This window comes from Gimesia benthica (assembly GCF_009720525.1).
In the GTDB taxonomy this organism is placed as follows: Bacteria; Planctomycetota; Planctomycetia; order Planctomycetales; family Planctomycetaceae; genus Gimesia; species Gimesia benthica.
The window spans coordinates 1,762,844-1,820,514 of sequence record NZ_CP043930.1; the positions used below are offsets into that span (position 1 = coordinate 1,762,844).

Annotated in this window: 35 protein-coding genes and 1 pseudogene (2 of these 36 running past the window's edge); 15 read left to right on the forward strand and 21 right to left on the reverse strand. The window is 50.9% G+C overall.

Going from position 1 to position 57,671, the window contains the following annotated elements; genetic code table 11:
• A protein-coding gene (locus F1728_RS06755; protein WP_155363464.1) for a PPC domain-containing protein crosses the window boundary here: on the reverse strand, positions 1 to 1,173 show its 5' portion. It extends 1,386 nt beyond the left edge of the window; 1,173 of the gene's 2,559 nt are visible here — the first part of the coding sequence; it begins with the start codon at positions 1,171 to 1,173; the stop codon falls past the left edge of the window.
• 392 nt (positions 1,174 to 1,565) lie between these two features.
• Between F1728_RS06755 and F1728_RS06760 the strand changes: the two genes are divergently transcribed.
• Entirely contained in the window at positions 1,566 to 2,942 is a 1,377-nt protein-coding gene (locus F1728_RS06760; RefSeq protein ID WP_155363465.1) for an alkaline phosphatase family protein, read from the forward strand.
• A gap of 66 nt (positions 2,943 to 3,008) precedes the next feature.
• A complete protein-coding gene (locus F1728_RS06765) occupies positions 3,009 to 3,782 on the forward strand; it encodes an SDR family NAD(P)-dependent oxidoreductase (RefSeq protein ID WP_155363466.1) in 774 nt (257 codons plus the stop codon).
• Positions 3,783 to 3,817: 35 nt separating this feature from the next.
• On the opposite strand, the gene F1728_RS06770 is transcribed toward F1728_RS06765, so the two are convergent.
• From F1728_RS06770 to F1728_RS06800, 7 genes are all read right to left on the reverse strand, one after another.
• Positions 3,818 to 5,224 carry a DUF1501 domain-containing protein gene (locus F1728_RS06770; RefSeq protein ID WP_155363467.1) on the reverse strand — a complete coding sequence of 469 codons (1,407 nt, stop codon included), beginning with the start codon at positions 5,222 to 5,224 and terminating at the stop codon, positions 3,818 to 3,820.
• Positions 5,225 to 5,239: 15 nt separating this feature from the next.
• Positions 5,240 to 8,296 (reverse strand): PSD1 and planctomycete cytochrome C domain-containing protein, encoded by a 3,057-nt coding sequence (locus tag F1728_RS06775; protein ID WP_155363468.1) that lies wholly within the window; start codon positions 8,294 to 8,296, stop codon positions 5,240 to 5,242.
• A 294-nt stretch (positions 8,297 to 8,590) separates the two neighbouring features.
• Positions 8,591 to 10,072: a DUF1501 domain-containing protein gene (locus tag F1728_RS06780; protein WP_155363469.1), complete on the reverse strand. Its 1,482-nt coding sequence runs from the start codon at positions 10,070 to 10,072 to the stop codon at positions 8,591 to 8,593.
• A 36-nt stretch (positions 10,073 to 10,108) separates the two neighbouring features.
• Positions 10,109 to 12,712 carry a DUF1553 domain-containing protein gene (locus F1728_RS06785; RefSeq protein ID WP_194242715.1) on the reverse strand — a complete coding sequence of 868 codons (2,604 nt, stop codon included), beginning with the start codon at positions 12,710 to 12,712 and terminating at the stop codon, positions 10,109 to 10,111.
• 374 nt (positions 12,713 to 13,086) lie between these two features.
• Positions 13,087 to 14,094 (reverse strand): Gfo/Idh/MocA family protein, encoded by a 1,008-nt coding sequence (locus tag F1728_RS06790; protein WP_155363471.1) that lies wholly within the window; start codon positions 14,092 to 14,094, stop codon positions 13,087 to 13,089.
• 76 nt (positions 14,095 to 14,170) lie between these two features.
• Positions 14,171 to 15,547 (reverse strand): FAD-dependent oxidoreductase, encoded by a 1,377-nt coding sequence (locus tag F1728_RS06795; protein WP_155363472.1) that lies wholly within the window; start codon positions 15,545 to 15,547, stop codon positions 14,171 to 14,173.
• A 143-nt stretch (positions 15,548 to 15,690) separates the two neighbouring features.
• Positions 15,691 to 17,118: a DUF1501 domain-containing protein gene (locus F1728_RS06800; protein WP_149336689.1), complete on the reverse strand. Its 1,428-nt coding sequence runs from the start codon at positions 17,116 to 17,118 to the stop codon at positions 15,691 to 15,693.
• Positions 17,119 to 17,364: 246 nt separating this feature from the next.
• Between F1728_RS06800 and F1728_RS06805 the strand changes: the two genes are divergently transcribed.
• Together F1728_RS06805 and F1728_RS06810 are read left to right on the forward strand one after the other, a co-directional pair.
• Positions 17,365 to 19,875, forward strand: coding sequence for a DUF1549 domain-containing protein (locus F1728_RS06805; protein ID WP_155363473.1), 2,511 nt, complete (start codon positions 17,365 to 17,367; stop codon positions 19,873 to 19,875).
• A 19-nt stretch (positions 19,876 to 19,894) separates the two neighbouring features.
• Entirely contained in the window at positions 19,895 to 22,321 is a 2,427-nt protein-coding gene (locus tag F1728_RS06810) for a hypothetical protein (RefSeq protein ID WP_155363474.1), read from the forward strand.
• Between the two features lie 48 nt (positions 22,322 to 22,369).
• On the opposite strand, the gene F1728_RS06815 is transcribed toward F1728_RS06810, so the two are convergent.
• The 4 genes from F1728_RS06815 to F1728_RS06830 form a co-directional block, all read right to left on the reverse strand.
• Positions 22,370 to 24,028 carry a Glu/Leu/Phe/Val dehydrogenase dimerization domain-containing protein gene (locus tag F1728_RS06815; RefSeq protein ID WP_155363475.1) on the reverse strand — a complete coding sequence of 553 codons (1,659 nt, stop codon included), beginning with the start codon at positions 24,026 to 24,028 and terminating at the stop codon, positions 22,370 to 22,372.
• The gene (locus tag F1728_RS06820; RefSeq protein WP_155363476.1) at positions 24,028 to 28,146 is read right to left on the reverse strand and encodes a response regulator; all 4,119 of its coding nucleotides are present in this window, start codon (positions 28,144 to 28,146) and stop codon (positions 24,028 to 24,030) included. Before F1728_RS06820 ends, F1728_RS06815 begins: the two co-directional genes overlap by 1 nt.
• A gap of 401 nt (positions 28,147 to 28,547) precedes the next feature.
• On the reverse strand, positions 28,548 to 30,590 hold the full coding sequence (locus F1728_RS06825) for an outer membrane protein assembly factor BamB family protein (protein ID WP_155363477.1): 2,043 nt from the start codon (positions 30,588 to 30,590) through the stop codon (positions 28,548 to 28,550).
• A gap of 48 nt (positions 30,591 to 30,638) precedes the next feature.
• The gene (locus F1728_RS06830; RefSeq protein ID WP_155363478.1) at positions 30,639 to 31,127 is read right to left on the reverse strand and encodes a HEAT repeat domain-containing protein; all 489 of its coding nucleotides are present in this window, start codon (positions 31,125 to 31,127) and stop codon (positions 30,639 to 30,641) included.
• Positions 31,128 to 31,953: 826 nt separating this feature from the next.
• Between F1728_RS06830 and F1728_RS06835 the strand changes: the two genes are divergently transcribed.
• A complete protein-coding gene (locus tag F1728_RS06835) occupies positions 31,954 to 32,436 on the forward strand; it encodes a cytochrome c (protein ID WP_194242716.1) in 483 nt (160 codons plus the stop codon).
• Positions 32,437 to 32,504: 68 nt separating this feature from the next.
• Here F1728_RS06835 and F1728_RS06840 read toward each other — a convergent pair whose 3' ends face one another.
• A complete protein-coding gene (locus tag F1728_RS06840) occupies positions 32,505 to 33,272 on the reverse strand; it encodes an SDR family NAD(P)-dependent oxidoreductase (protein ID WP_155363479.1) in 768 nt (255 codons plus the stop codon).
• Positions 33,273 to 33,512: 240 nt separating this feature from the next.
• Between F1728_RS06840 and F1728_RS06845 the strand changes: the two genes are divergently transcribed.
• On the forward strand, positions 33,513 to 34,001 hold the full coding sequence (locus tag F1728_RS06845) for an SRPBCC family protein (RefSeq protein WP_155363480.1): 489 nt from the start codon (positions 33,513 to 33,515) through the stop codon (positions 33,999 to 34,001).
• Here the strand turns inward: F1728_RS06845 and F1728_RS06850 are convergent.
• Positions 33,998 to 35,239, reverse strand: coding sequence for a sialidase family protein (locus F1728_RS06850; protein ID WP_155363481.1), 1,242 nt, complete (start codon positions 35,237 to 35,239; stop codon positions 33,998 to 34,000). The two genes, F1728_RS06845 and F1728_RS06850, sit on opposite strands and share 4 nt — an antisense overlap.
• A 218-nt stretch (positions 35,240 to 35,457) precedes the next feature.
• On the opposite strand from F1728_RS06850, the gene F1728_RS06855 reads away from it, so the two are divergent.
• From F1728_RS06855 to F1728_RS06865, 3 genes and pseudogenes are all read left to right on the forward strand, one after another.
• Positions 35,458 to 36,930, forward strand: coding sequence for an Nramp family divalent metal transporter (locus F1728_RS06855; protein WP_155363482.1), 1,473 nt, complete (start codon positions 35,458 to 35,460; stop codon positions 36,928 to 36,930).
• An 89-nt stretch (positions 36,931 to 37,019) separates the two neighbouring features.
• On the forward strand, positions 37,020 to 39,758 hold the full coding sequence (locus F1728_RS06860; RefSeq protein WP_228030534.1) for a PSD1 and planctomycete cytochrome C domain-containing protein: 2,739 nt from the start codon (positions 37,020 to 37,022) through the stop codon (positions 39,756 to 39,758).
• Positions 39,759 to 40,028: 270 nt separating this feature from the next.
• Positions 40,029 to 41,260, forward strand: a pseudogene (locus F1728_RS06865) (DUF1501 domain-containing protein).
• A 66-nt stretch (positions 41,261 to 41,326) separates the two neighbouring features.
• Here F1728_RS06865 and F1728_RS06870 read toward each other — a convergent pair.
• Together F1728_RS06870 and F1728_RS06875 are read right to left on the reverse strand one after the other, a co-directional pair.
• Complete coding sequence (locus F1728_RS06870; protein WP_155363483.1) at positions 41,327 to 42,688, reverse strand: sigma-54-dependent transcriptional regulator; 1,362 nt, start codon at positions 42,686 to 42,688, stop codon at positions 41,327 to 41,329.
• Complete coding sequence (locus tag F1728_RS06875) at positions 42,685 to 44,043, reverse strand: two-component system sensor histidine kinase NtrB (RefSeq protein WP_145038236.1); 1,359 nt, start codon at positions 44,041 to 44,043, stop codon at positions 42,685 to 42,687. The genes F1728_RS06870 and F1728_RS06875 overlap by 4 nt, the downstream gene beginning before the upstream one ends.
• 712 nt (positions 44,044 to 44,755) lie before the next feature.
• Between F1728_RS06875 and F1728_RS06880 the strand changes: the two genes are divergently transcribed.
• A complete protein-coding gene (locus tag F1728_RS06880) occupies positions 44,756 to 46,027 on the forward strand; it encodes an OprO/OprP family phosphate-selective porin (RefSeq protein ID WP_155363484.1) in 1,272 nt (423 codons plus the stop codon).
• 904 nt (positions 46,028 to 46,931) lie between these two features.
• On the opposite strand, the gene F1728_RS06885 is transcribed toward F1728_RS06880, so the two are convergent.
• Entirely contained in the window at positions 46,932 to 47,870 is a 939-nt protein-coding gene (locus tag F1728_RS06885) for a carbonic anhydrase (RefSeq protein WP_155363485.1), read from the reverse strand.
• Between the two features lie 620 nt (positions 47,871 to 48,490).
• Positions 48,491 to 48,862, reverse strand: coding sequence for a BlaI/MecI/CopY family transcriptional regulator (locus F1728_RS06890; protein ID WP_228030535.1), 372 nt, complete (start codon positions 48,860 to 48,862; stop codon positions 48,491 to 48,493).
• A 256-nt stretch (positions 48,863 to 49,118) separates the two neighbouring features.
• Between F1728_RS06890 and F1728_RS06895 the strand changes: the two genes are divergently transcribed.
• The 4 genes from F1728_RS06895 (at position 49,119) to F1728_RS06910 (ending at position 53,881) form a co-directional block, all read left to right on the forward strand.
• Positions 49,119 to 49,835: a YceI family protein gene (locus tag F1728_RS06895; RefSeq protein WP_155363486.1), complete on the forward strand. Its 717-nt coding sequence runs from the start codon at positions 49,119 to 49,121 to the stop codon at positions 49,833 to 49,835.
• Between the two features lie 52 nt (positions 49,836 to 49,887).
• Complete coding sequence (locus F1728_RS06900; RefSeq protein ID WP_155363487.1) at positions 49,888 to 50,763, forward strand: SAM-dependent methyltransferase; 876 nt, start codon at positions 49,888 to 49,890, stop codon at positions 50,761 to 50,763.
• Between the two features lie 27 nt (positions 50,764 to 50,790).
• Positions 50,791 to 51,558 carry an NnrU family protein gene (locus F1728_RS06905; RefSeq protein WP_155363488.1) on the forward strand — a complete coding sequence of 256 codons (768 nt, stop codon included), beginning with the start codon at positions 50,791 to 50,793 and terminating at the stop codon, positions 51,556 to 51,558.
• Between the two features lie 61 nt (positions 51,559 to 51,619).
• Positions 51,620 to 53,881: an efflux RND transporter permease subunit gene (locus F1728_RS06910; protein ID WP_155363489.1), complete on the forward strand. Its 2,262-nt coding sequence runs from the start codon at positions 51,620 to 51,622 to the stop codon at positions 53,879 to 53,881.
• Here the strand turns inward: F1728_RS06910 and F1728_RS06915 are convergent.
• From F1728_RS06915 to F1728_RS06925, 3 genes are read right to left on the reverse strand one after another with little or no spacing between them, the layout of a single operon-like run.
• Entirely contained in the window at positions 53,853 to 54,977 is a 1,125-nt protein-coding gene (locus F1728_RS06915) for a type III polyketide synthase (RefSeq protein WP_155363490.1), read from the reverse strand. The genes F1728_RS06910 and F1728_RS06915 overlap by 29 nt on opposite strands.
• Positions 54,978 to 55,008: 31 nt before the next feature.
• On the reverse strand, positions 55,009 to 56,172 hold the full coding sequence (locus F1728_RS06920; protein ID WP_155363491.1) for an NAD(P)/FAD-dependent oxidoreductase: 1,164 nt from the start codon (positions 56,170 to 56,172) through the stop codon (positions 55,009 to 55,011).
• Complete coding sequence (locus F1728_RS06925; protein ID WP_155363492.1) at positions 56,169 to 56,876, reverse strand: methyltransferase domain-containing protein; 708 nt, start codon at positions 56,874 to 56,876, stop codon at positions 56,169 to 56,171. Before F1728_RS06925 ends, F1728_RS06920 begins: the two co-directional genes overlap by 4 nt.
• 370 nt (positions 56,877 to 57,246) lie before the next feature.
• Here F1728_RS06925 and F1728_RS06930 point away from each other — a divergent pair, with 370 nt between their 5' ends.
• Positions 57,247 to 57,671, forward strand: partial view of a hypothetical protein gene (locus tag F1728_RS06930; protein ID WP_228030536.1) — the 5' portion only. The gene runs 235 nt beyond the window's last position; 425 of the gene's 660 nt are visible here — the first part of the coding sequence; its start codon is at positions 57,247 to 57,249; its stop codon lies off the right edge, out of view.

Here is a 57,671-nt window from a genome sequence, read left to right on the forward strand (position 1 = left end):
CTGTTCGTCACCGGCTATCAACTGACCGCTGACTTCTGTGGGATAAACAAGCTGTTGAGCCGTTTGTGCAGTCTGATGCGTTTCCTGCTCCAGCACGACCGGTAAATCAGTCAGACTGATTAATTGCGGTGCGTGCCCCTCTTCTAACTGAAACGCAAAGCTTTCCAGATCGGTCTGCTCGCTCTCTCTGCGCAAAGGAACATGAATGGAATCTCTGTCTGCCGGAGCTCTGATCGTCAAATCCAGCCGCTCGAGAGCATTTTCCCCGTTAGGGCTGCTCTGAGTGAACTGCGGCTGATCACTACTGCTTGCCACTCCCAGCTTGAGTGACCGCCGTACTGCTTCCACAGCTGCGTCCTGTGCGAGTTGCTGCTCAGATCTGTTTTTCAGTGGGTTCAGGTTCCAGCCGTAGATTGAAACTTGAGCGGTCTCCCCATATTGCACGACTGCGGGCATAGTAAACAGCATCCGGGGCCCGGTATCGATATCCAGTCGATAAAAATGATTTGGGCTGCCGGAATAAATCAGATCAAAGACTTTGACTGCATAACTGTCGTCCGCAGGGACTCGAAACGAAATCAGCGGATCATTGCCAAAGAACCCACGGTTGACCGCCAGGCGTCGTCCCTGGGAATCAAAGACTTCCAGAATGGGACGCAGGCTCGAATCGATTCGTTCTGCGCGACACTCAAGCACAACCCGTTGCCCCTGACTGGCCTGAAATCGATAAACATCCACGTCCCCTTTTTGGCTGACACAGCCATTGATCGAGACATCCAGTGAAACAGCCTGTGCTGATTTCAGCTTTTCATTCGGTTCCGTTTCGAGTACTTCAGACCGATTCCCCACAATAAAAGCCCGGGGAGAACTTAAACCGTTGCGACAGAGAACACGCAGATCATAGGTGCCAACCGGGACACTGGCAGGGATCGAAACCCGAAACTGATCCTTACTGATTTTCTCAGCAGAGATATCCGGATAACTGCAAATCAGACGGGAAACCTCATCCAGCCCGGTACCAGCGACCTTGAGCTCCAGTTCGCTCCCCTGTTGCCCTCCGCAAGGAAAGACGGAATCCAGAATGGGAGGAGTGGCCGCGGTCAAAGCAGATGATGCGAGCACCTGAATCAGCAATATGAGCGCAAACAGACTGACTCGACCCGGTCGTTTCACGATATGCTCTTCCCTTAGATTTCTGAAGCATCTTTACATATCCGCCGCTGAGATATGAAAGTATTGGTTTCAGCCTAACTGGCGCGAGTATTTCTATCTCTGGAACAAACATTCCATAAACGTTAGTTTATGCGACAGTGCCGTGCTTAGTCAAGGTGGTGATCCAGTTCAAGCGGGTCATTGTCGAACAATGCCGTTTCAAATGTTCAACCAGAGATGGCATACTCACCATGATTGAGAGCCCCATTTATTTCACTCCTCCGTTTACCACTAATACGGTTGCATTGCAGTGATGGGGTGAGCACAATAAATAGAAACCTGCCTCCGCCTGACTGTTTTCTTTCCATCCTGAAAAGCCGGGCAATCTCATTATTCGAACTGGAGTCCTCATCATGCGCGTGATGCTTTTAGCTTTCATTCTGACTGGCACGATACTGTCTTATCTGCCACAAACCTGCGCTGCGGCAGAACCGCATTCGGATCGCTGTGTGGTCCTGGTCAGTGTGGATGGCCTGGCAAATTTTTACCTGGACGATCCCAAAGCAGACATGCCGACTTTACGCAAGCTCGCCCGAGATGGAGCTCGTGCTCAGGGTATGGTCTGCTCCTTTCCCACTGTCACCTGGCCTAACCATACGACCCTGGTCACTGGTACAACACCAGCGAAACACGGTGTCATCGGCAACAATTACCTCGATCGGAAGAGTGCCACTCCCGTCCCCTTCATTCCAGACCCACTGTTCGATAAAGATCAGATCGTCAAAGTTCCTACCATCTACGACGTCGCCCACCGGGCTGGTCTGGTCACCGCCGGCATCATCTGGCCAGCGTCCCGAAATGCCCGGACGCTGGACTGGACCGTACCCGACATGTTTGGCAAAGAAGCCTGGCCCAGGTACGGCACCCAGATCTGGCTGGAAGAACTGCGTCAAGACGGTCTCCCCGTTGACGAACATGGTGCCTGGACTGGTGAAAGCGGCGGAGGTGTCAAACGCGACTGGCTCTATACCCGGATGGCCCGCCATCTGTTCCAGAAACATCCGCCTAACCTGCTGGTCATTCACCTGGTTGAAGTCGACCACGTGGAGCACAAACATGGCCCCCGCAGTACCGAAGCTTACTGGTCCGTGAGCTACGCCGATGATCGCCTGCGTGATATTGTCGAAGCCATCAAACTTTCCCCACACGCAGATAAAACCACACTTGTTGTGGCCAGTGATCACGGGTTCTTCCCGATCTCGAAAGACATTCGCCCGAATGTACTCCTCAAACAGGAAGGTCTGATTACTAAAGATAAAAAGCAGGCGTACTGTCTGTCTCAGGGCGGCGGCTGTATGGTCTATGTTCTGGATGACAAGCATCGTGAAGAAACTATCGAGAAACTGAGCAAGAAACTGGCTCAGCTGGAAGGGATCCAGGCTGTACTGGGTAAAGAGGAGTATACAAAACTGGGTCAGCCGACTCCCGCTGAAGACCCGCACGCGCCCGATCTGTGGCTGGCGGCAAAGTCCGGTTACTCATTCACCAATAGCGATTCCGGCGATGAAACCGTCGTTCCGCGGAAAACACCTGGCGGAACTCATGGCTACCTCCCGGACCAGCCAGACATGCTGGCCACACTGGTGATCTCAGGTTATGGCATTAAACCCGGAACCAAGTTGGGCAAAATTCAGAGTCTGGATGTCGCCCCTACAATGGCTCGCCTGTTGGGTGTCGAACTGCCTACGGCTCAGGGAAAGCCATTGATGCCGGCCCTGCTGGACGATTGAGATTCCCGCGCAATCATTCAGGGCTCCTTCTATCCTCAAAAAAAGTCAATCATTCCAGAGGTAACCATGTCAGCGTCCACCACCCACCCGCAAAGATTTGAGAATCGTATCGCCCTGGTAACAGGCGGCTCACGGGGAATCGGGCGGGCCTGCTGCCTGCGTCTGGCGGAAGAAGGAGCCCGCGTTGCCATTAACTATCGTCAGGGAAAGGAAGACGCTGAAGAGACGCTGCAGCAGATCCGGACCGTTGGAGGGACCGGCATACTCGTGCAGGCCGACGTCTCTTCGAGCGAACAGGTCGATAAAATGGTCAGCGAGATCGAAGCCGAATGGGGGCAGGTGGAACTGCTGGTCAATAATTCGGGCATCTTCAGTTATGAGCCGCATACCGAGTTAACCGAAGAGGCATGGCGGCAGATGCTGGAAGTGAACCTGACAGGGACTTTTCTGGTAACCTGGCGTGTCAGGGAGGGCATGCTGCAGCGAAAATTTGGACGGATCGTCAACATGAGTTCCCTCTCCGGCCTGATGCCACGCCCCATGTCGATCGCGTATGCAGTCAGTAAGGCTGGCGTCGTCTCCTTCACCCAGAGTACTGCCGTCGCCTGGGCAGGCGAAAACATTCGCGTTAATGCCATCGCCCCGGGACTGATTGATACCGAAATTCTCTCAGGCGTCAATCAGGATGATCTCGACAAAATCATTCAGGCCACCCCTATCCCACGCATGGGTAAGGCCTCGGAGGTCGCCTCCATGGTCTCTTTTCTGCTCTCTGAAGAAAGCAGCTTCACCACCGGCCAGACCGTTGTCATCAGCGGCGGACGCTGCATGCTACCCTGACCCCTTCCTGAGACTGTTGTGGAAAGATTACTGACTCAGGCAATGATGTCTTTGATCACATGCGCCTCTTCCACACCGGTCAGACGGAAATCGAGTCCCTGAAACCGGTAACTGAACCGCCGGTGGTCGATGCCGAACAGGTGGAGTAAGGTCGCATGAAAATCCCGGACATGCACGGGATTTTCAGCCGCCGCGTATCCGAATTCATCCGTGGTACCATAGCTCTTACCCCCCTGAATCGCTCCCCCACCCAGTACCAGAGAAAACCCCTTGATGTGGTGATCTCGGCCGGATCCCTGGGCCATCGGTGTCCTGCCGAATTCACCGCCCCAGACAATCAAAGTGTCATCATAAAGTCCGCGTTGTTTCAGATCGCGAATCAGAGCCGCGGTCGCCTGGTCGACTTCTTTCGCTGTAATCTCAATCGAACGTTTGATCCCGCCATGGTGATCCCACGCACGGTGATATAACTGCACGAAACGCACGCCACGTTCGAGCAGTCGCCGTGCGAGCAGACAGTTGGAAGCATAAGTTCCATCGCCCCCCTCAGTCCCGTAGGCTGTTAACGTCTCTTTAGTTTCACTCCCCAGATCCATCAGCCCCGGCACACTGGTCTGCATCCGAAATGCCATTTCGTACTGCCCGATCCGGGTAGCGATTTCAGAATCATGTACCAGGTCATCAAAGCTGTGATTCAACTGGTTGACCGTCTGCACGAGTCGCTTCTGTTGCTGCATCGACACGCCATCAGGTCGGTTCAGATAGAGTACCGGTGCCCCCGTCGACTGAAACTGAACTCCCTGGAAGCGAGAGGGTAGAAACCCGCTGTGCCATTGCCGGGCGGCAATCGGCTGTGCCTGTCCCCCTTTCCCGACACTGGTCAGTACAACATAGCCGGGCAGGTCGTCACATTCCTGCCCCAGCCCATACAAGAGCCACGACCCCATACTGGGGCGTCCTGCCTGCGAGGAACCGGTGTTGAATAGCGTATGGGCGGGGTCATGGTTAATCTGGTCCGTATACATCGACCGGATAATACACAGGTCGTCCGCCACTGATCCAATCTGGGGGAACTGACTACAAACCCGCTGGCCACTTTCGCCAAAACTTTTAAATTCGAATTGCGGAGCAAAGCATTTGAGTTCGCGCCCCTGCAACTGAGCAACCTGCTGCCCCTTCGTCAGAGATTCCGGCATCGGTTTACCGTGCATCTCGCGTAACGTCGGCTTGTCGTCAAATGTTTCGAGATGAGACGGTCCTCCGGCCATACAGAGATGAATAACCCGTTTGATCCGCGGTGTGAAATGTGGTTTCCCGATCACTCCTTCCCCCAGATCACTGGCCTGGGCATCCCGTGATAACAACGACAGTAAAGCTGCCGGCCCGATTCCGAGCGCAGACTGACGCAGAAAACTCCGTCGCGTAACATTCAGATTTGACATGGAGAATTCCTCAGTTTAATAACGTGTGATCATTTCATGCAGGTTCAAAACAGCGCGCGACACACTCGTCCAGGCAGCCAGTTCCGCCTGATCGATTTTCTCAGGGGGCGGATTTAAACCGACAGACAGAATCTCTGCTGCCGCTTTCGGGGACTGACGATATGCCTGCAGATCTTCCTGATACAGGGTCTTCAGCAGCTTGATTTCGTCCTGCCGTGGTTCCCGCGTCAACGCCTGTTGCATCAGCCACTTCAACTGTGCGTCGAACTGTTTCTCCGGGTGTTCCTGAATCACGCGCGTCGCCAGTACCCGGGCCGCTTCCACAAAAGTCGGATCATTTAATAACACCAGGGACTGCAGAGGCGTATTGGATCGGGAACGCTGCGCCGTACATTCTTCACGAGCCGGCGCATCGAAAGCGAGCAGACTGGGATGCAGAAACGTACGTTGCCAGTGCGTATATAAACCCCGGCGATATTGCTGTTCTCCCTTGTCCGCCTGATAGGTCCGCTTGGGAAAATTCAATTGTGCCCAGTATCCGGCTGGCTGATAAGGTTTGGCACTTTCACCTCCGATTTGCAGATTCAGCAGTCCACTGACCTGCAGGGCATTATCGCGAATCATTTCTGCTTCCAGCCGCCAGCGCGACTGACGTGCATACATGCGATTATACGGATCACGCTCTCGTAATGCGGCTGTCCAGGCAGAAGACTGACGATAGGTATGCGAGGTCACCATCAGTCGCACCATGTGCTTGACATCCCAGCCGCTGTCAATAAATTCACAGGCAAGCCAGTCGAGCAGTTCAGGATGGGTCGGCATCTCTCCCTGTGAACCCAGATCATCAACCGTACGCGCCAGTCCCTGTCCGAACAGGAGCATCCACAGTCGATTCACAAACGTGCGCGCTACCAGCGGATTCTTGCGCGATGTCATCCAACGTGCCAGATCCAGACGGGTCGCCCGCTGCTTCTCCGGCAAATCAAGCTGTGACAAAAAGTGAGGCACACCGGGATTCACAATTTCTCCGGAATCATCCATCCAGTTCCCGCGTGGCAGGACCCGCATGGTACGAGGCGTTGTGGCTGTTGTCGCCAGTGTCGTGACGATCTGATTCTTCAACTGCGTCTGCTGCTGCCTTAGTCGAGCCAGTTGTTCACGGCTCTCTTTTAACAGTGGCGTTGATTCTCGAAACGCAGTATCCAGTTGTTTTTGCTGGTCGACAGAACGCGATTCAGGTTTGACTTTCAGTACTTTCTGGATCTCATCAGACAATGCGAATCCTGATTGAATCACACTCGGATCAGAGGAAATAAACAATCGAAACCGCCCCAGGTTATGCCCGTTCCCATGTCGTTGAATAATGCGAATCTGACAGGAAGGAGTCCCTTCTCCGGGTTGTTTCTCGCTGGAATCGGTAACCTTCCCTGACAGCAGCAGGTGATTACGTTTTCCAATTTGCGGTAGAATCGCCCAGCCGGTTCCGGATTCCTCAGCGACATTCTGAGGAGTGTGCCCATTTTGTGAATGAGCAGCGACGGCTTTCTCCCATTTGACTTTCTGCTTCCTCACCATCAACTGCACTGCGTTGACCACCAGGTTTCCATTCCCAGCACGTCCCGGCCCCTTGCGAGGAAGCGAAGGATCAGGCAACAGCTCCAGTTTCAGCGCCACGGGGCCTGTGACAGGAACCAGGCTGTCGTTGATTTCCAGCACATATTCATCCTGATCCGGATTCTTGCCACTGGCCAGAATCGAGCCATCTTCGAGCACTTTTAGTTTCGCCCCACCTGTTGAGCTTACTTCCTGAGGATTGAGCAGTGTCCAGCGATCAAAATCGGCCTGGACCTGTTGTCCCCACTCCTGTCGGGCGGCGGTTAATTCGGGGGTTTCCCGATTATAATTCTGTTCTGTCTGTTTGATTGCAGCCTCTAACTCTTTTGAGAGGCGAGCCTGTTCCTCAGTCGGTACCGGCAATTGTTCGATGTGTCGAGCACCACGGACAATCCCCTGCTCTTTAATGTCCGCAAAAAAAGCAGCGAAGCGATAAAAGTCTTTCGTCGTAAAAGGGTCAAATTTGTGATCGTGGCATTCCGCACACCCGACCGTAGAACCGAGCCAGACGGAGCCCGTCGTACGGACGCGATCGGCAGAATATTTCGCCAGGTATTCCTTAGGTTGCACTCCCCCTTCTCCAGAAGCGCGATTCAACCGGTTATACGTCGAAGCCACCTTCTGCCAGAGGTCAGCTTCAGGCAGCAGATCCCCTGCCAGTTGCTCAATCGTAAACTGATCGAAGGGTTTATTACTGTTGAATGCGTTGATGACATAATCCCGATACGGGGACACGCTTCTAACCTGATCGCCGTGGTAACCCAGCGTATCTGCATAACGGACCAGATCCAGCCAGTAGAGTGCCAGTCGCTCACCATAATGGGGAGAATCCAGATATTCATTCACCAGTTTTTCGTACGCTACGTCTCCTGGATGCGCAGGATAGGCTGCTACCACCAACGGATCGGGAGGCAGTCCGGTCAGATCAAAAGAGAGGCGGCGGACCAGTGTTCTCGGCTCCGCCTCAGGTGAAGGAGCAAACCCATTGTCTTTGAGTTGTTGCTGGATGAAAGCGTCAATCGGATGCAGATTCTGCTTCTCTTTCAGCTCAGGCACTGCAGGCTTTACCAGGGGTGTCAGGGACCAGTGCCGCTGGTAGGCTGCCCCCTGATTGATCCACTTCCGCAGCAGTTCAATTTCAGCCTTGCTCAAAGGCTTGCCATGCTCAGCCGGGGGCATCAACAGACTTTCATCGCTGGCAGTGATACGGTGGATCAGTTCACTCTCATCGGCCTTACCAGCGACAATCGCCCGCGTTCCTCCCAGGTCACGCAGTGCAGAATCACGATCATCCAGACGCAGATCGGCTTCCCGTGTTTTCTCATCCGGGCCATGGCAGGCAAAGCACTTGTCCGAAAGAATCGGTCTGATATCCCGATTGAACTGGATCGGGGTCTCACCCCAGACGGGCCTGATAATCAGGCAGAAACAGAAAACAGACGCGAGCCCGAGTCTCATTGATTACCTCTCCCACACAGGACGAACACCCTGGGCTGCTCTCTCAGCTGTAACTCGTGTTTGAGGATTCTGAGCTCATTCATTCCGGCTGAAATCAGTGCGGCGTGAGTCTGCAGAAGTTACAGCTGACTATAGGAATTCAGGCAGGGATGCTGATCTGGACATTAGTAAAACAAACGAAACAGCATTAAACCTATAGTGTAGGTTGTGCTCAGACCACCTGCAAGCAGATCTCGTCAATCTGGCGACGTATACTCTCCCGGGAAGCAAGCGTAACCAGGAACGGGGCTCGTCTTAACTGATAATGTCGTGGATTACTTCGCCATAATCCCGTTCCAGACGCTGTCTGCCGGGATAGTTGAGCCGGGTCGTATCCAGGCCCATCTGATGTAATACCGTGGCATGCAGGTCGGTCACATAGTGCCTGTCTTCAACAGCGTGGAACCCGAGTTCATCGGTCGCACCATGAATATGGCCCCCTTTAATTCCGCCACCGGCCATCGCCACACTGAATCCATGCGGGTGATGATCGCGGCCTGTTCCCTGGACAGTGCTGTTCCCATTACGGTGTTCTGCACCAGGGGTACGTCCGAATTCAGAGCCGATCACAATCATGGTCTCATCCAGCAGGCCACGCTGCTTGAGGTCTTTAATCAGACCGGCAATTGGCTGATCGACCTGGGCCGAAAGCTGCGAATGCAGGCGTTTAATATCGCGATGAGAATCCCAGGCACCAGCATTACCACGGTAGCCATGGAACAGTTGAATAAACCGCACGCCACGTTCGGTCAGACGCCGGGCCGCCAGACATTTCTCACCGAAGCTTTTGGTGGTTGACTGATTCAGACCATACAGCTCCTGCACATGCTGTGACTCTTCTTCAAAAGCCATGACTTCGGGAACGGCTGACTGCATCTGGAAAGCCAGCTCGTATGACTTGATCCGTGCTTTCAGGTTTTTGTCATCCGGGTATTGAATTCCGGCGTGTCGGTTCAGTTTCCCCAGCAGGCCGAACATTTCCTGTTGTTCCGAAGGAGTCATTGAATCATCGGCAGACCGCACAAACGAGAGCGGATCTTTCGGATCCACTTCCATCCGGACCCCCGCATGTTCCGGCCCTAAATAAGAGGATCCGTGTGTCCAGGCGGCACCACAACAGTCAGCACTTGGGTTCCCCAGCACGACATAATGCGGCAGATTCTGGTTGGCCGTTCCCAGGCCGTAACTGACCCAGGAGCCCACGGTCGGAAAAGCACCTTCCGTAATTTTGCGGCCGGTATGATAAGTCAGCTGGGCACCATGGTTGTTGTCGATCGTCCACATGGAACGGACCAGTGTCAGGTCATCCGCACAGGTCCCCAGATTCGGGAACCAGTCGCTGATTTCCAGACCGCTTTCGCCATATTTTTTAAAGCCTGTCTGCAAAGGCATGATGGCTTTGAATACTTCACGTTTCTGCTTGGATGGGTCGAGCAGAATCTTGTTGATCTTGTCCTTATTCAACACAGATTCTGCATAGGGAGTTTCATCAATCGACTTCCCGGCATATTTATTGAGTGCCGGCTTCGGGTCGAAACTTTCCAGGTGACTGAGACCGCCAATCAGAAAGATCCAGATCACCGATTTGGCGCGCGGCACCATGTGCGGAACCAGCCCCGCTTCTGCAGCCTGCAGTTCGCCTTCCTGAAACAGGAGCGAAGAGAGCGCCATGCCCGTCATTCCCATTCCGGTGTCGTTTAAAAACGTGCGACGGTTCATCTGGGGTGAATTAAACATTCTATTACTTTCCAATCCTATTCCGGTCAGGATTAATCAGCGAATCGTGATAAAATCATTATGGTTGAATAATACGGTAATCAGTTTTTGATACTGCTCTCTGGTCGGTTGACTGCCCTCTGCTTTGACAGATGCCAGCAGAAAATCCCGACAGAGTTGATGCTCAACTTCATCCGGCTGACGCGAGAGAATTCGCAGGTAAGCCTCTTCGATAAAAGCATCCATGTCCCCGGTGGTCTTCTCTTCAATCTGAGACGCCAGGGCTTCACTTGCCAGGAAAGTCAGCTTACTGTTGGCCAGCGCCAGTGCCTGATGCGGTTGCACACTCGTCTCCCGCATATAACACTCTGAAACGCTGGGACCATCAAAGATCTGTACAAACTCAACCAGTTTTTCATGTGCGTGCCGGAGGTAGATACTCTTGCGACGAGAATCCTGGGCCTGATGGTTATCAATATCCGGGCCTCCCATCGCAGAGTCGAGTCGACCGGGAATGTAAAGCAGATTATCCCGCACGATTTCCCCTTCCATTCGGCGCGCCGATTTTTTCCAGAGGAAAAGATTATCGGGGTCGATCGCATGGTTTTCCGGGGCACCAGTCCCTGCCATTCGATAAGTCGCACTGGTGACGATCAACCGGTGCATCTCTTTCATGCTCCACTCCCGGTCCATGAATTCCGCTGCCAGCCAGTCCAGTAATGCGGGATGAGTCGGTTCACGTCCATTTCCGCCATACTCATTGACCGTTGGCACAATCGGCTGCCCAAAATGTCGCAACCAGATATGATTCATCGCCACACGAGCCGTTAACGGATTTTGACGGTCGGTCAACCAGCGGGCAAACGCCAGACGTCGCCCGGTGCTGCTTTCCGGATACTTGGACTGTTTACGAGGAGCATATTTCGTTGTCAGCTTTTCTTTGGCTGCATCCTCTGCTTTTTTGAGTTGAGTTTCTGCCGCCTTGTGAGCCTGCTCCGCTTTTTTCAACTGCTGCTTCGCTTTGCTGATACTCGATTTTTTCTTTCCTTTCTCAGCTTTCTTGAGCGCTGCAGTGGCCTGCTCCTGCTGCTTGATGGCAGAGGTTAATTCCCATTGAGCCGCTTCAACAGCTGCTTCACGCTGTAGCTTCACCAGGTTCTGTGCTGCCGTTTTCCAGGCGTCAGATTTTTTGTCGCCAGCCACTTCCATCGCTTCGATGGCAAACTGGGCTTCGAGGACTGCCAGTGCACTTTCGGCAGCTGCTCTCTGCTCCGGTGCTTTGGCCTGCTCCATAGTCCCTTTGGCCTGATCGAGCAGATCCTGTTTGACAAACTCACGCCGGGCAGGCTGACTGGCCACCAGCGGCAGTGAGACCGGCTCGACTTCATATTTCCCTCCCAGGAATTCAGGCACTCCCGGCGGAATACTTTTGTCTTTTACGGGACGTCGTTCGTCACCAGCTTCCAGAAACCAGGTCTTCGAAGTCAAAGAACGATCGTAGGCACGAGGAATCCCGTTTTTCGAGACATCCAGTACGCCTGCCACACGGTCCGTACGAACGTGATACGGTTCGAAAATAGCCCGCATCTGATAGTATTCAGTCTGCTTGATCGGATCATACATGTGATCGTGGCATTTCGCACAACCGACGGTAATTCCCAGGAATGCCTGCGACGTATGCTTCACAACATCATCCATCCACTGGTCGCGTTCCGCGTGGTAATTGCGTGCCAGGAAACCGGTTGCCCGGAGTGTATCCCAGTCATCCGGCTTCAGTTCATCAGCTGCCAGCATCTCGGTCAGCATCTGATCGTAAGATTTGTCGGCATTGAGCGATTCAATAATCCAGTCGCGCCAGTGCCAGATATGTCGCTGGCTCACACGCAGGGCATCCTTGTAACCGGCCCAGTCGCTGTAACGCCAGACGTCCATCCAGTGTCGTCCCCAACGCTCGCCGTAAGCGGGGTGATTCAACAGGCGATCAACGACCGCTTCATAAGCCTTGTCGTTCGTTTTGACGTCTTTTAGAAACGCACGGATTTCTTCGGGTGTCGGATTCAAGCCAATCAGGTCGAGATAAACCCGACGCAGCAGAACTTCTGGACCGGCCTCCGCAGCACGTTTCAAACCTTTCTGCTCGTGGCCGGCAGCAATGAATTGATCGATGGGATTCCGCGGCCAGTTGAGGTCGGCCACCACCGGAACTTCTGGACGATGAACGGGTTTAAAGGGTTTCCAGGCATAGCGGTTCTGGAATTCGTTAAACTCGGCCGTCAACTGTTCCAGTTTTTTCTTCGAGTCAGCAGCCGGGAATTTCGTTTTATCACCAGGTGCGGTACCGCTGAGTACTTCCTGCAGGTTTGTAAAGCCATCACCATCGGCATCCTGATCGGCGATCAGTTTCAGTCGCAGAGCCAGATCCGCGTCCTGATTTTGCTCCAGCAGTTTGTCTGCGGTTTCACGCAATTGATTCCCGAAGGGATTGTGCGGAAAATCGTCCAGGGATTCAGCACCCTCTGCATGATCACGCACATGACAGGTACCACAGGAATTCAGTCCCTGTGCCAGGTACTTGCCAAAGTAGCGGACAAATGCCTGCCGATTAGCCGGGTTGGCCTGGGCCGGTGCCGTCAGCGTGACAGCTGATATGAGAACTAGCAAACTGAGAATTCGTCTGTTCATATCAATCATACAATTACCATCGGTGTTCTAACTGGAAAGAACCAGAAAATCACAGTGAAAATGTGTGTGTTAAATTTGAGGCTGCAAGTATTTAAAACTTACACGTCAGGAGAGAATTCAGGCGAGAAAACTCGTATCTCACTGAGTGAGATAAAATCAAAGTCAGATCAACGAGCATTTAATATATAATACTAAGATATTTGCGAAAAATCCAGTAGAATCTTGCTAGAGAGACGACCTGCACCGCTTTTTGGGCTCATATCTGGATGTTTGTTTTGCTCAGAACCCGATCAGGTAACGCGAAGTGCATAACTGGTATGACCCCAATACCTGTCTGTCAGGATCGTGGCAGATCAAAATGTAATGACCGTCCCTGTCCGTGCCGACTCCGTTGCCGCTTCCATCCAGGCGACAGCGGCAGCAGATTCAGCGGGTGTAATCCGTTGAGGTGGTTCCCCCTTGCGGACGCAGTTGGCAAAATATCGTAACTCTTCCTTTAACACTCCAAAATAATTCCCCAGAGGACGGGGCCAGTACATGGTATCGGGCAGTTTCACTCCCTGTGCATCATGAATCGCCAGGCCCGCCTCACCACAGTTGATATAGAGCGCTCCCTCCGTCCCGATGATTTCCATGCGGGCATCAATCGTAAACGGAGTGGATTCCGGCAAATGCCAGACTGACTCAACCACAGCGACCGCACCACTGTCCAGCCGGGCAATCGACCAGCCGGCATCCGGAAATTTGTTCTTGCCGGGATGGACTTCCTGAGCATAGACCGTGGAGACGTTTGCCTGACTGAACCAGAGCATCAGATCCGCGTCATGGATTCCGTCTCCCATCAGTGCCGAAATATCATCGAGCACCGTTTCACCAATAGCCTTCGACAGATTCCGACGGGCATGCATCGAAATAATATTTCCAATCCGTCCCTCTTCAATTGCCTGCTTCGCGATGGTTACCCGGGGATCAAACCGGCAGATGTGCCCCACCATGAATAATCCGTCCGACTGAGCGGCTGCATCCAGAATCTGCTCGCAGTCCGCCAGCGTTGGCGCCATCGGTTTTTCGAGCAAAACATGCTTACCACTCCGCAAGGCTTCAATGGCAATTTCACGATGATCATAAATGTGGGTGGTAATACTCACCACATCGATATCAGGGTCGGCCAGCAATTCGTGGTAGTCCGTGTAGCGTTTCGAGACGTTCAGCCGGTCAGCCACTTCATTCAAGCGATCTGGCCTGCGAGTGCAGAGTGCGGTCAATTCAATATCCGGCATCTCAGCCAGATTATCGGCATGAACTTCACCAAACCATCCCAGTCCTATCACGCCCCATCGAACCGCCTTTGCCTGACTCACGGGTTACCTCGCTTCCTGGTTACACTGTTGATTCAAAAGTTACACTCACGGGCATTCGGTTGTCCTGTAGCCGAATTCAGACGATGGCTCCCTGCTCGCTTAATGTCGTTCTTAACTGATCGATATCCACGTCGCGCGGGGCTACTCCCTGCTTGATTGCCAGACTCGCAGCGGTTCCCGCGGCCTGACCGGTGGCATAACAGGGAGGAATCACTCTCGCCGATGCAGCCCCTTCGTGATCTGCTGAAATCGGACGGCCGGCCACCAGCAGATTCTCCACATCGCGCGGCACCAGGCAGCGATAGGGAATTTCATAATGATCGGCGTGAATCCCCTCCAGCCTTCCCCGGGGTCCCTGGGGATCGTGAATGTCGATCGGATAGGAACACTGCGCGATGGAATCATCGAACTTCCGCCCTTCGAGCACATCTGCCCCATTCAGCACATAGTCACCCAGAATGTGACGTGTTTCCCTCACTCCAACTTGAGTTCCCGTGGCCAGCAATTGTGCATTTTCCAGGCCGGGACAATGGGATCGGAAAAATCGAATCAGTTCCCACGCCTGGCGTCGACTGTCGATTTCCGCCCGGGACAGATCATCGGGATTGGTACCGTCCACGTTCTGGACACGGGTTGTGTTGACACGCCACTGCCCCGGAGTCGGCTCACGATAAATATTCAGAAACTCGCGTTCCAGCGTCCAGTCACCGCTTTCCCGGGCCTGTTTGACAATACATTCAAACAACCGCTCTCCCGGATGCAGAACTTCATGCTCCTTCATCCAGGCAATCACGCGTTCGTCTTCGACATTGCCAATTGTCAGAAACAGCGTCACCGGCATCATTTTGCCATCCGCCTTTCGCCCCACTTCAAAGGGAGCTCCGGCCTTGGCAGCAATATCGCCATCGCCGGAAGTATCAATCACAGTTCCCGCCCGGAGCAGTCCCAGGCCGGCCTTGTCCAGAATTACGATCCCGTCAATCTGCTGATCCCGCATCACCACATCAACAAACGAGGTATGGAACCGGATCCGTGCCCCCGCCTCGCAGACCATTTCCAGGGCCGCCATTTTCAGTGCTTCGACACTGAAGGGGGTCACATTGGCATGTCCGAGATCAATAAAAGAAGCCCAGGCAGAACCGGCTTCTGTCGTAGAGGGATCAACGGCTCCGCCCATCTGGACCATTTTATCGATGACCTCCTGAAAGACACCGGCCACCAGTTGCCGCTTCCCGTCAGGCGTGTAGGAGGTCATGAAGGGACCGACCATCCCTGCCGTCGATGTACCTCCCAGGAAACCATAGCGTTCGACCAGCACAGTGGACGCTCCATTCCGGGCAGCAGCAGTCGCTGCAGCCACACCAGCCGAGCCACCACCGATCACAGCCACATCGACTGTCTCTCGGAGCGGAATCTCCCATGTTTGTGTAATTGAATCAGACGACTGCGACATCACGTACTATCCCTTCGAGAGTTTTTGAATAACTACGATAGCAGTGAGCTCTCAGGGTCGCAATCTAACAACAGGGTCAGCGGAAGGGCGCACCATCCCCTATGATTTAAATACATGAGTGCAATAGTACGCCCGCTAGCTGCTCAGGCAGAGACTGGCTGCAGTTCGCGTATCGGCTTTCCGAAGGGCAGAATTGGGACTGGACGGCCCTGCAAATCGTGCAGGATATGCTCATGATCGATACCCAGGTGCCGATAAACGGTGGCCCAGAGATCGTTCGGAGTCAGTCGGCGTTCCACCGGATATTCCCCTTTCGGGTTGGTTGCGCCGATCACCTGACCGGTCTGCATCCCACCTCCGGAAACCAGTACTGACATCGCTTTTGGCCAGTGATCTCGACCGGGTTGCATGACACCAGTCTGAGTTCCCCGCTGAACTGAAAGCTTTGGAGTCCGACCAAACTCGCCCGTCACTACCAGCAGAACTCGTCGGTCGAGTCCCCGTTGATAGAGGTCTTCGATCAGAGCAGAAACGGCCTGGTCATAAGGAGGCAGTCGCCATTCGCAGTCCTTGAAGAGATGTGCATTCACAGCATGGGAGTCCCAGTTATATGCTGCCGTCTTGGGAGTCTTACTCCCCGGGAAAGGATGTTCCCAGACCATCGTGACAAACCTGACGCCTGACTCGACCAGACGCCGACCTAAGACAGCCCGTTGACCGTACGCATTCCAGCCATATCGATCACGGACCTCCTTGGGTTCCTGTGAAAGGTCAAAAGCCCGACGGACTTTTTCACTGGTCAACATGTCGATGGCCTGACGGTTAAAACTGTCCATGGCTTCCATCGAACCACTTTTGTCTACATCACGACGGAAATTATCGATCCCCTTCAGCATGGCAATTCGGTCATCGAGACGCGTTTCCATCGCTGATTTCACGCCGATATTCTGTACTTTGAAATCGGGATCGCTGGGGTTGCCGGCTACCATAAATGGAGTTGATGATGGTCCCAGATAAGCGGGCCCCATGGCAAAGGTATCAATGGACGCACGGGAAGAGTCAACCTCAGTCACACAGACCGGCATTTCATTCCCCGGTTGCTCCAGCATTTTCTTCACAATTGTATTTACAGCTGGGGCGTCATTAATAGTTCCCACTGGAGTTGCGGGAATTCGGCCGGTCATGAGACGTTTATGACCGCCACCATGATCGGCAAACTCATGATGAATCGAGCGGATCAACGTAAACTTGTCTGCAATTTTCGCATGCTGTGGCAGCATCTGGCAGACGTCGAGACCGGGAACATTGGTATGAATTGGTGAATATTCCCCACGGTACTCGACTGGTGCCCCCGGCTTCATGTCATATGTTTCCATATGAGGGGGGCCACCCGGCAACCAGACGAAAATCACGGCCGTATCATCAGTTGCGTTTCCTGCAGAACTGGCAAGCGCCTGCTGACGGAGCAAATCCGTCATACCCAGACCAAGCATACCTGCCCCACCGATTTCCAGGAAGGTGCGACGTTTCATCGGTCCTGCACAACGCTGATTTCTGGATTTGGCACTCATGAATTCATCATCCCGATCGAAATATTGCCGTCTGAGCATTTTCTTAACAAGTACGCATCAACGTATTGTAATGTATATTGCATCGTTTAGAATAGAAATTCAAGTTCAATTTAATTTCAGATTCTCCCGGAATTCATTCTAAAACTGACTGTCATCCCCTAAATACTGATTGGCAGACCAGTTAAGGTGCTACTTACAGAGTCAGTCCGGGTGAAGCTCCAGATTCCAGATATCTTGGGAAGATCGATGAAATTGAGGCAATATACGCTGCTGATTGTTTTATTCGCAGGCATCCTCTTTGGGAGGCTGGAGAAATCTTCCCATGCGGCTGAATTGGAAGTCTATCTGCCGAATCAGGACCAGAGGATTGAATTATCAGATCCCGATGCCCGCCAGCAATTATTAATCACACACATAGACCAGTCGGGTTCCGTAAGCGATGTCACGCGGAGTGTGAAATATCAGGTTGAACCACAGGGAATCGCTGTGGTCAGCCCCACAGGATATGTCAGCCCCCTGTCCAACGGATCTGCTACCATTACCGCCTCTCTGGATTCGAAACGTTCCCTCAAAATTCCGGTTCGTGTTTCTTCGTTCGAACAACGTCGTCCGGTCAGCTTCTACAATGACGTCATCCCGCAACTCACGCGGGGTGGTTGTAACAGTGGCGCCTGCCATGGCACGCCTTCCGGGAAAAATAACTTCCATTTGTCATTACTGGGTTTTGAACCGGACAATGACTTCGAGTACATCACGAAAGAATCTCTCGGACGCCGGATTAACCCGGCAGCACCAGAAACCAGTCTCTTGTTACAAAAAGCAGCTGGAACAGTACCCCACGGTGGAGGAAGTCGGTTCAAGGCGGATGGAGCAGAAATCAGACTGATCGCCCGCTGGATCCGCGAAGGGATGCGGTATGATCCGGAAAAAGAAGCGAAGGTGACGCACATCGAAATATTTCCTCAAGTCCGCGTCCTGCCCAAACAGGCTACACAGCAACTGGTCGTCACTGCTTATTTCTCTGATGGAACAAAACGGGACATCACACGTCTGGCGGAATTCAAACCAAACCAGCCTAAGATGGCAGCAGTCGACGAACATGGACTGGTGACATTAAAAGACCAGACCGGCACAACATCGGTGATGATCCGTTTCCAGGAACAGGTCGCCGTTTTCATGACGACCATTCCTCTTGGCCAGCCAACGCCTGACTTGCCGACTCCTGAGAACTTTATCGACCAGCATGTTTTTGCGAAGCTGAAAGTGCTCGGGCTTCCCCCTTCAGAACGATGTGATGATTCCACCTTTGTCCGCAGGGTGACTCTGGATATCACCGGTCGGATCCCCACATTGGAGCAGACACAATCTTTTCTGGCTGATCAGGGTACCGATAAGCGGGCTCGTAAGATTAACGAACTATTGGACAGTTCGGGCTATGCAGATCTGTTCGCGTCTAAATGGGCCGGCGTATTACGTAACAAGGCCGGTGGAAATCTGGAACAGGTTGCCCGGGAGACTTTCGGCTTTCATGCCTGGATCCGAACCAGTCTGGCCACGAATAAGCCTTATAACGAATTCGTAACAGAGCTGATTACAGCCCGAGGCAAGCCGGGGACCAATCCTGCCGTCTCATGGTACCGAGCCGTCAAAGATCCCAAAGATCAGATGTCAGACATCGCCCAGGTTTTCCTGGGGGTCCGCATTCAATGTGCGCAGTGCCACCATCACCCCTATGAAAAATGGAGCCAGGACGATTTCTACGGATTTCAGGCATTCTTCAATACACTGGGACGCAAAGAAGTTTATAAGCTGCCGGAAGACGACATCGTTTACCATAAACGAATCGTCGCGGTTGCCAAAAACCCGAATACCAATCGGGAACTCAAACCAACGCCCCTGGATGGAGCAGCCCTGGACATCCCTGCTGAACGGGATCCGCGTATCGATCTGGCTAACTGGGTCACAGGTCCCGAGAACCCCTTCTTTGCCAAAATGCTGGTGAATCGTTACTGGAAACATTTTTTCGGTAGAGGTCTGGTTGAACCGGAAGATGACATTCGTGTCACGAACCCGGCCACGCACCCTGAACTGTTGAATCAGCTGGCAGAATCATTCGTCAAATCGAATTATGACCTGAAAGCGATCTGCCGCACCATCTGTAACAGCCGAACCTATCAACTCAGCTCTTTTCCGAATCAGTACAATCAAAGTGATGAGCAGAATTACGCGCGCTACTACCCTCGACGGCTGCCAGCCGAGATGATGCTGGATGCAATGAATGATGTTGCAGGTTCGAAGAACAATTTCAATCACCAGCCGGTGGGTGTTCGGGCAGTCGCCTTACCCGATGATTCTGCTAACGTTGAGTCATTTTTCCTGCGGGTCTTCGGTCGGCCGCAGATGGACACGGCCTGTGAATGTGAGCGCACCGCCAATGCGGATCTGGCACAAAGTCTGCATCTGATTAATTCCGATACGATCCAACAGATTCTTTCCGCCTCTGACGGCCAGGCAGTCCAGTTGGCCCGTGACAAAAACGGGGACGATCAGACACGCATCAAAGAGCTGTATCTGCATGCTCTTTCGCGATCTCCCAATGAAAATGAACTTGAGACAGGGCTGGCTCATCTGCAGAAAAAAAGGAATCAGTCCAAGGCAGATCCCAAGAAATTATCTCTCGAACAGGCTGAGAAACAGGCCTATGAAGATATTATCTGGGTGATCATCAATACCAAAGAGTTCCTGTTCAACCATTAACAGTTACTGTGAAGCAAATATGAAAACCAGCACCAGGCTCATCCCTGTACTTTGTCCGCTGCTCTTCCTAACGTTATGCAATCTGGGCTCGCAATACGTGGAAGCCCAGCTCCCCACGGCAGATCTGAGGCAACTGCGTCCTTTTGCAGCGCCTGCAGGCAAGACTGTCGAACTCAGCATCATCGGTTCCAACCTGGATGACGCATCCGAACTGCGATTCTCCCATCCAGGAATCAAAGCGAAACCCGTAATGCTGCCTGCTGATGAATTTCATCCGGCTCCTCGGCCGCAGGGATCCCGCTTTGAAGTTTCCGTCGCCACAGAAGTTCCTCCGGGTATCTACGAGGCACGCGTCGTTTCTTATTTTGGTCTTTCGACGGCGCGCCCATTTGTAGTGGCTGAAGCTGATAGCCGGGAAGTTGCGGAAACCGGCAATCATGCAACCCGCGAATCAGCCATGCCTGTGGATGTCAATTCCGTGATCTCTGGTTATGTTCCCTCCCGCGGAATCGACTGGTATCAGCTGAAGGCAAAAGCGGGAGAGCGGATTCTGGTAGAACTGCTGGCACAGCGTATCGACTCACGTCTGGATGGCCAGATCATTGTTTACGATTCTGAAGGTCGCGAAATCACCCGCAACCGCGACTGGTTCGGCCGGGATTCATTTGTCGAAATCCAGCCCCAACAGGATGCCACATATTATCTGGCGATTTCTGACATTCTCTACCGTGGGGGCTCAGAACATTTTTATCGTCTGGAGATTTCTAATCGCCCTCACATTGATTTCATTTATCCGCCCGCCGGTGAGCCAGGTTCCACACAGACCTACACAGTATATGGTCGCAACCTTCCTGGTGGCAGTTACGGAAAATCTGCGGAGCTCAATGGTCACAAGCTGGAATCGGTGGAAGTGGAAATCACACTCCCTGATGTAGCAGGCCCTACAGGTAGTTTTCAACCGGGTAAACCACGCCAGGGGCTGCTGGATGGTTTTGATTTTCAGCTGGAGAATTCCAACAGGATCAAGATCGGTTATGCGACAGCCCCTGTGACTCAGGAGCAGGCCCATCTGGACCGGCAGAACGTTTCGATCCCGACGGAAATTGCCGGACGATTCGATCAGCCGAATGACGAAGATCAGTTTGTCTTTCGTGCAAAGAAAGGAAAAACCTATTGGATTGAAGCCATCGCAGACCGGATGGCTTCTCAGGTGGATCCGTTACTGATCGTGCAACAATTGACCCGCTCCCAAGCTGGTGAAGTCAGCGTGAAGACTGTAACAGAAAATGACGACCTGGCTTCCTATTTCAGCCCCCACAATAAAAATGCGATTAACCTCGACACAAATGATGCAGCGGTCTCGTTCGTCGCAGAACAGGATGGGGAGTACCTGGTGACGATCGTCAATCAGTTTGGAGGAGGCAGCGCAAAAGATCTTTATCGTCTGGCGATTCGAGAACCCAAGCCAGACTTTCATCTGATCGCGACCACAGAACGCCCGCTGCCTACCAATCGTACGGGTTACTCTGTCACCCCCCTGCTTCGACGTGGAGCCAACTGGGGAGTGCGGATTATCGCTCCTCGTCAGGATGGCTTTGCAGGAGATATCGTTGTAACGGCAGAGAACCTTCCCAACGGTGTCACTGCCCAGCCTCTGACGCTCAGTGGAAAGACCGACCATGGAATTCTGATCCTCTCTGCAGATGAATCAGCCAAGACATGGGCTGGTGAAATCCAGATTAATGGAACTGCCCAGATCAATGGCCAACCTGTGATGAAAGAAGCACAGTTTGCGTCCCTGATCTGGGGCCACATCTTTGCCGATGCGATTCGTGTTCGCTCCCGACTCACCACAAGCATGCCTCTGGCAGTGAATGAACATGAGACGGCGCCCGTCATCATTTCTCCAGCAGAGGACAAAGAGTGGACTGTTGAATTGAATCAGAAACTGGAGATTCCCATCAAGCTGACCGGTAACGGGAATCGAACGGGTAACCTGACGATAGAGCCGCACGAACTGTTTGGTATCCAGCGCAATCCTCCTACTGTAAATATTGGAGAGAAAGACACGGAAGGCAAGCTGGTCATCGATTTCAGACCCAACGGGAATTTCAAGGCAGAACCGGGACGATATCAGTTTGCACTGCTGGGTGTGGGCGTAACACAGTATCGCCAGAATCTGCCAGCCAGTCAGGCTGCGAAAGCCGAACTCGAGCGACTCGAAAAACTGGTCGTGCAGCTCAAGGCCGATGTTGAGTCCAGCAAAGCGGAAGCAGCCAAAGCCAAAGCGGCCTCTGACAAACTGGCTCGCGCTGAGAAACTCGTAGAACAGGCGGCTCGGACAGCAAAATCCGCAGAAGCAAAGTCAGCTCCTGCTAATACGAAATTCGCAGCCTGGTCGAAACTGATCACCGTGAATGTCGTCGAACCAGCTAAGAAAAAATAGACTGTCTTTTATCCCACTGTTCGTTTCCCGCTGAAATTGCACTTTTACTTATGGGAACAGACCGCGCGCCAGCTTGGCCTGCGCGACGCGTTCAATCCCTTCCATGAGTGCCGCCGTCCGCATGTCGACGTTGTTCTTCTCCGCGCGGTTCAAAGTACGCTGAAAAGCATCTTGCAGAATGCGTTTCAATCGTTGATTGACTTCATCCAGGCTCCACATATAGTTCTGCGTATCCTGCACCCATTCGAAGTAAGAAACAGTCACCCCACCCGCGTTTGCCAGAATATCAGGGAGTATGAAAACCCCTTTTTCATTGAGTACCTCATCAGCTTCCAGCGTAGTAGGCCCGTTAGCACCTTCCGCCAGTAGACGGCAATTAATGCGATCTGCATTTTCTGCTGTAATCTGATTTTGCAATGCAGCAGGTACCAGAATATCACACTCCAGTTCGAGCAGTTCCTGGTTCGTGATTTCATCTCCTTCAGAATAACCTTCCAGAAAACGGTTCTGACTCACATACTCAAGCAGTGAGGACATCGAAAGCCCATTACGGTTATAGATGCCCGTAGTTGCATCACTGACACCAATGATTTTCACGCCCAGATCACTCAAAAACTGGGCAGCATGACTGCCCACATTTCCAAACCCCTGAATCACAGCCGTAGTCTCACTGAGATTCATCTTCAGATGATGGGCCGCTTCTTCAATCAGATAGACGACGCCTCTCCCTGTCGCTTCATTACGTCCCCTGGCCCCCCCGAGGACGACCGGCTTACCTGTCACAACTGCCGGCACAGAGTAACCTACTTGTTGGCTGTACGTATCCATTATCCAGGCCATCACCCGTTCGTTGGTTCCCATATCGGGAGCAGGAATATCTTTCTCGGGACCAATAATCGGACTGATTTCGGTCGCAAATCGTCGGGTGAGACGCTGCAGTTCATGCCCGGTTAACCCCGTGGGATCGATGCGTACGCCCCCTTTGGCTCCACCAAAGGGCAGGTGCACCAGGGCACACTTCCAGCTCATCCACATCGCCAGTGCTGAAACTTCTCCGAGGCTGACATCCTGATGATAACGAATCCCCCCCTTGGTAGGTCCCATGGTCAGAATGTGCTGTACTCGATAGCCGAATACAGTTTCGACTTCGGTATAGTGGTCTCGACGAAATGGCAGTGTCACGACCAGCGTTCGTTGCGGAAACAGTAACCGCTGGCGAATATTATCGTCCAGTCCCATATATTGGGCCGCCTTGAGAAACTGCCGCTGCGCCAGCCTGAACATCGGCGAATCCCATTCGGCATCCCGCACACGTGTCCGCTCAATCGCATAACGCAAAGAACGTGTTAGCGAAGTTCGGCTCAGCTGTGTCTTAACCAGATAATCCTGGGCCCCCGCCTCAACCGCCTTCGCAGCCAGTTTCACATCATCCAGGCTCGTGACAATTACGATCGGGATCGAGGGAACAAACGAACGGACCCGGATGAACGTATCCAGATCCTCGCTGTCAGGCAGTGTCAAATCCAGCAGAATAATGTCGACCGGAACTGCTTCGAGCAGTTTCAACCCATCCTGGAGAGATCCTGCATGCTGTAATTGAAATACGGGTGCCCGGGATTCCCCCAACAGGGTTTTCACCAGTCCTACATGAATCGGGTTATCCTCAATGAACAATACTTTGACGCCACTTCCTGATGCGACATTCATTATTTATTTCCTTCCAGAGCGGTAGAATCAATGTGAGCAGAAACAGCTGGCAGTAACCGGTCGACTTCCTGTTCCAGGGCAGGCAGAGCTTCGCGCGCTTCCGTCAGCTTTTCCTCTTTTCCAAGTAACTCCAGCTCCAACGCGGCATCGGCAGCATGGTGTGCTTCAAAAACGGCAGCTGAACTTTTAAGTGTATGAGCGGCTCGCCTTAGTGACGAAGCATCCCCCTGTTGTATTGCATCCCGAATTTCGTTCAGCAATTTAGGGGCTTCCTGCAGAAATAGTTGTCCCAGTTCGCTCAAGGCTTCAGCAGGTATTTCTGATTTCTCCATTGCCTGCTCCCAGTTCAATACATCGTCATGGGAATCCTGTTCTTCAGACGGGTTCATGATTAACTCCTCTCTCGATTCTTCCCCCTGGGTTGTCTCGTGTTCCATCTGAATCGAATCAGCCTGCTGTTCTGACTCTTCAGGTGTGGACTCATTTTTTACAGCTGCGAGTTGGGCATTCATTTGCAGTGTTTCTTCAATCATCTGGTACAGTTCTCGCACACGCACCGGTTTAGAAACGTAGCCGTCCATACCGGCCTCAAGGCAGCGTTCCCGGTCTCCCTTCATCGCATGTGCAGTCATCGCAATGATTGGTATATGTTCCTCGCATGTCTGTTCGTAGTCTCGAATTTCGCGCGTCGCTTCCAGACCGTCCATCTCAGGCATCTGGACATCCATTAGAATGAGATCAAAATGAGCTGTTTTTCTCTGTTCGACCGCCTCTTTCCCGTTGGTCACGACAGTAATTTCGTGGCCATGGGGTTGCAGCAGGGCCAGCGCCAGTTTCTGATTCACGATACTGTCTTCTGCCAGCAGTATTTTTAAAGGCGGAATACGCTTACCCAGTTCAGCCGTTTTCAATCGCGTCGAATGATGATCTGCTCCGTTAATTCCCAATGTCTCTGCAATCGAGTTAAACAGTTCCGATTGCTTGAGAGGCTTAATCAGGTGCGCTGCAATTCCGAGTTTCTTGCAGCGGGAGATCTCCCCTCTTCGGTCACTGGAAGTAATCATCATAATGACTGCACTTCCCAGTTCCTTATCCTGTTTGATCGCTTTCGCCAGCGAGAACCCATCCATCGTCGGCATATTCGCGTCCACCAGTACGAGATCGAAAGGTTCACCCACCCTCACACGGGCATGCATCGCTTCCAGAGCATCTTTCCCACGCGTGACGGTTTGGGGTTGCATCTTCCAGTTAGAGAGCATTTCTTCCAGAATTTGACAGTTAGTGAGGTTATCATCAACAACCAGCACGCGCAGGCCATCCAGGTCAGCTTTGACCAATGGTTCACTGGCGGGGACTTCTTCCTGTGTCAGCTCAAAATGAGCTGTAAAATGAAATGCACTCCCCTGATCGACTTCACTGATGACCCAGATTCGCCCCCCCATTAAATTGATCAGGCGGGAAGCAATCGCCAGGCCGAGTCCAGTACCGCTGAAACGACGGGCCATCGATTCATCAACCTGCTCGAAGGCCTGAAAGATTTGTTTCTGTTTGCTTTTGGGAATTCCGATACCCGTATCACGCACGACGAAGTGCAACAGAACGTCTCTCTCTGATTGAGATTCGACATTTACATCTACGACTACTTCTCCCTCATCCGTAAATTTGATGGCATTTCCGACGAGATTGACAATGATCTGTCGTAAGCGGTAACGGTCACCAACGATGGTATCAGGAACTTCCGGTGCCAGATGAAATGCCAGTTCCAGGCGTTTGTGATGCGCGCGAACAGCCAGCGATTTCATGGTATCTCCCAGATTTTCCCTCAGATGGAATGCGGCCTGATCCAGATCGAATCGGCCTGCTTCAATTTTGGAGAAATCCAGAATATCATTGATGACTGCCAGTAAAGATTCCCCCGATTCCTGCACCATGGTCATGTATTCCCGCTGGGTGGGGTTCAGATCGGTATCGAGCAGTAATTCGGTCATACCAATTACGGCATTCATGGGAGTTCGGATTTCGTGACTCATCGTTGCCAGAAAAGCACTTTTTGCCTGGCTGGCAGCCTCGGCAGCTTCTTTAGCCCGTTTGAGTTCTTCTTCGGCCCGTTTGACTTCCGTGATATCATGCACAAAAGCAGCAAACAGGAAATTGTCCCCCTGCCGCACGGGAGTGATCGTCAGCTCCACAGGAAATTCGTGGCCATCCTGATGCAGAGCTGAGAGTTCCAGACGCTTGTTAAGAACAGGGCCTTCACCTGATGCAAGAAATTTTTCGACCCCCTGCATATGTTGCAATCGATAGCGTTCCGGAATGATGGTCTCTACCAACGATCGTCCAATCACCTCCGGTTGAGTCCATCCAAAAGTCGCTTCCGCCTGTTCATTCCAGTCACAGATTCGACTGTTCTCATCGATACCGACGAACGCTTCGTGCGTCGTCGCCAGAATTGCCCGGTTTTTCTTATCGCGTGATTCCAGTTCTTCCTGTGTGGCTTTCGCTTCGGTAATATCGTGCATTACGATCACGCCACCACGCAGATCACCACGATCATTCTTCAATGGACGTGCAGTCACACTGATCCAGGTTCCGTCAGGAATATCGGGATTTTTGAGAAAGAGAATCGAATCATCGAGTGACTCTCCCCGCATGGCCCGCGCCAGAGGCAGATCCTCGGAAGGACACATCGAAACTCCATCTGCAAGGTAACAGCCATAAATCTGTGACCACTTGGAAGGATCTACATTCTGCGGTCCGATACCAACAATCTGCTCTGCAGCCGGGTTCCAGAAGACGGAATTCCCATCCTGATCCGCAACGATCACTCCATCTCCCATGCTGTCCAAAATTGACTGCAGGATTTGAGTCTGGCGACGCAATTTCTTTTGGGAGGCGTTCAACTCCGCAGTTCGTTGTTCGATCCGTTCCTCCAGTTGATCCCGTGAGGCTGCCAATTCAGACGTCATATGATTAAACGCAGCCCCCAGCATCCCCACTTCATCTGTCGAAGTGATCGGCACCCGGACATCCAGATTTCCACGAGCAATTTTCGATGCAGTATCGGCCAGTCCCAATACCGGCCGGGTCACTCTCCGGGCAACCAGAAAAGAGACCACCATTCCGAAAAAAACGAGCCCAAACTGCAGTCCCAGTAACAGATGACGTAAATGTGTTACGGGAGCGTAAGCCTCTGTCAGATCTATTTTGGCTACCATTCCCCAGGGAGCATCATCACTATTAGGCTGATAATCTACAGGACGGTAAGAAACAAGCACTTCATCGCCACTGTAATGCATAACCTCGGATCCGCTTTCTCCATTCAGCGCTTTCTCCATGGCAGGCACTTCTTTGAGCTGTACCGATCGTTGCATGCTGTCTTCCGGGGTTAATAAATATCGGACCTGATCCCCCTCTCTGGTCGCGACCAGAAGTGCTCCCGTGTCCTGCAACCCCGTCCGATTCGTCAGAATCCGCTCCAGAGGAGTGACATCGAGCCAGACCATTAAAACGCCGATCAGATCCCCCGCTTCACTCTTCATGGGAGCCATGAGGTAAGTCACATACTTACCATCCACTTTCTGTGGATAATCCAGCTGGGGATGTTCTTTCGCTTTCAGAAATCCAGGATCATCGGCAAAGGTCTGATTGAGATAATTGTCACTCGTCGCAGTGATCACAGTCCCTTCCGGATTCACAATCCAGAGATCTCGAAACTCGGAGGTACTCCCCGAAATAGTATCTTCCAGTATCCGCTTTGATTCTGACTGGAAAGCATCCTCATCGAGAGTTCCTTGTTCGAAGTCTTGAATCAGCTCCCTCAGGTGAGTCCGACTGGTAATCAACGCAGCTCGATCCAACTGCTGTCGCACATATCCTTCGAATAATGCAGCCCGGTCACTGACAACCAGTTGAAGGCGGACGCGGATATTATCGTGCAGAATATCGCGGGCAAAAATATAAGCAAGATGCCCCAGAATACCGGCAGTGAGCACCACAACAATGGCCACAAACAGCGTGTTCTTTAAGAGCAATGATCGCCAGAAAGAAGGTGGCTCAGCTGTGAACGAACGCTGATCGTCTGGCGGTGGGACGGGATTCTGTTGTTCGGAAGCGTACATGTAACTGCCCTTCCTCTCCCCCGATACAGCTCTGCCATGCTGGGAAAGTTTTAACCGCTCCCCCAACCTGAAAACAGAGGCTCTTGCCTGATGGCAATGCCTAAGCTGATTGCTTACTGTATCGGCCTAAGTATATTGTAGGCAACAACCTTTGTTTTGAAAACAGGCTGTCTGACGGAATATTACCCCGCTCATCTGCAATGGATTCTGTCACAACAATTCTCCCCTGGTAAAACAGCGACAAACCAATCGCACCATATCCCCCCTGGACGTAAGCATCATAGAAATCGACACTTACAGGCATTCATCAGACTTCCGTATTGAGAATAAGTCGTTCGCCTGTCTGCTGATAAAAGCCCTGTTCAAAATGGAGTGAAGTAATATGAATCTCCTTTTAGAGATCAATAACGCAGCCAGAGGACGAAAACTCCACTAGCATAAAAACAGGTAAATGTAATCAGTTTCAATAGCAAAACGAAGCACACCTGTAGCGGTGTCTGAGGTTTCAAATACCATTCCGAGCAACCTGCAGGTAACGCCCCGATGGGTCCCGCCAGGAACGCCCATTCGAAGACGAGGCTCAGCCGACGACAGATTAAAAAGTAGAAAGTAAATACACCGATTAAACCGATAAGTGGCCCATAATCTCGCCAGATGGCAGCCCGTTGGCCTTCCCTGCGAAACTGGACAGACTCCAGTACAGGCTCGGTCGCAATATAGAGACACAACGGCCACGTGAAAATAAAATCCTGATACCAGAGACTGATCCAAGTGGTTCCGAGTGCCCCAGCCAGAAATGCCATGATGCGGTATGAGCGGATCCACACCCGCCTTCGATATTGAGCCGGTATCCACCAGATTGGGACCGCGGCCAGCATCAGGCTGACGATCAGTAAACCGAGAGACCAGTAGTACCATCTGAAAAGCCATTCCGTCGAAGGCAAATCGAAAGCGTACTCCGGTTCCACAGACAGGATCTGTCCCGCCCAGTCGTAGTAAGCTTCCTGCGGAATATCAGCCAGATTCAATGTGGCCTGATCGGTCGCTAACAGATCAGGATCCCCGATATAAACACAGGCGGCCCGGGATTGATTTCGAATAAATACGCAACCACTGTGCAGCACCGGGGGCGTCCAGGTTAATTCTCCTGAAAGAATCGAACATCGAGCCAGAATATCACATTGTTCGGGATTCTGACGAAGCAGGATCAACTCGCCTCGTTCATTAAGGAGAATCAGTTTTCCATCAGCGACAATGATGCCGGATTGTCCCAGCTCGTCAGAGATGTCATTAGTTGATCGTTCGGGGCGTCCAGATCCCTGCTCCCATAATTCTTCGCCCGTCAAAAAATCAATACAACGAAACTTACCTCGAGAAGGACGCTGTGTTTTTGACTGTTGATCAAAAATATCAAAACCGTAAATCCTTCCATCCACCAGCACACTCGATAACACATCATTGGACATCACACGAGAACGCCAGACTGTTTTCAACGGTTCTAAGTGTGGAAACTGATCCGGTAGTTCTAATAATTGAGAGCCAGAACGAAATGGAGCAGCGAGCCAGAGATACGGTTCTCGATAAAGGGGCCAGGCGGAGTGCTCGTCATACCCTTCGGATAACTCATGTTCGAGCAGCAGCTCTCCTGTCTGTAGATCATGGATAACCAGGGCGTTCTCCAGATAACCCACCACCAGTTTTTGCCCCTTACGTTCAATCGGAAATGCTGGACAGTAACTGGCAGGTCGATTGCCTGCCTGCCAGACGGTCTTCCCATCGTTGAGATTCAGGGCTACCAGACTGGCATCTGGCCCGCCCACTGGTAAGATGACCAATTGATCAACGACTGTCGGCGAACAAGCATAACCAAATCCGTCTCCCCCTGTACCATGAAACTCTTCCAGTACATTTCTGGACCAGATCAGTTTCCCCTCATCAGCATCCAGACAGCCGATGAGTCCACTGGGTGCCGCAAAGAGGACCTTTCCAGCGACCAGCGTGGGGGTCGCCCTTGGTCCGGGATAAACGCCAGCCAGTTCATAGGGCCAGTCATAACGGTACTGCCAGATCGTTTTTCCCGTTTTTGCTTCCAGACAATACACGTATTGTCCCTGTAAAGTCTGGGCCTGGGTATAGACGCGATTCCTCTGGGCGACGAAAGCAGAATATCCCTGTCCCAGTTCTTTAACCCACAGAACTGGAGGTCCCTCTTCAGGCCAGCTGTCCGCCAGATTTATTTCCGGAGAATGCGCATCAAAATCAGGGCCCCGAACATCAGGCCAACCACGATCTTCCACATCAGAGGGTAAAAAGGGATTTGGATCGTTCGCCTGCCCGGGTTTTGCAGTTAAGAAAAACAGAAAGCAAACCGTCGCCAGGATCTGCATCCTGGGGGTTAGCAGATCCTGTTTTGACCGCTTCTTTCTGCAGAAAGAAAATTTCACAGGCAGACCTTCTGAAATGAAGGTGCGGGAATTGATAAATCGAACAGGCTATTTAAGCTTTGAAAGTGCCTTTTCGGATTCAACCGGAACCAGCAGAGACGAATCAAGCGACATCAGCGCTTCAACCACAGGGGTCAACGGCTCACGTAGTTTTTCGTCATCTGATGCCAGATGATGCAACACAAAACAACCACCGTCCCGGAACCGGGCTGGTTCATGAATCAATGCCCGCAAGAGGTGAGGCACTGAATCGTTACTCATTCCAATTAAAGCAGAAGCAGCAACAAACCGCACACTGTCGTCGTCTGCCAGGATCTCGATCAATGGTTCGACTGCAGCAGGATCTCGGATTTCTCCCAGTGCTTTGGCTGCTTCCCAGCGCATAGTCTCGGAAGAATGATCCAATGCATTTATCAAAGCCGGAACCGCATCTGATCCTGTTTGAACTAATTGATGACGCGCTGACTGTCTGATCTCTCCATCAGAGCTGTCGAGCTGAGAAATCCAGTCTGTGAGTTGACTTTCGTTGATTGCCATTGATCTGCCTCCTGATGCTGTTCTTAAGAAAATCAATATTCTCCAAAGGTCGAATTAAACATTACATTAATCCTACCAAAACATCCTGATTATACCATGCCTTCAACAAAGTACACCAGTCTTTGCTGAGCAAAGAACGGCGGAAGGAACCTGTCAGCCCCGTCTTGACTAATTGAATCTCACGAAGTGCAGACAGGAATCAGTTGTGATCAGCGACAGGGATAATTAAAATTTAACCTGACAAATATGTCATCTGATATATATACTCGAACGATTTACTGAGATCCATCAGGCGATTTGTATGACCTACATCCCCAGCAGAATTTTGATAATTGCATTGATTCTGCTTTCCATTTGTTTTCCCCTCCCGGGTGGGCATTCACACCAGGGAATGGCTGAAACTGAGCTCGCCACCCATCTAAGACTTTACCATGCATGCGACCACTCTCCCCTTCTTCTCAGAAGTTGGCACTCCCATTCATCCCTGCCACTGCCCATTTCAGGTTTCATTAATGCATTTCCTGGAGTGGAAGAAAGTGAAGCTGCTTGTAAGAAACGACTCAATCAGCAAAAGCAATTCGAATCGGGTAGTCTGAGGCAAATCCTTTGTAACGTAGATGGCAATTCAGCAAGCCAGACTACATCAATCCCGATTCATCACCTTTCAGAAATCGGCTGTCCCCTCTTTATGCAACTGAATGTTCAATTAATCTAACATCGCCTTACTCAGAGTCAGCTGTAATTTTTTCATCCTGACAGGTTAAGCCTGCAGGAAATGTAATATCCAATCTGAACTATCGTTTCATTTAAATTTAGAGAGAATCAAATGCATAGAATTAATCGAAAATCGTTGTTCGGATCTATCGTTCTATTGGGGTTGGGAACCGCCCTGGTATGGTCACAGTCAACACAGTCTCTCGCGGGACCAGATTCGAAGAAATCGCAAGCGGGTGTACCCGTTGAACCCGATATGCACGAATTCATGGAATATGTCTTCCAGCCGACCTACAAACGGCTTAAGCAGTCCATCGCGACAGAACCTGAAAACCGCAAGGCCTGGAAATCCATCAAATCAGATGCCCTCATCCTGGCTGAAGGTGGGAATTTATTGCTTCTGCATGAGCCGAAAGATAACGGCACCAGCTGGAACACACACAGCGTGAATGTCCGTAAGGAAGGCGGACTGCTTTATAAAGCAGCGAAAGCCAGCGACTTCAAAGTTGCTCGCAAGCATTACGAGGCCATGCTGAAAAACTGCAACGCCTGCCACCAGGATTTTGCAGATGGCGAACATCAACTGGCTCCTTGAGTCTTTTGAAAAACGTTTCCATATATAAAATGCCTGACAGGGACCGAAATTCTTGTCAGGCATTTTTTTCAACCACTCTTCTGTCGTGGTCGTGGAATCACAGAAGCCAATCCACCATCGATTCCCAGAATCTGACCTGTCATCCAACTGTTCTCCGGGTTCACCAGCCATTCTATCAGCGAAGCGACATCAGCTGGCTCCCCCAGTCGATCCAGGGCATGCATCGAAATCGAAGTCGCTTCCGCTGCTTCTGATTCCCACAAATGACGAGTCATATTCGATTTGACCAGACCGGGAGCCACCGCATTAACTCGAATCCCTCGACTGGCATAAGTGGCGGCCGCTGACAGGGTTAAACCGGCAATACCAGCTTTGGCTGCAGCAATGGCTTCATGGTTTGCGATTCCAGCTCTGGCAGCAGCGGATGAGATCAGAACAACCGAGCCACCATTCTTACGCATAACCTGCGCAGCACTTCGGACTGTTATGAAAGCGGATGTCAGATTCACAGAAAGAGTTTGCGCCCATTCTTCATCTGAGGTTAGGTGAGCGGGTTTCAACAGCACAGAGCCGATGCAATTAACAACACCATCGACGCTTCCATATTCAGCTTCTGCCTGCTTCAGGCATTCATCAATAGTTTGTGATTCTGCCGCATCAATTCGGCATGAAGGAGAATCCAGTTCCTTGGATAATTGATCCAGTTTCTCCTGATCACGTGCCCCGAGCATCACTTTATGCCCGCCTTTGATCAGACGTCGGCTGAGTTCAGATCCAACGGATCCAGTTGCCCCCAGTATCACATAGTTCCGTGCATCGCCAACAGTAGCAGACATATCTTAATCCAGCTTTCAAATCAATGTGCACTAGTAATATTAAGTGAGTTGTGCATTTCAGAGTGGTATTAATCAAATCTGAAAAGAGAGCCCTACCTTTTTCACCGCTCGGGACAATAATCACACAGTGGGCATAAACCTTATTACTGTCAGCTTGATAGTCGGCTGATGGCGTATTTCAATCCCTGAACATCAATTTTTAATCTTCACGTCGACAAGCTTTTTGGGATCACATCAGACATGCTGAAAATAAGTAGAAATCCTTCGGGGGACTACGAACTGGAAACTGAGATCGTCATCCCCTGCCCCATCATGGATGTATTCGAATTCTTCGCGCAACCTGAGAATCTCGAGACAATTACTCCCCCCTGGTTGAATTTCAAAATCATCACTCCGGGGCCGATTGTGATGCAGGCTGGTGCTTTAATTGACTATCAACTCAAGCTGCACGGTATCCCGCTTCGCTGGAGGACAGAAATCACTGAATGGGTCCCCGGAGAACGGTTTGTTGATACACAACTGAAGGGTCCCTATCGCTTGTGGAGGCACCTACACACATTTGAAGAACACACTGATGGCACACTGGCCAGGGACCATGTGACTTACTCCGTCTATGGAGGTGCTCTCATCAATCGCCTTTTTGTGCAAGGCGATGTCGAACGGATTTTCAAATACAGACTGGAGCGGCTCAAGAATTTTGAGTTTGCAACGACCAGCCAACAGGGTTAGTCATCTTTTGACTTTCCGGAAGGAGTCGCCCGGCTGATCAGCATCTTGAGTCGGGATTTCGGCCCTGTCAGTTTGCGAGCCATGACATCCTGCTCAGTAAAACGGGCCAGCAAGATTTCTCCGTCAGTGGACCGGTTCCGATCATAAGAAATATAAATTGTTCCATCCGGTGCCTGAAATCCATCGGGATAAGAAATCCCCTTCCGTTCATCCAGCACCAGCCCCCCTTGCCAGACCTTGCCGTCATCCTCTGATAACCAGGCACTCAATTGAACCCGGCCTTTGTGCGCATCAATTTTGTCACCATGCTTGATTAACAGCAGTCGCCCCGAGGCTAACCGACGGATGTGAAAGCGGGCATTCGGCTGTTTAATCTGGGGAGGTAATGATGGCTTTGCCCAGGTTCGTCCACCATCCCGGGATGTTGTCTGCATAATGCCTTTACTGGTCCGGGCCAGCATCCAGAGAGTACCGTTTTTACGTTCAACGATCATGTGTTCGTGCCAGTCCGGATTGGGAAAACGCGCGGCCCCCCTGCGTTTCCAGGTTGCCCCTTTATCAGTGGATACAAACACATTTGCACCTCGCACAGGGTCCAGTTCTTTAAAACATCCCTTGAAAGGACCGAAACCTTCCCGCTGATCGAGGGAAATCGGCAGCATCCATTCTCCATTAGAGAGTACCGTTGGTTTATTCAGTGTGACCCCATGCCAGATACGACGCGGCTCTGACCAGACCGGTACGTCAGCATCGGGGTTATTACAAACGGTGGCCCAGACCCCAGCTCTCCCGTCAAACATGTGCATTGACTGATCAAATATCAGCCACAAACGTCCTTCAGGATCGGTCCAGAGATTTCCTACTAGAATACTGCGATCCATGGGCAAATCTGCTGAATGTGAATCGAGGACCAAACGGGGTTGTGACCAGTTCTCTCCATCATCATCACTTGTCGCCAGCACAAAAAATGCCTTGGGGCTATCCCCACCAGCTACCCAGCAGGCCCAGAGACGCCCTCCTGGGGTACGTTCAATCCCAATCGTCATGCCGTAATCGAGCTTATCGTAGCCATATTCAGGTAGCGGAGACGTATTCAGAGCAGGCGGAATCAGCGCCAGATCGGCAATCTTTTCCATACGCTCGATTTGATTTACCGACTTCGTTTGGGGTTCGGCTGCAAAGAGTCCCGCACCGAACAAGAGCCCACAAACACCTGCAACAATCATCGAATGTTTCATAAAACTGATGCCCTGTTTTATTGAATGACTCAAAAGACAATTCTTTGTCTGTGATCATTATGGCAAATCACCAGACCGACAACCAGGCGCGAACTTCACATTGAGACTCCGCACCGCCCAGGAATCAAATAAAACCTTGCTGATGTTTAACAATCTGTTAGAGTCATGCCATATTGATAACACGGAAATAAAGTACTGAGGGTATCAGCGAGACTGGAATGAGCAACAACATTAGTCCTCAATCTGCAAGGATCACTGGCGATCTCGCTCCCTGGAGCGAAGAGGATCTGCCAGCCCCGCCTCCTTTTTCGATTCGCAATCTGTTTCGTACAATCGGCCCGGGGGCCATCCTGCTCGCAGGTTCCATTGGTGGCGGCGAGTGGCTGATTGGTCCTACAATTACTGTCAAATACGGTATGAGTATTCTCTGGATTGCGACAGTCGCGATTGCTCTTCAGCTTTTATTTAATCTGGAGGCAATCCGTTACACACTCTATACCGGAGAACCCATTCTGGTGGGTATTATGCGTTTGCGTCCCGGATCTAAGTTTTGGGCGAGTGGTTACATCTTTGCTACCCTAGCGCAACTGGGAGTGCCGGCTCTGGCAGCTGGATGCGCCTCAGTCCTCTTCGCGACATTTGTGGGTCGGATAGCGGGTGACGGAGATGCGACGGCACTTCATCTGCTGACATATCTGGTGATTACAATTACGGTAGCTATTCTACTCTCAGGAAAAACAATTGAGCGGATGCTGGAGTACTTTTCCTGGGTGATGATTACCTTCATCTTTTCCTTTCTGATTACCGTCAACCTGCTGTTTGTTCCCTTCTCACACTGGTTGAAAACGCTCTCCGGATTTGTCCAGTTTGGCTCACTCCCTGCCAACCTGGATCCGCTTCTGCTGGCCACATTTGCAGCGACTGCGGGATCCGGGGGCATCGGGAATCTGGTAATAACCAACTGGTATCGCGATAAAGGTTTCGGCATGGGTGCCAAAGTCGGATCGATTACCAGTGCTTTCAGCCACAGTGAAATGCAGCTCTCGCCAGTCGGAAAAGTGTTTCCACTCACTGAGGAAAACCTGAATCACTGGCGTTCCTGGTGGAAATACGTCTCCGCAGACCAGGTCTGGCTCTGGGGGCTGGGTTGCCTGCTCGGCATGTTCCTGAATGTGAATCTCGCAACCGCCGTCATTCCGGAAAACACCAATATGGAGCATCTGGCTGCGGGAGCATTTCAGGCACGTTTCATGGCAGAACAACTCTGGACTGGTTTCTGGTGGTTGGCTCTGTTGAACGGATTCTGGGTGCTGATGTCAACTCACCTCAGTAACACCGATGTGCTCATTCGAACGGTAACGGATATCGTCTGGGTAGCCAGCCCCCAGTTGCGGGAACGACGTAAGATGAGTGTCAGTCGGCTCTATTATCTGTTCCTGATGATTGCCACAGTCTGGGGTCTGTTTGCCGTACACTGGGGACACGCTATTTCACTGTTTAAAATCCTGGGCGCTGTAGCAGGTCCTGTCCTGGCTGTTGCGGCGATTCAGATCCTGATTATCAATACAAAACTCCTGCCGCAACAACTTAGGCCCCCCATCTGGCGGCGTGCTGCTCTGATTGTCTGTGCCATCTGCTATGGCAGTCTGTCTGCTGCGTTCATTTGGGACTTGTATTTGTCTCTTAAATGAGCAAAACTACACTATAGTCTTACAGCAGCGTTCATAGATTTTTGGAGCATCTCGACATGCCCTCTCTGCCGCTGATCAAAATATCCTGCATGCCCTCTCGACTAACAGCCATCTCAACAGGATTGATGTTGCTGTTTCTGGTTCGTGCTCCCAGTCTCTCCCATGCAGCAGAACCTGATTCCCTGATCCTCTACGAAAACCGTATTCGTACCATTCTGAATAATAAATGCGTGCGCTGTCATGGTCCCAGCGAAAAAAAAGCGGGACTGGATCTCAGCACTCCCCGGGGAATTCTTAAAGGCAGCGAATCTGGACGTATCCTGCAAGGAGGCGCTGTTGATGAAAGCCTGTTATTCCAGATGATCGAGGCTGATGAAATGCCTCCAGACGAAAAAGACCATCTCAGCGCAACAGAGCGCGAGACAATCCGCGCATGGATTCAGACAGGTGCCCATTTCAGGGAATCCGTCAAAACCATACCAGCGGTAACACAACATGATATCATCCCTCTGCTCCATCTCCGCTGTGTTGCCTGCCATGGAGGCCGCCGCCAGGAGGCGGGTCTGGACCTGAGGACCAGGCAGTCCATTATGCAGGGTGGGAAATCCGGCCCGGTAGTCGTTTCAGGTAATCCAGAAGCGAGCCTGCTGATTCAACGGATTAAAGCTGCCGAGATGCCTCCCAGGCGTAAACTGGTCTCAGTCAGTGTCAAACCGATAGAGGCGAATGAGCTGGAACGACTCTCCCAGTGGATTCAGCTGGGGCTCCCCGAAGTTAATGATTTTGAGATGACGGAATCAGAGACTCTCGTCAGTGAAGAGGATCGCCAATTCTGGTCTTTTCAGCCTCCAGTTCGAGTTGAACCTCCTCACGTGAAACAGCAGCACCGAGTGCAGAATCCCATTGATGCATTCATTATCAACAAACTCGAAGACGAAGGGCTTACATTAGCTCCTCCAGCAGACAAACGTACGCTGATCCGTCGTCTGTCGATTGATTTAACAGGTCTGCCACCCACTCCGGAAGAAATCGACAAGTTTTTAAACGATGAAGATCCCCAGTCCTATGAAAACCTGGTTGACCGCTTGCTGGCATCCCCCCGTTATGGTGAGCGCTGGGCCAGACACTGGCTGGACGTCGTCGGTTATGCAGATTCGGAAGGGGCGCAAAATGAAGACAAGCTGCGTCCTCACATGTATCGCTATCGTGACTACGTGATCCGCGCATTGAATGAGGATAAACCCTATTCACGATTCCTGCAGGAACAGATTGCCGGTGATGAACTTGTCGATTACCAGTCCGGAAATATCACACCCGAAGTCTATGATTGCCTGGTAGCCACTGGTTTTTTACGAACAGCTCCCGACAGAACCTTCGCCAACATTACCAATTTCGTACCGGATCGACTTGAAGTCATCTCAGATGAAATTCAGATCCTGGGTTCAGCCGTCATGGGGTTGACCATCAAATGCGCCCGCTGCCACTCGCATAAGTTTGACCCGATTCCGCAAAGCGACTATTACCGACTGACAGCCATTTTCAAGGCGGCCTATGACGAACATGACTGGTTAAAATCACAGGGCCCTCGTACCCTGTCTCATGTCAGCCAGGAAGAACATCAGAAATATCAGGAACACGAACGTCAGCTGTCTCGACAACAGGGGCTACTACAAAAAAAACTTACCCAGTTGGATCCGACTAAACCAGACTATCAACAAAAAAGTACAGAAGTCAAAAAACAGATCGCCGCCCTGAAAGACCAACACTGGCCAGCCCCTCGGATTCGCGCCCTCTGGTCCCGAGAGTCCCCATCGCCCACCTATATCTATAAACGAGGAAACTATCTCACACCGGGTCGTCCGGTCGAACCAGGTGTGCCTGCTGTCTTAACCAGTGTGGATGAATCAATTAAATTTGATCAAGTATCCGCTAATGGAAAGCCAGTCGGTCGTCGGCTGCTCTTCGCCCGCTGGCTGACTCAATCCGATCACCCACTGACAGCACGGGTGATGGTCAATCGAATCTGGTTACATCATTTTGGACGGGGTATCGTCAATACACCTGGAAACTTTGGCCGTGCAGGAGAGCGCCCGACACACCCGAAACTCCTTGACTGGCTGGCAACCGAATTCATTCGCCAGAACTGGAGTATAAAGGCCATCCACAAGCTCATGGTCACCTCCAGTACTTATCGACAGTCTTCTGACATTTCTGACGAAGCAGCCCGACTCGACCCTACGGGAAGCCTCCTGTCCCGAATGCCACTCAAACGAATGGAAGCGGAGGTTCTCCGTGATTCTCTTTTGTTAATCTGCGGTCAATTGGACGAAACCCCGTTCGGGCCGGCAGATCCGGTTGAGGCTCGCGCCGATGGTCTGGTGACATCCCGGCGGGGTAAAGCTGGATGGCGCAGAAGTATCTACGTTTTACAGCGTCGCACCAAAATCCCGACCCTACTGGAAAACTTTGATTTCCCTCAAATGGGACCTAACTGTATTCAGCGTGGAGAATCGCTGGTGGCTCCTCAGGCGTTGCATCTCATGAATAACGAGATGATCCACCAGCTAGCGGTCTACTTAGCTGGAAATATCCAAAACACTGTTGGTGACGACTGGGAGCAACAGATCCAGCAGATCTACCTGAGAGCACTGGGCCGTGAACCAGATCCTGAAGAAACCAGAGTAGGCCTGGAAACGCTTCAGTTGCTGGAAGAGAAGTGGAATACTCAACTGAAAGATAAGCAGACATCCTCAACCAGCGTTCAAAAAGCATTAAGCAGTTACTGTCACGCGATATTCAATCTGGCTGAATTCCAATACATCGATTGAATCAGAAAACCCCAAACTGAATATTCCAGAGAACGAATGTCAGACATGAAACAGGAACATCTGAGCGAAAATCATGTAAGCAGACGCAGTTTTTTCGAGCAAGTCGGAACGGGACTCCAGGGTGCTGCATTAACCTGGCTCCTGCAGCAGGACCTGTATGCCGAGTCTACAGCTCCTGAAACGAAAAAACATCAATTTTTATCCGGTCCTCACCACAGGCCCCGGGCCAAATCTGTCATTCATCTGTTTATGAACGGCGGTCCCAGCCAGATGGACCTGTTTGACCCCAAACCGATGCTCGACAAACTGCACGGCAAAGAACACTTCAAACAGATCGCAGGCGAGGTCGAATTTCCGGAACGTGCGGGAGCATTAATGAAGAGTCCATTCCAATTCGCCCAGCACGGTGAATCGGGAATGTGGGTCTCTGATGTCATGCCTCACCTGGCGAAACAGGTCGATGAAATCACGATGATTCGTTCGATGTATACGACTAATCTGACTCATGAACCAGCACTTTATAAAATTCAGTCAGGCAGCGAATTCACTGGTCACCCCGCCCTGGGTGCCTGGGTCTCCTATGGACTGGGTAGCGAGAACCATAACCTGCCCGCTTATGTTGTACTGGATGATCCACTGGGACTGCCCGTCAACGGTATCGAAAACTGGCAGGCGGGTTTCCTGCCTGCACAACACCAGGGAACCCGTTTTCGTGCAACCGGTTCACCTGTCTTGAATCTGAAACCGGAATTTGAGCGCCCATCGGCAGTTTCAGAATTAGAACGGAATCTGATTTCACGTCTGGACCAGATTCATCAGCGTCGACACCAGCACCAGCATCAACTTGAAGCACGACTTTCAACCTATGCCCTGGCAGCCCGCATGCAGATTGCCGCCTCCGACGCACTTGATCTTTCCCAGGAAACGGCTGAGACACAGAGAATGTATGGGATTGATCAACCGGTTACGGAATCTTACGGGCGTCGCTGCCTGATTGCACGTCGGCTTATCGAGCGTGGCGTTCGTTTTATTCAGCTATTCATTAATAGCCAGATCTGGGACTCACATAATGCGATCGCCTCCAGCTTGAAATCAGCCTGTCAGAGAACAGATAAACCCGTTGCAGCACTTCTGCAGGATCTCAAGCAGCGCGGACTCCTGGATGAGACCCTGGTGATGTGGGGGGAGAAATGGGCCGGCTCCCCATAGCTCAATTGTCCCCCGATAAAGATGCACGCAAATCAGGCCGCGATCATAATAAAAACGCGCTCTGCACCTGGATGGCAGGCGGCGGTGTGAAACGGGGACTGGTTCTAGGTGAAACCGATGAACTGGGATTCGCCGCCGTGGAAAACCGGGTCAGTGTTCCCGACTGGCACGCCACGATGCTGCACCTGCTTGGTCTGAATCACGAAGAGCTTTTCATCGAACGCAATGGACTCAAAGAACGCCTGACTGGTGTCGGCAACGAACCCCGAGTAGTCACTGAAATTCTGGCCTGAAACCTGACAGAGGCTGGCCCCGCCAACGGGGATCCAGCTCAAACAAGATAGTTGATAAACGCGTTTTTAATGCAGGCCGTAACGACTCATTTTGTAGTGCAGCGTACGCACACTGACCCCCAGCAGCTTGGCCGTCTTTTCACGATGATAATCGCAGGCTGCGAGTGCTGTCGTGATCGCTTCTTTTTCAGCATCCTCAGTCACCTCTGCCAGTGTTTTCACGTGCGCGGAATCAGAGGCAGGAGTCGGACTCAGTTCCACTGGCAGATCTGGAGCTTCAATCAAATCTGCCGGCAGCGTGACTACCAATCTTTCGATGACGTTCCGCAACTGACGCACGTTTCCGGGCCAGCGAGCAGTCACGAATATGCGCATGGCCTCTGGTGAAACAGTCTTTAGCGGTCGATTATGCCGCTGGCAGAAATGTGTTAGAAAATGTTCAATCAACAAAGGAATATCATCGCGACGCTCACGCAGTGCGGGGATATGAATGGGAATGACATTCAGGCGATAAAACAGATCCTCACGGAAGGTCCCATCTTCGATCAATGGCTCGACAGCTTTGTTCGTGGCTGAAATAATGCGGGCATCACTGGTGAGAACCTCTTCACCACCTACTCTCATATATTGTTGAGTTTCCAGCACGCGGAGCAGATCGACCTGACTTTTGGCAGGCATTTCTGTCACTTCATCCAGGAACAGGGAACCGCCCTGTGCCTGTTCAAAACATCCGGGCTTCTGTCGCGTCGCTCCACTGAAAGATCCTTTTTCATGACCGAAGAGTTCACTCTCCAATAGCGTTTCCGGCATTGCTCCCAGATTGACAGCCACGAATGGGCCACTACTCCGATTACTCAAATCATGGACGGCCCTGGCAATCAACTCTTTTCCAGTACCACTTTCTCCCTGAATTAGAATCGTAGCATCAGTGGCGGCCACCTGGCGAATCTGCTGGAATACATCATGCATGGCCGCACAGTTACCAATAATATTGGAAACTTCTCCAGCGTTAACCAGACGATTACGCAATTCACGGTTTTCAATCTGCAGCCGATAGTGTTCGCGGGCCTTACGGACCTGATGTCGAATCAAATCGAGATCCAGCGGTTTGGTAATAAAATCAAATGCCCCCAGCCGCATCGATTTGACTGCCGTCTCCACGGTCCCATGGGCGGTGATCACGATGGTTGTTGTCTGGGGGCTGCTGCGGAGGATCTGTTCAATCAGTTCCAGCCCATCCATTTCACCCGGTAAGCGCACGTCGGCGATGACCAGTTGATAAGTCCCCTCACGAAATTTAGCGAGCCCTTCCTCAGCATCCTGGGCTGTCTCCAGAACATCCGCCTCTTTCGCCAACCCCTTGGCAAGCCCGGAGCGAATGTTGGGCTCATCATCAATGATTAAAATTCCGAAACCGTCTGTATTCATGCTGTCCCACTTGCTGGCAATAAAACTGAGAACGAGGTACCACTCGGACCCGTGTTGAAATCGATTGTTCCATCGTGTTGTCGTACAATCTTCTCGCATAGTGCAAGTCCCATGCCGGTCCCTTCGTGCCGCGTCGTGAAGTAAGGGTCAAAAATTCGCTCTCGCAGTTCGGCAGGGATTCCTTTCCCGGTATCGGTAATGCTGATTCGCAACCAGTCCCCCTCCTGATTCAGACCGATGGTCAGTACCCCGCCTCCCGGCATCGCCTGTATAGCATTGAGTGCCAGATTCAAAAGTACCTGATCGATGTGAACGGAATCAGCCATGATTTCTGGAGGCTTTTCCTGCGGCAGCTTCACCTCTACTTTCACTTTCTGCTGCTCAGCCTGTGGTCTGATGAAGCGGACCAGTTTATTGATTAATGCGGTTAAATCAACACGGGATCGTCCTGGTTCTGACATCGAAGCATAATCACGAAACCCTTCGAGTACTGAAGTCAGTCGCTTGACTTCGGTTTGAATGACTTCCAGCATTTCATCGATTTCGTCAGATCGATTCTGAGACTCCAGAGCCTCTTCAAGAAGTTGCACATGGAGTGATAGTGCACTCAGTGGATTTTTGATTTCATGCTGCAGCCCGGTTGCGAGAGAACCCAGACCTGCATAACGCTCCATGCGACGTAAGCGTTGTTCCATTAAAGCGCGTTCCGTCACGTCACGAACGTGGAGCACAGTACCTAGCTCTTCCTGGCGTTCATTCCGCAACAGACTACAACCCGCCCTGAGAGTCTGTTCATGACCATCACGATTGATCGTATAATCACAGTCCCGCACGGGCGAATGATGGGCATTCACGTGACTGCAGATCACGCATAACAGCGTATGTTCGACTCCCACATCAGAGAGTGGGCGACCAATGACAGGTTCTTCCAGGCTCAATAATTCACGACCGCGGGGATTGATACTTGTGATGATCTCATCTCGGTCCGTCGTCAGTACGCCCTGATCCATACTTGCCAGAACGTCGCTGGCCATCACTTTGACTTCACGGAGAGATCGCTCACTGTTGAGATAAGCTCGCACCAGCAGGACTAGAGCAATCGCGGTCACAATAATGTTGAGAAACAACAGAATCGATAATTGCGACTGAAATCGCAGTTCCCCCGCCAGCTCCCGGGCAACTGCCAGATCGCTGTCGGGCAGGTGACGAATGATTTTGGCAACGATTTCCTGCTCGTGATGGAAATCAACCAGAATCCACAGCGTCACCACCAGGCCGGTAAGGCTCAGTAAAGCCAGCCCCCCGATTGCCAGTTGAAAACCACGGCTGACACGCGTTTCGTAAACATGAAACATCCGTTGAACTCCGGCCCCCGGCTAAATATCCAGACTAAAGCATCCGGAATGGACTGAAACAAGACAGGTCATACTCATAGGTGCACCGAGGAGGGAAGGCAGAAGCATTTGCTGCTCGATGGATTTAACGCAATCATTTTGCTCGCAAGGCATTATATTCAGTTTATGATATTTCTCAATTAAATTCATCCCTCGTCTTAACCCGTCCATTCATGTGCAGCTTATTGCAGACCCCCTGCAGGACATTGCAGCATGTCTTTAATCAAAAAACTGCAGAATCGATATTTTGCAGGAAAAAATCAGCCGCTATCAGGGGGAAACCAATAAAAAAGGAAAAGTTTACATATCCTGCCGTCTTTAAAATCAATGGAATGCAAATCGCAATCCAAATCAGATAGTGAACCGTCCTGATTGATGCCGGGCGGTAAATTATCCACCACATCGAATGGCCCTTATTGGAATCTCAGCCATGATCAGGAATCACAATTCAGGGACAGAATCCTCTTCTCCCGCGCTAAAAATCGCGGTCAAACAACCTTCGCACATCTTCCATTGCCTCTCAAAAAGGATCGTCGCGATAGCTGGCCTGTTTGTTTTTTGTGTCTCCCCTACTCAAGCCAAGTTGCCTGAGGTACACGAGACAAACGAAAACCTCACATCTCAGCTTCAAGATCTTCAGCGACAGATCGATGAGTTAAAGTCGCAGCAGATCATGACAGTTCAGAATATCGCCCCGCCCGCAATCGATCCCATGATGGAGGCCCCAGATGAATACGATTCTGATCTGCCTCCCTACATGTTCGGAGACTCAAATACTTCTCAGGATTTCCCGACAGTCAGACTCACTGGCTTCTTCCAGGCAGATGCTGTCTGGTTCAGCCAGGACAGTAAGAACATTCAGGCTGTGGGAGATGTTCAAAACGGAGCTGATTTTCGTCGTGCCCGTCTGGCTGCGACTGGGGATGCCTGGGAAAATATAGGCTACATGCTCGAAATGGACTTTGCTTTTCCCGGTCGCCCTTCATTCATGGACGTCTGGCTGGAAGTGCGAGACGTCCTGGGGGGAAATACGGTACGCGTCGGACAATACCGTCAACCGATAGGTATGGATGCATTAACCAGTGTAAAAGAGCTGACATTCCTGGAACGTGCACTCCCCTTCGCTTTTCTCCCATTCCGACAGATTGGTGCCATGTACTTCGGAAATACAGAAGACGAACGGTCAACCTACGCCATTTCAGGATTCCGTTATCCCACGGGCCCTTATGGTGGGAATATCGGTGACAGCGGCGGTTATGGACTCGCCACTCGACTGACTCATCTTCTCGTTGATAATGGGGATGGAAACGGGCTGGTTCATATCGGGGCAGACTACAGTTACGCCAACCCAGCCAACAACCTGATTCAATACCGCAACCAGCCCGAAGTCTTCGTGACAGAGGCTGGCGGATCCAATGTTCCGGTTGGAGTTCCGAGTGCCATGCCTCCCTTTGTAGACACGGGGTTGATTTCAGCACAAGACTATCACCTGTTCGATGCTGAACTCGCATATGCAATCGGGTCATTTTATGCACAATCAGAAGTCCTGTATTCCATCGTGCAACAGAGAAATGGCGAGGTCGACACTTTTTCTGGAGCGTACGCTCATTTCGGCTATTTCCTGACCGGAGAAACCCGGGCCTATAATCGCAAGGGGGGTGTTTTTGGACGCGTCAAACCACTCGATCCCTTCAATCGCGATGGAGGCTGTGGCGCGTGGGAAATTGCAGGACGCTGGTCGTATATTGACTTGAATGACAAATCAATCCAGGGTGGTCGAATGACCGATTTAACATTTGGCCTGAACTGGTATCTGAATCAGTTCACAAAATTTCAATTTAACTATATTCATTCATTCCTTCACAGCAGTCCAGCCGTTTACGGACCTGTCGTGAATAATTCGAATGCAGATATCTTTGCTCTTCGTGCACAGGTTGATTTCTGATTATTCCTGGTTGTCCAAAGTATCACAACCATAGCCTGAATAACTAAGACCTGGTTCACTCACACAGAGCATTTCTTCTCAAGCTGGTTTATTATGAACCAGCTCTTTTACCGATTCATATCGCTTGAACAAATTCTGCCTATGATGTCTGAGGCTCATGAGCGATTAATTCTTCGAACACAATGATTTCGCTTGCTCACAAGCTAATGCCCTGGACTAACACTGCATCCCGAGAACGATCCACTGGTAAATGTAAGCGTATTTCTAGCTGTCGTATTGAATTCACGGTACTGGGGAAGCCCCTTCCTCTCGGTCTGATTAAAAAAAAGAGTGGACAAGGTCTGGGCATTATTATCTGTTCTCAGGACAGAATTCAAAAACATCTGCATAAATAGAAAAAGCAGCCCTGCAATTAATCTACAGGGCTGCTTTTTTGAGATAACAGGAACGTGTCCGCCGCGAAGTTCAGACTCCCGGATTAAGCACGTAGTCGCCAGCCACCCATCATGCTAGCTACCCGCCAAAGTAAGCACATGAAGGTGACCGGCAAACTACGAAATATCCAGTCGAGGAACAAGACTGACCCCCCCACTTGCGTGGGCATTGGTAATGCGCAACTGATTAATTCAGGAACCAGCACGACGGAACACGACTCCTCTTATCTTGCGAAACAAAACAGTTTTTCGACGACCATAATCTTCCAACTGTTTTACTCCGCAAGTAGAAACATAATCGAACCAGAATCAGTCACTGATTCTTCTTATTTACTCAATGGTCTTTACAACAACATGGTTTTAATGAATGAGTGGATGAGGCATAAATGAACGAAATGGAGAGTCGTCCGGCTTACAGTCCACTCATTCATTGGTGAAGTTTTTCAGCCGTATTCTAACATCACATCGTTTTATGTTTTTGCAGTTCGCTCCCTCATCGAAAGGGTATCCCAGGTAGATTTTTCCTGCGGCCCGAGTGATTTTGTCGAGAATCTGGCAGCATCAAAGTTATCCATTTTTGAGAGATACTGAGCCATACTGCTGGCGACATCGTCGAGGTCAATCACACCGGGAGCATTTCCCAGTCCGAACAGCAGGGAGCCATCGCGACGTTCCAGGTCCACATGCAGAATACGACAGGATGCCAGATCGTAGATGCCATACCAGACCGGGACAACACGTTGCAGCCTGTTGACAAATTCCTGAATTTTCCAGGCCATCGCCGCAGCATTCACAAACACGACGGTTTTGATCAGCTTATTTCGGTCAAGCGTGAAGCGGGGCACACTTCCAGAAAGGAATCGCGTCTTCTTTCCCAGAGCTGATGCAGCAATTTCGATGGAAGGCATTACGGAATTAACTAGGGATCGGATTGAACTGTCTGCTGCAGTAATTTCCGGTCGCGGAGAAAGAAACTGATCTACGGCTACAGATACTGCATCGCAACCAGTGTGTCCCAGCACAACAACTCCCTCAAGCGTCGGTAGATTTTCAACTGCGTGTGCCAGACTCCCCAGACATTCCGCAGAAGCCACATTTCCTGCTAACTGGATTTCATAAACCTCATTAGGACGTTGATTAAAAATATCCAGAACGGGCACTCGAGCATCAGAGCAGGCTAATACAGCAGCACGAGGAGTTTGTGGTGGAATTTCACCCAAAGCCCCAAGCTGCTCGATATAACTCTGTTTGAATTCTACAGGGCTTGTAGTGGCAGGAGTGTTACCCCTGCTCAAAGCTTCCTCCATCAACTGTTGCTCGCAGCGCAGTGTTTCCACAAATTCCATATTTCCATGGTTCAGTGATTCTTTGACGCACTGACATGTATTTGACAATGATGTGTAATCCATTTTATTAATCTCCTGAAAACGGGTAGCTGCTTCGCCTTACACATGCCCTGTTTACAAACACTCCCAGATGGTCAGGGCACACCATCGAGAGACTACCCGATTCAGATCTATCTATTTGTATTTGATACCGAAATTTTAAATCGAAAGTATGTCAGTCTGCTTGATCTGACATTAACTGCCTCTACTTGCAAGAGGCATACCGGCGCAGCAAAAATTCTTTCACTGAAGATTGAAAGATTCAGTGAGAGCCTGAAATATCAGCAATAAAAACCTACAAATTCATTTTGCTGATCGCGATTCTTCCAGCCAAAGAGTTCGGAGTTGAGCAGTATGAGACAACGATTCCATGCAACTCTTTGCAGTTCAGACGCAATATCGTGCATATATTTTCAAGAACCGACATCATTGCCAGGTCATGCGATATCCAGGTTGTCCGTTTAACCATTTAAGAGTGAATTGGTGGAATGAATGAGATAGCGAGAGAAAAGCCGTAGATAGTACGCCCGGCCTGGCTGTCACAGAGACGGATTATTTTTCTCTCCCTGTGTAGCCCCACTCCTGTTAAGTCAGGGAGTCAGATTGATCAACCTGTTGATGAGATATCATCAGCAGGGGGCAGGCTACTGATTTTCCAGTTTCCTGATTGCCTCTTTGAGAGCATTGATATCGTCTTCTGAAATCTTCTCTTCTTCCAGAAGATTTAACATGAGGCTCGGCAGCGAGTCTTTCAGCAACACCTGCTTGATCTGGCCGAGCATCGACCGCGAGACTTCTTCTCGCGAAACCACGGGTTGATAGATGTAAGCACGGCCGTTTTTGACTCTTTTCAAGACTTTCTTTTTTTGCACCAGAAGACTGAGGGTCGTCATCACGGTTGTATAGGCCAGATTCCGTGGTAATGCATCACAAACATCCTGGACGCTGGCCTCTCCGAGGTCCCAGATCACATCCATCAGTTCCAGTTCATAAGGCGTCAGCCGATAGTCTTTCACAGATAAACCCAATACAGAAGAAAGTCAGTTTATTTTCTGAACAGAGTTTAACGACTCTAAACCTCAGTTAAAACCAGTCTTCCGGCCCCCCACCCAAACATAAATCAGAGAATTTCAGCAAGGGTGTTTATGAATTTTCCAAACCGACCTTTACTACTATAACAATAGTTGTTACTTTTCGCCGCAAATTGGAGGCTTTGGTAAGACATCCGCCTCTCTGCACTACTGACATAAGTTCACAGACAAGGATTGACTGATGACAATTCTCGATAAAAAACAGAAGTGGTTGATTTCCATCTGCTTGAGCACTTGCCTGATCTGGATCATTTCCGTTCGCAGTTCTCAGGGAGAAGTCCTGACAGGGGTAATCCACCACCTGTCACGAAACTCAGTTTCGCAGTCCCCGCTTCCAACAGGTAGTATCGATACCTCTTCCAGCCGCGTTTACACATATGTGGGAAAAACCGGTTTTGGACATGAGCATGCTGTGGAAGGTAAAATTAAATCGGGTTCCTTGAACCTCGGAGTCCGCAGCAATGCGGGTGAAATTATTTTCGATATGACAACCTGGCGGGCAGATACTGCTCAAGCAAGGCAATATATCGGCTTAAGCGGTACCACATCTGCATCGACCCAGAAAGATGTGAATGCCAATATGCTAGGGAGTGCAGTGCTTCATGTGCAGAAATATCCGACAGCCACATTCGAAGTCAATTCGGCACTTCCGCTGCAACAGAAATCAAGTTCCGGCAAACCGCTCTACCAGCTAAGCGGTAAGTTCACATTGCACGGAGTGGCACGAAAAATGAACATTGTCGCAGAAGTGACAGAGAAAAAAGACTCTTATCACCTGAGAGGCAACTTCTCCATTTTACAGTCGCACTATGGAATCACTCCCTTCAGTAAGGCTTTTGGGGCAGTCGGAGTCACAGATCAATTAAAAATATATGGTGAAATTGACGTGGCCAGATAACATTGATTCTTATTTTTCTTTCGCGACAACACAGTTAATACGGTAAGACAGAATGATTAGTTGCCCCACGGTAGAGAAGGAAGTGATTCGCAGTCACTACAACTTGTCAACATTGTTCTATCGTCTGCTCTGGGGACGCCATATTCATCACGGACTATGGGATGAAGAACTTGCGAATTCGGAGAATCTTCAAGACAGATATCGCGCACCTGCCAAGGCACAACAACAGTTGACGGAAACGATGGCTGAACTGATACAGATTCAGGATGGTCAGGACCTGCTTGATGTCGGTTGTGGCATGGGCGGCTCATCCATGTTTCTGTCTCAGGCATTTAAGTGTAATGTCACGGGGATCACACTCAGCCCTGTTCAAAGACGTTGGGCCAGCCTGGAAGCGTTTTTTCGTGGACAGTCCAGTCGCACCCGCTTCCTCTGCCAGGATGCTGAGACAGCAGAATTTCCAGCGGAATCTTTTGATGTCATCTGGAGCATCGAGTGCACAGAACACTTGTTTGATAAACCAGCCTTTTTCCAGAAAGCAGCTTCCTGGCTTAGGCCTGGAGGACGAATGATTATCTGTGCCTGGCTGGCCGGCGATCAACTTGATACCGATGATGCAAAACAAAACGTCTACGACGTCTGTGAAGGTTTCTTCTGCCCTTCACTGGGGACCGCCGCTGATTATCAATCCTGGATGGAACAGTCTGGTCTGGAATTTCATGATTTCCACAACTGGACCAATCGCGTCAGCCAGACCTGGGAAATCTGTCATCAAAGAGTCAAAAAAACAAAAGTTCGCTGGCTGGCGAAACTCATCGATCAAAATACAGTTATGTTTCTGGATCGATTCGAAACCATTCTCAAGGCATACGAGACCGGTGCAATGCAGTATGGATGCTTCATTGCCAGCAAACCAGAAATGAAATAATCAAATAACGACCTCGAGGAAGCAAGGATGCGACGTTTCGTTGGTATTGTATTCGGGATCGCAACACAGTTGCTGTTCCTGATCACAGTCTGGTACCTGTTCTGGTTTCTGAAAGAAGACTTCAGTCACCACGCAATTGGGTCTCTGGGAATTGATGCACTTCTGGCAATCCAGTTCGCGGTCGGACACAGTCTGTTGCTTTACCCCGGCATACGCACTGCTATCACGCGCAGGATTCCTTCGCAGTTCTATGGTAGTCTGTTCTGCGTGCAAACCTGTGTGGGAATTCTGTTAACAGCATTCTGTTGGCGCAGCAGCCCCGTAGAAATCTGGAATCTGTCAGGTTGGGGAGGCTGGCTGATGACAGCCGGCTTTTATGGATCGTGGCTTACGCTGCTCTACAGTCTCAACCTGACTGGTCTGGGCTATCAGACCGGTCTCACTCAATGGTGGTACTGGCTGAGAAAACAGCCACTCCCCCGAAGGGATTTTCAACCACGGAGTCTCTACTGCTGCCTGCGGCATCCGGTTTACCTGAGCTTCATGGGCTTACTCTGGTTCACACCTTTAATGACACTGGATCGCGCGGTTCTGACAGGAATCTGGACGGCTTATATATTCGTGGGAAGTTATCTGAAAGATGAACGTCTCAGTTTTTATATTGGAAAACCCTATCGGGACTATCAATCCAGAGTTCCCGGTTATCCCTTCATCTTTTTTGGTCCCCTGGGAAAGCGAAAGACGAAAGTTACACCTGTAAAATCACTTGAAAAAACTCCCCTCCAGACAACCTGAGCTATCGAATTTTCTTCGACTCCTCTGCTTCTCATTCTCCCATTCTTAAAGTATCAGCGTCATGTTGATTCATCGTAAACGATTCTGGTTACTGGTGATCTACCTGCTGATTCTACTGCCTTTCGTCGGCTACGGGGCTTTTCAGGCACTTCAGACCAAAGTCAACTCACCACTGGACTGGGTCGATGGAACTTTCCCTGCCCGGGCAGACTATGATCGTTTCCGGGAACAGTTCGGCAATGCAGATACCGTAATCGTCAGCTGGAAAGATTGTAAGCTGGACAATCCGGATCTGGACCAGTTTGTTTCCGCGCTGCGCACAGATGCCGTTTTTAAGGATGATTCTGGACAATGGTATTTTGAACGCGTGATCTCCGGCAGAGAGTTTTATCTCTCTCTAAGTTCTCCTGCCATGCGTCTGAATGACCGGGAAGTCCACCATCGACTGGATGGGACTTTCATCGGAAAAGACCATGAAACAACCTGTATTCTTGTGAGTTTCACGCCAGCCGGCCTGCTCAAACGAAGAAAGCTGGTGAGCGAAATCCGATCTGCACTGGAAACACAATGTCAGGTTTCAGAGAAAGAATGCTATCTGGCAGGTCCCATTATAGATGGACTGGAAATAGACCTGGCCAGCAAAGATTCCATGGACAGGTTCGTCCTCCCCTCAACCTTGATGGTCCTGTTAATCTGCTGGATCTGCCTGCGTTCACTCCGCGCGGCACTGCTCGTCTTTGGTCTGTCGCTTCTGGCCCAGGGTATTACACTGGCATTGATTCATTACAGTGGAGAAAGTATCACGGCCCTGTTGATCGTGCTGCCACCGCTGATTCAGGTACTCGCAGTCGCGGGTGGAATTCATCTGGTCAACTATTACTTTGATGCAGTCAAAGACCCGCAGATTGCCAGTCCTGCTGCGTACGCTTTTCAGGTTGGCTGGCTGCCCTGTCTGCTTTCTGCAGGAACGACTGCAATTGGACTGGCTTCTCTGCTCGTCAGTGGACTGACACCGATTCGACTGTTCGGCGGTTACGCCGCCTGCGGTGTGCTGATTACCACAGGACTGCTGCTAAGCCTGATTCCGGGAGTCTTCACTGTCTGGCCTCTCAAACAGCGTTTAAAATCGACAAATGAAACTGAAGACTTCGAGGAAGATCGACACGACATCTGGTACTTTCTGACAACAATTTTAAAAAGAAACCATACCGTGATTGTCTGTCTGGCTCTACTCACGATGCTGGGAGCCGGTCTGGGAATTTCTCGAATCTCTGCATCCGTACGCATCGAAACACTGTTTTCCGAAAACAGCAAAATACTGAATGATTACGGCTGGCTGGAAGATCATGTCGGCTCACTCGTCCCGATCGAAGTGGTTTTGACCTGCTCACCTGATGTGGACCTTACGCTTCGTGAACAGTTACTGATGGTCTGGGATATCGAACGCAGCCTGCGTAAGACCAGCATGGTAAATCGTACGATTTCGACCATGTCATTTGCCCCCCGATTTCCTCGCCCAGAGAATCTTTCGGACGAATTATTTCAATACCAGCTCAATGAAGCACTGACACGTTTCAAACCTCAGTTTATGAATGCAGGATATCTGAAAGAAATCGACGGCAAGCATCTGTTTCGAATTACCGCGTATGTCAGCGCACTCAACGATGTGGACTATAATGCGTGCCTGGAGCAGATCGGGACACATGTAGAATCAGCTCTGATGAATAAATTTGAGACGGTTCCTGCAGGCGTAACAACACAACAGACGGGAATCATGCCTCTGGTCCACGAAATTCAACGGCAGTTAATGCAGGATCTGTTTAAAAGCTTTCTGTTTGCCTTTTTGATCATTGCGGTTGTCATGACAATCGTTCAAGGCGGGCTTTCAGCGGGCTTAGTTTCCATGGTCTCCAACGTGTTTCCACCGTTGATGATCTTTGGACTTCTGGGCTGGCTGTCCGTCGCTGTCGATATCGGATCTGTAATGACAGCCAGTGTGGCACTCGGTATCGCCGTCGATGATACCCTGCACTATCTGACCTTCTTCCGCCGCCATTTGGATGCGGGGCATTCGTCCCGGGAATCAGTACTCTATGCTTATCGACATTGCGGAAAGGCGATGATTCAGACATCACTGATTTGCGGCCTCGGCCTGCTTGTGTTTGCTCTGAGCAGTTTTGTACCTACATCCCGGTTTGCCTGGATGATGGCGGGACTGTTAATGATGGCCCTGCTGGGCGATCTGATCGTCCTGCCTGCTCTGCTTTTAAGCCCTCTGGGACGATGCTTTGAGCTTAAACCTGAGACAGATCACAATCATTAATCAAAGCGGCTTCAATAGTCAGCCCAGGACCAAAGCCCAGCATGACACAAGGTAAGCGTGCCTGTTCTGCCTTTAGTTTCTTGAGAATAAACAACACCGTTGGAGAAGACATGTTTCCATAACGTGCCAGAACTTCTCGGGAAGGACTGAGCAGAGATTCCTCAAAACCAACTGTTTCCGCGACCGCACTCAGAATGCGAGGGCCGCCAGGATGAATCGCCCAACTACCGACATCTTCAATGTTCATTCCCTGTTGCAGTAGCCATTGCTTGAGCCAGGGACGCAGATTTTGATGGATCAGATCCGGGATGCGGGGGGAGAGTGTCATCTCAAAACCATTGTTGCCGATGCGCCAGCTCATCATCTCTTCGGAGTCCGGTACGATCGTTGATCCGGATGCGATCAGCTGCCAATGATCAACAACCTCTCCAGAAGCCTGCTTTCCCACAACGGCCGCAGCACCATCCGCAAACAACGCATTCGCTACAATTTTATCCGGACACCAGCCGTACTGCTGATGCAGGCTGCACAATTCAACCGCACAGACCAGAACTCTTGCCTGGGGATCATTGTCTGTAAATGCCTTGGCAATCCGCAACCCGTTTAAGGCACCATGACAGCCCATAAATCCGACGTGTGTACGGGCCACATCTGCTGTCAGACCCAGTTCTCTAACTAGCGCAATATCAAAACCGGGAGCGCTGAATCCACTGCACGAAACTGTGATCAGTTGGGTAATCTCACCAGGGGCTACCTGACTAGCCTGCAACGCTGCTTCCACTGCCGAAACGGCAAGAGATGCTGCATTCGATTCATATGCCTGCATCCGCTGTGATGTCGTTGGCCCCTGATCAGACTCTGATTCTGCGGGAGGATAGAAACTCTGTCGTGCCATCTCACCATTGGTGCTGCTCTCCAGCACGACACTGTGTCGTGTTTTAACACCGGCTCTTCGATACAGAACTGGCAGTAACCGCCTCTGCTGTTCTGTTGATTCCGCCGAACAGCTGAGTGCCTCCGCATGTGTGGCGGCTTCAATCTGCTCGATTGAATGCACTGGATTGACTGTTCCGATTCCAAGAATTTCAAAACTCATCTGTAATACTCGATCTCGCTACAATTGCGATTTAATGATTTAAGCTGGCAACGATGGGCCGGGCCACATTGGGAAACCAGCGAAACAACCGCAGTCCAACGTTGATTGCTGTTGGAGAGCGTAAAAGCTGAGACAGATAGCGGCACCAGTGTGAGCGTCCCTCTGTTAAAGTCTGATGCGTGTGCAACCACTGCTGTTCGAGAGATTGATCCCAGTCCTGCAATCCGTTCAACGCGATACGTACAGCAGCAACCCCTTCCGATATCGCATTTGACATTCCTTCTCCGGTAAATGGCTCAAGATATCCGGCTGCATCCCCCACCAGTAACAGCCGATGGGAGGCAGGCCGCACCGTTTTTCTGGTCAATGGGATCGTCCCTTTCAGATTCATACTTCTCATCACCGGAGGAACAGGATACCCTGATTCTTCCATGATGCTCATCACTGCGGCAGTTGGACTCTGCTGCTGTTTAATAAATTCACGATCGATGGCAGAAGCCACGTTCAGTTGATTCGACTCGACACGTGCCAACCCCACATAGCCGTGCCTGTGGATTGCCATATGAATCGTGCCCGCAGGATAATCTGAGATTTGATCACCGGGCAAGATGACTCCTGCACCAATTCGAGAATCTTGAGAAATCTTACTTTCAAACTCTCCACAATGTTTCAGGCTGGGATGACCAAGACCATCTGCTGCTAATACAACTCGCGCTCGTGCCACTCCACATAATGCTCCCTGCTGAAATAGATCAATTTTGCGAGTGAAACCAGAAATTGCTTCGTTACATACCAGTGCCTTCGTCTCAGCAAGAAAATTGACTCCTGACTGCTGAGCCATTCGAACCAGTTGAAGGTCCAATGCAGAACGGGAGACTGCCATTCCTCCGGGCAGGGGAATCTTTAATGCCCGTCCCTTGTAACGCATTTCAAACTGATCTAAGGGAACGGCATCGAGTTCATCGAGGGCTACTGCCAAACCTGCTTCCTGTAACGCATTCACAGCTCTCTGATTGAGACAACCGCCACAGACTTTGTAACGTGGAAACACTTTTTTTTCGATGAGAAGTGTTTTGAATCCTGCCCTGGCTGCCTGATGAGCCGCTACAGTACCCGCAGGTCCGGCACCAATGACAAGTATATCCCACTCTTGCCTGCTCGCATCCGCGATACTAATTGACTTAAGAGCAGTCATACCCGACTCCACTCCAGCAGAAATCTTTGAGGCCAGTGTCGGGATATTTGAACCTGGTTTAAGCCCGCCTGTCGGGCCAACTGTTCTGTCTCGTCAATTGAAAAGGCCGCTGCGACGGAAATAGGACCATCAGTGTGTACAATTGGCGAACGCGTTAATAAACGGCAGCCACACCAGGCCAGCCAGTACCCCAGTCGGGTCCTGCGCAGATCATTTATCAGCAATAAATGCCTGGTTGATTCTGACATCCATTGCATCAGTTGTACCGCCTGGGGTTCATCGAGATGATGCAGAAATAGCGAACACATCACAAGATCGTATCTACGTTCTGCCGGTTCCTGGAAAATATCACTCTGGAAAAAATGAATCTTCTCCAACCCTTTCTGTTGAGCCCTTTCGGTCGCGTGTCTGACGGCATATTCACTGATGTCACATCCGGAGATTTCGATATCCAGTCCCGTCTGCCGGGCGCGCATCGCCAGATCGATACTGACATCGCCCCCTCCACTGGCAATATCCAGGATCTTCACAGGTCTCTGATCAATCGTCTGAGCCAGCTTTGACAGAGGCCCCCAGAAGATGGAACTACTGCGGCTGAACCAGTTCACGCGACTCAAGCCAGTAAGTGCACTACCATGCTCAGCATCACTGAGTCCCGGCTGATCCATCAATTCCGGCTCGCGTTGCCGAATCTGTAAATTCATAATCCCTCTGAATTTCTGACGCGCTTACAATCGCGGTTCCGTGTGAGTCTTCACGAATATCATAATACTACTATTTCAATAGTATTTCATTGAGGTGGATCTTCGTTAAACCTTGTTGTTCTGTCAAGATAAGTCTGATCCTGATTGGTTTATCTAGTGTCCACTTATTATAGAAAATCAGAGTGGAATCGGTATCAGTAAAGTTCAAATATCACAATTCAGAGCGAGTAATGTGTCTGATTCGGTTCGTAAATGATTCCTCGAACTTCTCACTATACATCCATCTCTGCATTGTCTATTTTAAGATGAATCTTACATTTTCAATCCGATATACTGATATCGCATCCTGACGACAGGCAGATCTTCTCCTATGTCTTCCTTTCCGACATTTCTCGAATCACTGTTTGATGATGGACATGTTCTGGTTCCAGAAATCGAACCACTTCAGGAAGAGGAACTCCTGGATGCGAGAGAAGTCATCAGCAATTTTGAGAAGCTATATCGACTGGAATTACCTCGAGAGATCCCCTCCCTCGATATCCCTCTGGCTGAACGAGCCGCAGTTTTGTTTTATCGTGCCTGTCAATTTGTCGTTATGCGCAATGCGCCCCCTCAGCAACTCGATGAAGAATTAAAAGAGATACAATATTTCCCTGATACGCCTGAGTCACATTATGCAGTCGATCTGGTATTCCGATTCCTGCCTGATCTGTTTCGCCTTTCAAAATCAATGATGGAAAATGACCCGCTACTGAAACATCTGAATGACTGGGCGAACCGCTGGCCTTTATCGTC

Bases quoted from the DNA above. Each gene is read 5' to 3' on its own strand.
- F1728_RS06760 (WP_155363465.1), top strand. From the start codon at position 1,566: ATGCGCGTGATGCTTTTAGCTTTCATTCTGACTGGCACGATACTGTCT.
- F1728_RS06765 (WP_155363466.1), top strand. From the start codon at position 3,009: ATGTCAGCGTCCACCACCCACCCGCAAAGATTTGAGAATCGTATCGCC.
- F1728_RS06770 (WP_155363467.1), bottom strand. From the start codon at position 5,224: ATGTCAAATCTGAATGTTACGCGACGGAGTTTTCTGCGTCAGTCTGCG.
- F1728_RS06775 (WP_155363468.1), bottom strand. From the start codon at position 8,296: ATGAGACTCGGGCTCGCGTCTGTTTTCTGTTTCTGCCTGATTATCAGG.
- F1728_RS06780 (WP_155363469.1), bottom strand. From the start codon at position 10,072: ATGTTTAATTCACCCCAGATGAACCGTCGCACGTTTTTAAACGACACC.
- F1728_RS06795 (WP_155363472.1), bottom strand. From the start codon at position 15,547: ATGTCGCAGTCGTCTGATTCAATTACACAAACATGGGAGATTCCGCTC.
- F1728_RS06800 (WP_149336689.1), bottom strand. From the start codon at position 17,118: ATGAGTGCCAAATCCAGAAATCAGCGTTGTGCAGGACCGATGAAACGT.
- F1728_RS06805 (WP_155363473.1), top strand. From the start codon at position 17,365: ATGAAATTGAGGCAATATACGCTGCTGATTGTTTTATTCGCAGGCATC.
- F1728_RS06810 (WP_155363474.1), top strand. From the start codon at position 19,895: ATGAAAACCAGCACCAGGCTCATCCCTGTACTTTGTCCGCTGCTCTTC.
- F1728_RS06815 (WP_155363475.1), bottom strand. From the start codon at position 24,028: ATGAATGTCGCATCAGGAAGTGGCGTCAAAGTATTGTTCATTGAGGAT.
- F1728_RS06820 (WP_155363476.1), bottom strand. From the start codon at position 28,146: ATGTACGCTTCCGAACAACAGAATCCCGTCCCACCGCCAGACGATCAG.
- F1728_RS06830 (WP_155363478.1), bottom strand. From the start codon at position 31,127: ATGGCAATCAACGAAAGTCAACTCACAGACTGGATTTCTCAGCTCGAC.
- F1728_RS06835 (WP_194242716.1), top strand. From the start codon at position 31,954: ATGCATAGAATTAATCGAAAATCGTTGTTCGGATCTATCGTTCTATTG.
- F1728_RS06840 (WP_155363479.1), bottom strand. From the start codon at position 33,272: ATGTCTGCTACTGTTGGCGATGCACGGAACTATGTGATACTGGGGGCA.
- F1728_RS06845 (WP_155363480.1), top strand. From the start codon at position 33,513: ATGCTGAAAATAAGTAGAAATCCTTCGGGGGACTACGAACTGGAAACT.
- F1728_RS06850 (WP_155363481.1), bottom strand. From the start codon at position 35,239: ATGAAACATTCGATGATTGTTGCAGGTGTTTGTGGGCTCTTGTTCGGT.
- F1728_RS06855 (WP_155363482.1), top strand. From the start codon at position 35,458: ATGAGCAACAACATTAGTCCTCAATCTGCAAGGATCACTGGCGATCTC.
- F1728_RS06860 (WP_228030534.1), top strand. From the start codon at position 37,020: ATGCCCTCTCGACTAACAGCCATCTCAACAGGATTGATGTTGCTGTTT.
- F1728_RS06870 (WP_155363483.1), bottom strand. From the start codon at position 42,688: ATGAATACAGACGGTTTCGGAATTTTAATCATTGATGATGAGCCCAAC.
- F1728_RS06875 (WP_145038236.1), bottom strand. From the start codon at position 44,043: ATGTTTCATGTTTACGAAACGCGTGTCAGCCGTGGTTTTCAACTGGCA.
- F1728_RS06880 (WP_155363484.1), top strand. From the start codon at position 44,756: ATGACAGTTCAGAATATCGCCCCGCCCGCAATCGATCCCATGATGGAG.
- F1728_RS06885 (WP_155363485.1), bottom strand. From the start codon at position 47,870: ATGGATTACACATCATTGTCAAATACATGTCAGTGCGTCAAAGAATCA.
- F1728_RS06895 (WP_155363486.1), top strand. From the start codon at position 49,119: ATGACAATTCTCGATAAAAAACAGAAGTGGTTGATTTCCATCTGCTTG.
- F1728_RS06900 (WP_155363487.1), top strand. From the start codon at position 49,888: ATGATTAGTTGCCCCACGGTAGAGAAGGAAGTGATTCGCAGTCACTAC.
- F1728_RS06905 (WP_155363488.1), top strand. From the start codon at position 50,791: ATGCGACGTTTCGTTGGTATTGTATTCGGGATCGCAACACAGTTGCTG.
- F1728_RS06910 (WP_155363489.1), top strand. From the start codon at position 51,620: ATGTTGATTCATCGTAAACGATTCTGGTTACTGGTGATCTACCTGCTG.
- F1728_RS06915 (WP_155363490.1), bottom strand. From the start codon at position 54,977: ATGAGTTTTGAAATTCTTGGAATCGGAACAGTCAATCCAGTGCATTCA.
- F1728_RS06920 (WP_155363491.1), bottom strand. From the start codon at position 56,172: ATGACTGCTCTTAAGTCAATTAGTATCGCGGATGCGAGCAGGCAAGAG.
- F1728_RS06925 (WP_155363492.1), bottom strand. From the start codon at position 56,876: ATGAATTTACAGATTCGGCAACGCGAGCCGGAATTGATGGATCAGCCG.